Below are 55,645 nucleotides of genomic sequence, written 5' to 3' on the forward strand. Positions count from 1 at the left end.
AATAGGCCGAGGACTTGTTACGAAGACGCTACGCATCCACTGTGCGGTTCTGGAAGAACCGAGCGGCACCGATCGCCGCAGGTACAACTCCACAGAGTTTCGGTGGTTATAGCGTTGGGGAAACACCCGGTCCCATTCCGAACCCGGTAGTTAAGCCCTTCTGCGCCGATGGTACTGCACTGGTTACGGTGTGGGAGAGTAGGTCGCCGCCGGACAATTTTCCAGAAGACCCCTGCGGGTCGAGCACCAACGTGCTCCCCGCAGGGGTCTTCTGCATGTCCGCACCAGATTTTCGCTTGCCCGCCCTGGTCTCATGAAGTCATGGACGCGGTCGTGCACACCACCCTGGCCTCCTTCGACGCCGCCACCCACGATCGGCTCGCAGCCGATCCGGTGTGCAACACGGTGGCGCTGACCTCACTCGACCGCATCCGCCGCCTGCCGGCCACAGCCGAGCCTCCGATCCTGATCACCTTCCACGACAACGGCGAGGTCGTCGGCTCCCTGATCCGCACGCCGCCCTGGCCGTTCCAGGTAGCCGACCTCCCGGTCGCCGCGGCAACCCTGGCCGTGCAGGTGGCCCGCGAGATCGACCAGGACGCCCCCGGCGTCACCGGTCCGCGGCAAAGATCACACGCCTTCGCCACCGCCTACGCCGAGGCGTCGGGCGAGACGTTCACCGAATCCCTGGCTACCAGGCTGTACCGCCTGGGCACCCTCGCCCCGCCCACCACCGTCCCCGGCGCAGGCCGCATGGCCACCGAAGACGACGCGGAGCTCCTGGGCGCCTGGCGCGCGGCCTTCGTCGCGGAAGCCGTGCCGGAGGGCCCGGACGAACACCCGGCCGAGGTGATGCGCACCTCCCTGCGCCTGGGCAACGGCCACGCCCTCTGGGAGCTCGACGGCACCCCGGTCGCCTGGGCCGCGGCCAGCATCCCGCAAGCCGGCATGACCAGAATCGGCCCGGTCTACACCCCGCCGGAACACCGCCGACACGGCTACGGCGCCGCGGTGAGCGCCATGGCCAGCCAGTGGGCTTTGGACCAGGGCGCTGCCGAAGTCCTCCTCTTCGCCGACCTGACCAACCCGATCTCCAACTCCATCTACCAACGCATCGGCTACCAACCACTCGACGACTGGGCGGAGTACTGGTGGAAGCGCTAGTCCACAACACCCTCGACGACTTCCTGGCGGTGGCCGGCGACTTCCTCGACGCCGACCCGGTGAACCACAGCGTCCACCTGACCACAGTGGACTCGGCCCTCCGCGGCATCCGCCCACCGGCCGCCCTGCTCTCGTTGCACTCCAACGGAACCCTTGTAGGCGCCGCCACCCGGATGCAGGACCGGCCCCTCCACGTGGCCGCGATGCCCGTCGCCGCGGCCCCGGTGGTGGCCGAAGTCCTGCGCGGCCAGCCGATCGACGCCGTCACCGGGCCGGTGGACCGCGTCGAGGCCTTCCGGGTTCTGTGGCGTGACGGTGGCCGGGAGACCTATCGGCTGCGGCTGTACCAGTTGGGGGAGCTCGTCATCCCCGCGGTCGACGGCGAATCCCGCCTCGCCACCGCCGAGGACGACAGCCTGATCACCGAGTGGTGGGTGCGCTTCGTCGCCGAGCTGGACGGGCTTGAGCGGGACGAGGCCGAGAAGGTGATGCGGGGCAGCAGGACGATGCCGGCCGGGCACGTGTTGTGGGAGGTCGACGGCGTGGTGGTCGCCTGGGCCGGGACCACGATGCCGGTTGCCGGGGTGTCTCGGGTCGGGCCGGTCTACACGCCGCCTGAGCATCGCCGGCACGGGTACGGGGCCGCGGTGACCGCCGCGGTCAGCCGCTGGGCGTACGGTGCCGGGGCCGAGCACGTGGTGCTGACCGCGGATCTGGCCAACCCCACCGCCAACTCCGTGTATCAGGGAATCGGCTTCCGGCCGGTGTCCGACTGGTCCGAGTACAGGTGGTGAGTGCGCTTCGCCGTCAGCCGCTCGGGGGCGTGAAGAGGTCCGGGCCCAGCGGGCGGTTCCGCACGTGCGAGGAGAAGACCAGGGACGTGGTCGTGTCGCCGTAGCGTTGCATCACCTCGACCAGGTCTTCGAGCTCCACCATCGAGCGGCACACGACTCGCAGCAGCCAGCAGTCATCTCCCGTCACGTGGTCCGCGTCCAGGATTTGCGGCAGTGCCAGGACGGTGTCGCGGAAGCGCGGCGTGTCCAGGGAGCGGACTCGCACCCGCACGATCGACTCGATCGGCAGGCCCAGGCGGGAGGGGGAGACCACCGCGGTGAAGCCCGTGATCACGCCCAGCGACTCGAGGCGGCGCACCCGTTCGGTCACGGCCGGGGCGGACAGGCGCACCTCGCGGCCCAGCGCGGTGAACGACATGCGGCCGTCCGTCTGCAGGAGCGACAGGATCTTCCAGTCCACGGCGTCGAGTTCCACCTGGGAATCATAGGTAGAAGGCCGTCGACGCCTTGACATTCGCATGTCCAAACTGGAGTCGTCCCAGCAGGATCATGGTCATGACGAACGCACTGCGCTTTCCCGCCGCCGACCCGACCGCCGCCGTGGTCTTCTTCGCCGCGGAGCTCGCGCTGGAGGCCGACCCCGACGACGTCCACCGCGATCTGCTCGACGGGAACACGGCCGGGTACGTCCTGGTGGAGACGCGGAGTCCCGAGGCGTTCGCGCAGGCCCGCATTCCGGGTGCCATCAACCTGCCCTACCGCGACCTGCCCGACCAGCTCGACCTCGACCCGAACCTGGTCTACATCTGCTACTGCGAGAGCTTTCAGTGCAACGCCGCGACCAAGGGGGCGCTCGCACTCGCGCAGCGGGGGTTCCGGGTGAAGCGGCTGGCCGGGGGCATCACGGCCTGGAAGGAGGCCGGGTACCCGGTCGAGTCGGATGCGCAGGCCCTGGCCGGTGTTTCTAAGGTCGCGTGTCATTGCTGAGTCAAGCCGACATAGGCTCACATGCGTGACCGCACCGCGTTTGCTCGTCCTGCAGCCCTCGCAGTCCGACCCGCTGGCCAAGCTGGGGGACTGGCTGGAGGCCGACGGCATCGAGTTGCACCTCGTGTCGCTGCAGGACGAGCCCGCACCGCAAACGCTTGACGGCTACCAGGGCGTGATCTGCCTCGGTGGCGAGATGGGGGCGCTGGACGACGTCCGGCACCCGTGGCTCGCCGACGCGCGGCGGTTGTTGAGCAACGCCGTCGCGCAGCGGGTGCCGACGCTCGCGATCTGTCTCGGGGCGCAGCTGCTCGCGGTGGCCACCGGTGGACAGGTCCGGAAGGGACCGCAGGGGCCCGAGGTCGGGGTGCTGCTCGTGGCGAAGCGCGATGTCGCGGGGAACGATCCGTTGTTCGCGGATCTGCCGTGGACGCCGGACGTGCTGCAGTTCCACGGTGACGAGGTGCACGTGCTGCCGCCAGGCGCGGAACATCTGGCGGCGTCGCCGAAATATCCGAACCAGGCCTTTCGGGTCGGAACGAGTGCGTACGGGCTGCAGTTCCACATCGAGACGACACCGGAAATCGTCTTGAACTGGGCGGCCAAGGATCCTGAATCGGCGGCGTGTGCGCGGCCGCGGCACTTCGAACCGGACTTCCTCGCCGAGGCGCACCGCGACTTCGAGGAAGTGTGGCAGCCGTTCGTGGCCCGATTCGCGAAGCTGGTGCGGGGAGAACTGGCGCCCGCGGGGTGTTCGGGCACACAACTTCCGTTGGTGTGACGTTACTTTCGTAGGTTATAGGGCATCCTGAATACCCGGTACCGTCATCCATCGAGCACCTTGTTCGATCCAGCCGGAGGATCAGTGTGGATCCCGCTCTTGTAGTGATCATCGTCGTTGTCACTGCTCTCATCTTCGACTTCACCAACGGGTTCCACGACACGGCCAACGCCATGGCCACCTCCATCGCCACCGGTGCGCTGAAGCCCCGCACGGCGGTCGCGCTGTCGGCGGTTCTCAACCTCGTCGGCGCTTTCCTGTCCGTCGAGGTGGCCAAGACCATCTCCGGCGGGATCGTCGACGACGCCCAGATCACGCCCGCCGTCATCTTCGGCGGGCTGGTCGGCGCGATCATGTGGAACCTCGTCACCTGGTACGTGGGATTGCCGTCGAGCTCGTCGCACGCGCTGTTCGGCGGTCTGATCGGCGCCGCGTGGGTCGCGTCCGGTGTGGACGCCATCCACTTCGCCAAGGTCGTCGACAAGGTGCTGGTGCCCGCGGTCGTCGCGCCGCTGGTCGCCGGCATCGTCGCGGCGGCGGCGACGATCATCGTCTACCGCCTCAAGCGGGCGGCGGATCCGCGCGTCTCGCACACCGGGTTCAAGGTCGGGCAGGTCGCGTCGGCGTCGCTGGTGTCTCTCGCGCACGGCACGAACGATGCGCAGAAGACCATGGGCATCATCACGCTCGCGCTGATCACGTCCGGTTCGCTCGCGCCCGGCTCCGCCCCGCCCACCTGGGTGATCGTCAGCGCCGGTCTCGCGATCGCGCTCGGCACCTACCTCGGCGGCTGGCGCATCACGCACACCCTCGGCCGCGGCCTCACCACGATCGAGCCCGCCCAGGGCTTCGCGGCGCAGACCTCGACCGCCACGGCGATCCTCGCGTCGTCGCACCTCGGGTTCGCGCTGTCGACCACGCACGTCGCGTCCGGCGGCATCATGGGCTCCGGCCTCGGTCGTGATCGACACGGTGTCAGGTGGGGCACCATGGGCAAGATGGCCGCCGGCTGGCTGCTCACGCTGCCCGCCGCGGGCATCGTCGGTGCCATCGCGGGCAAGTGGGCGTCGACCGGCACCAGCGGGGTCATCGGGGTCGCCGTGATCGGCGGTGCCGTGGCGATCGGCATCTGGATCCTGTCGCGGCGCGAGCCGGTGAAGCCGGAGCACATCGTCGACGAGGTCGCTGCCCAGGCCGAGCTGCACAAGGTGGCGGCATGACGATCAAGTGGGAGGCGCTGCTCCAGGTCTTCGGCGCCACGCTGCTGGTCACCCTGCTCGTCGTGACGTTGTTCGTGCTCGGCATCAGGGCGCTGTCGGGCAACAAGAAGGTTCCCGCGTACGCGAGCTTCGCCGGCTGTGTCGCCGTCGTGCTGTACGCGCTCTCTCTGATCGTCTTCTAGCGCGGTGAGGACTAGGTTGGCTCCTGATGAGCGAACCGTTCCGCGCCGCGTCACCAGCAAGATTCGGGCTCACCGAGCCGCGTAGCGAAGAGGTGCTGCGCGGCCTCGGCCTGTGGGCTGACCGCCGCCCCGCGGACGGCTCCGAGCCGGTCCTGGCGGCGCTGTCCCGCTGTCCCGACCCCGACCTCGCGTTGCGCGGGCTCGAACGCCTGCACTCGGCCGCCGACTGGGACGCCCTGTCGGTCGCGCTGCACGAGGACGTCGTCCTGCGCGGCCGGCTGCTCGCCGTGCTCGGCTCGTCGACGGCGCTGTCGGACTTCCTGGTCGTGAACCCCGACCGGTGGCGGTCGCTCACCGACGAGGTCGACGTGTCGCTGGACCTGCCGGACGGCGCCGTGCTGCGCACCGAGTACCGCGCGAAGCTGCTGCTCGTGGCGGCCAACGACCTGGCGCACGTCGTGGAGCCCGAACTGCCGTACGTGCCGTACGACACGGTGGCCGCGCAGCTGTCGGACCTCGCGGTGTCGGCGTTGCGGACGTCGTTGAAGCTCGCCGCGGAACGCGTCAACGGCGCGGACCGCTGCCGGCTCGCGGTGATCGCGATGGGCAAGTGCGGCGCGAACGAGCTGAACTACGTGAGCGACGTCGACGTCGTGTTCGTCGCCGAGGGCGACCTGGGCGTCGCGACCCGGCTGGCCAGCACGATGATGCAGATCGCGGGGCAGTCGTGCTTCGAGGTCGACGCGGCGCTGCGGCCGGAGGGCAAGGCGGGCGCGCTGGTCCGCACGCTCGACGGGCACGCGTCCTACTACCAGAGATGGGCGCGGACCTGGGAGTTCCAGGCGCTGCTCAAGGCGCGGCCGGTCGCGGGCGACGAGGAGCTGGGGCAGGCGTACCTCGACGTCGTGCGGCCGTACGTGTGGACGGCGGCCGAGCGCGAGAACTTCGTCGAGGACGTGCAGGCGATGCGCCGCCGCGTCGAGGACCACGTGCCGTCGGGGCTCGTCGACCGCGAGCTCAAGCTGGGCCGCGGTGGTCTGCGCGACGTCGAGTTCGCGGTGCAGCTGCTGCAGCTCGTGCACGGCCGGTCCGACGAGGACCTGCGCGTTCAGGCGACGACGGCCGCGTTGGCCGCACTCGGCAGGGGCGGGTACGTCGGGCGCAACGACGCGGCGGACTTCGGGCGTTCGTACCGGTTCCTGCGCACGTTGGAGCACCGGCTGCAGCTGCAGCGTTTACTGCGCACGCACCTCTTCCCGGCAGAGGACGACGTCACGGCGTTGCGCTGGCTCGCGCGCTCCGTCGGCCTGCACGCGGACGGGCGGAAGTCGGAGGGCCAGGTGCTGCTCGCGGAGTTCCGCAAGCACGCCAACCAGGTCCGGCGGCTGCACGAGAAGCTCTTCTACCGGCCGCTGCTGCAGTCCGTCGCGGGGGTGCCGACCGAGGCGTTGCGGCTCACGACCAAGGAGGCCGTGGCGCGCCTTGCGGCGTTGGGCTACACCTCGCCCGACGGCGCGTTGCGGCACATCCAGGCGTTGACGCACGGCGTTTCCCGACGTGCGCGCATCCAGGGCGCTCTGCTGCCGGTGCTGCTGGACCTGTTCGCCGGCACACCCGATCCGGACGGCGGGCTGCTCGCGTACCGGAAGGTGTCCGAGGCGCTCGCGGAAACCCCCTGGTACCTGCGGCTGCTGCGGGACGAGGGTGCTGTCGTCGAACGCCTCGCGGTGCTGCTGGGGACGTCGAAGTTCGTGCCGGAGCTGCTGATGCGCGCGCCGGAGGTGTTGCGGCTGCTCGCCGACACCGACGCGCTGGTCGGCCGTGATCCGCACTCGGTGGGGAACCCGCTGCGCAGCGCGGTCTCCCGCTACGACGACCTGACGCGCGCGGTCGCGGCCGCGCGGTCGTTGCGGCGGCACGAGCTGCTGCGCATCGCGTCCGCGGACCTGTTGGGGTTCATGCCGCTGGAGACGGTGTGCGCCTCGCTCTCCGAGGTGTGGGGAGCGGTGCTGCAGAGCGCACTGGACGCGGCGCTGCGGGCGGCTGGTGAGCCCGTCGCCGCGGTGAGCGTGATCGCCATGGGCCGGCTCGGCGGGCACGAGCTCGGCTACGGGTCGGACGCGGACGTGATGTTCGTGTGCAAGCCGTTCGAGGGCGTGTCCGACGCCGAGGCGGCGAAGTGGGCGAGCGGGATCGTGGAGAACATCCGGCGGTTGCTCGGCGCGCCGTCGCAGGACCCGCCGCTGCAGGTCGACGCGGACCTGCGGCCGGAGGGCAGGCAGGGGCCGCTGGTGCGCACGCTCGACTCGTACCGCGCGTACTACCGGCAGTGGGCGGAGCTCTGGGAGAAGCAGGCGTTGCTGCGGGCGCGGTTCATGGCGGGCGATGCCGAGCTGGCGGCCGAGTTCGAGGCGTTGATCGAGCCGTTGCGCTATCCGGCCGAGGGGCTGGACGCGGCGTCGGTGCGGGAGATCCGGCGGATCAAGGCGCGGGTCGACGCGGAACGGCTGCCGCGCGGTGCCGACCCGAGCACGCACACCAAGCTCGGCCGCGGCGGGCTGGCCGACGTCGAGTGGACCGTGCAGCTGTTGCAGCTGCAGCACGCCGGTGCGGTGCCCGAGTTGCGCACACCGTCCACAATGGCCGCCATGCAGGCCGCCGTCGCCGCCGGCCTGCTGGCGGAGGACGACGCGGCGGCGCTGACGGCCGCGTGGAACCTCGCGACGCACGCGCGCAACGCCGTGACGCTGGTGCGGGGCAAGGCCTCCGATCAGCTGCCGACGTCCGGGCGTGACCTCGTCGCCGTCGCCTCGGTCATGGGGTACCGGCCCAACGGTGATCCAGGGGAGTTCCTGGAGGAATATCGCCGCACGACTCGCCGCGCACGTGCAGTGGCCGAACGAGTCTTCTACGGTGAGGGACTGTGAAAGCGATCGCGTTTACCGAGTTCGGCGACGCCGACGTCATGTCGTTGCAGGAGCTGCCCGATCCGCTGCTGGGACCTGACCAGGTCCTGGTGGAGGTCAGGGCGGCCGGGGTGAACCCGGTGGACTTCAAGATCAGAGCCGGCTACCTGCAGGGCCTGATGCCGCACCACCTGCCGTTGATCCCTGGCTGGGACGTGGCGGGTGTCGTGCGGGCGGTCGGCATCGGTGTCACCGACTGGAAGCCGGGCGACGAGGTGCTCGCCTACGCGCGCAAGGACCACGTCCAGTTCGGCGCCTACGCCGAGCTGATCTCGGTGCCGGACCGGATGATCGCCCGCAAACCGTCCACCGTGGACTTCGTGACGGCCGCGGCGCTGCCGTTGGCAGGGCTGACGGCGTTGCAGTCGCTGAAGGCCGTCGGCACCGGGCCGGGCGACGTCGTGCTGGTGCACGCGGCCGCCGGCGGTGTCGGGCACCTCCAGGTGCAGATCGCGCGGGAGCTGGGTGCCGCGCGAGTCCTCGGCACGGCGTCCCCGCGCAACCACGACTTCGTCCGGTCGCTCGGCGCCGAGCCCGTCGCGTACGGCGACGCGCTGGTCGACGCGGTTTCCGAGCTGGTCGGCGGCGACGGCGAGGTCGACGTGGTGATCGACAACGTCGGCGGCGTCGCGTTCGACCAGTCGTTGCGGCTGGTGCGGGACCGGGCGCGGATGACGTCCATTGTGGACGGTCCGAGGGCGCTGGAGAACGGCGTGATCAACACCTGGGCGCGGCCGAACGCCGAGCAGACGCAGTGGCTGGTCGATCTGGTCGCGGCGGGCAAGCTGCGCGTCGAGGTGCAGCAGACGTTCCCGTTGGCGGAGGCGGTGAGGGCGCACAAGTTGCTCGAAGGCGGGCACGTGCGCGGAAAAGTCGTACTGACCGTCTGAAAACTTCACATTTGTTTTCAGGTTTTGGGGGCACTCCCGACGGGGTGCCCCCAAACCTTTCTGGGCTGCTCAGTCCTCGTCGGAGTCGGGGTCCACCGCAGGAGCGCTGGTGTAGACCTCGACCACCCACTCCTCCTCCAACGACTCGGCGTCGTCGGCGTCGGGAACGAGGCGGTTGTAGACGCGGACACCGAGGTCGAGCACGTCAGCGGCCTGAACCGCTTCGAGCGCCTCGGCAGCCGAGTCGACGATGTGGGTGGTGAGCAGCTGCGGAGCCGTGAATTCGGCGACATCTTGAGACACGCGCGGACCCTAGCGCATTGACGTTTCACCCGTTCGATATGAGACTAGGCGCGCTCAGCGGGGGAGCTGTGTTTTGTCACGGGGGTCGAGCAGAGGAAGTCATGCAGCATCGTCGGGTCACGCGCCGAGGTAAGACCGTGATCGCCATTGCGGGCGTGGCTGCCGGGGTGCTCGCGTCACTCGGTGTGATTCAGTTTGCACTGAGCGGTGACAACTCCGCCGCCCAGCCCAACATCAGGGCCACCACGACCACGTCGAACGCGGCCCAGACCCCTGACGGCGCACTGGAAACGACCGAGCCGTCCGCCGAGGTCAAGGTCGTGACCGGCTCCTTCAAGCAGCAGCGCGGCATGCTCACCGTCGAGGTGACCCGCGTGGAGTCGGCAGGAGGCCGTCTCAAACTCTTCGTGACGGCCACGAACGCCTCCCAGGCCCGCATGACCCTCCCCATCGACGGCATCGCGGTCCTGGACGATCTGAAGCGCACCTACGCGGCCTCCAGCAGCAAGTGGGACGGCCTGGTGACCCAGGGCAGCAAGACCTCGGGCACCGTGATCCTCGACGAGAAGCTCGGCGCGGGTGTGAACTCGGTCACCCTGACGTTCGGCTCGATCTCCGGCCAGTTCGCCCCGACCGGCGCCGCGATCACCGTGCCGGCCATCCCCGTCCCGAAGTGATTCGGCCCGCCGCAGCGGGTACGCCAGGTGCATGACTCAACGCGGTAGCGACCAGCACGGCTTCGCCAAGGACGACCAGCTGAAGAAGGAGCTCGAGAACGAGCTGCGGGCAGGCGGCCCGACGCGGTCCGAGGAGTGGCGAGAGCCGGAACTGCCCACGGCGGACGAAAACGATGAGGACGAGCGAACCTAGGCCGCCTACTGTGGCGGCGTGAAGTTCCTGTTCTTCTGGGGCCACCAGCCCGAACGCGACGGCGGCATCGGCAAGGGCTGCCTGTCGCAGTGGTGGCCGTGCACGTTCGTCGCCGAGGGGCAGGAGTTCTCGTCCGCCGAGCACTACATGATGTGGCGCAAGGCTTTGCTGTTCGGCGACACCGAGATCGCCGCGCGAGTGCTGACCGCCAGGACCCCTGGCGAGGCGAAGGCGTTGGGCCGCCACGTCTCCGGCTTCGACGACGCGGCGTGGACCGCCGCACGGCTGGACATCGTGGTCGCCGGCAACCTGGCGAAGTTCGACCAGAACCCTGCCCTGCGCTCCTACCTGCTGGCCACGGGTTCCCGCGTCCTGGTCGAGGCCAGCCCGCTCGACCGCGTGTGGGGCATCGGTCTGGCCGCCGACGACCCGCGCGCCGCAGACCCCTCCTCGTGGCCAGGCCTCAACCTGCTCGGTGAGGCCCTGATGGAGGTTCGCTCCCGGCTGTCCGCAGCGTGAGGTAGGTGGTCAGTGCCGCCAGCGTGATCCCGCAGGGAATCAGTCCTTTTCGGATGAACGCGGGGATCTCGCTGAGCGGCACCCACTCCACCTTGGCGGCCTCGGCGGGATCGGGCTCGCCGATCTTCGTCGCACCGGTGCCGACGAAGATGTGCGTCGTGTGAGAACTGATGCCGTTCAACGGGTTCACGGTGATCAACGGCTCGACCCGCACCCTGTACCCGGTTTCTTCCTCGGTCTCCCGGACGGCCGCGGCCTCCACCGTCTCGTTCGCTTCGCAGCGCCCCGCCGGGATCTCCCAGCCCCACGTGCCGGTGGTGAACCGGTGACGCCACATCAGCAGCACGTTGTCGTCGTCCACGACCACAACGCCGGTCGACGGGTGCGGCAGCCGGACGACGTGGTGCTCGAACCGTTCACCGTCGGGGATTTCCACGTCGTCGAGGTCGACGCTCATCCACTCCGACTCGTAGATCCGGCGGGTGCCGTGCACCGTCCACTGTGTCACGGGCTAGCTCTATCACGAACCGGATGCCGCCCCGGCACGTGTACACCGGTGTAGGCGTGCCTGACAGGGAGGACTGATGTTCAGCTACTCGGGACCAGCCCTGCTCATCTACCCCGATGGCAGCAGGGCCGAGCTGGACCGGGTGAACCTGATCGAGACGGTGACCGACGGCGTCTGGCAGATGTCCGGTGCGGGAACGTCCGCAGAGGCCCTGAGCGGTGGTGAGGCCCGGATCAAGCTGCCGACCGGAGGGGAGGCCGACGTCCTGGTCTCGAGCGTCCGGGTCGGTGCGGCCGCGGGAGGGGCGTCGACCAGCGTGACCTTTCTCGGCTCCTGAAAGCCGGAAGGCCCGGCGGGAGTGAATCCCGCCGGGCCTTCCGGAAGAGCGCGATCGATCACACGTCGTAGTAGAGCGCGAACTCGTAGGGGTTCGGGCGCAGACGCAGCGGGTCGATCTCCTGCTCACGCTTGAACGAGATCCAGGTGTCGATCACGTCCGGGGTGAACACGCCGCCCTCGAGCAGGAACTCGTGGTCGGCCTCCAGGTTGTCCAGCACGGCGTCGAGGGTCGCGGGGACCTGCTTGACGTCGCGGGCCTCCTCCGGCGGGAGCTCGTAGAGGTCCTTGTCGATCGGGGCCGGCGGCTCGATCTTGTTCTTCACGCCGTCGAGGCCCGCCATGACCATCGCCGAGAAGGCGAGGTACGGGTTGCCCGACGAGTCGGGGCAGCGGAACTCGATGCGCTTGGCCTTCGGGTTGTTGCCCGTGATCGGGATGCGGACGCAGGCCGAGCGGTTGCGCTGGGAGTAGACCAGGCTGACCGGGGCCTCGTAGCCGGGGACCAGGCGGTGGTAGGAGTTCACCGTCGGGTTGGTGAAGGCCAGCAGCGACGGCGCGTGGTGCAGGATGCCGCCGATGTAGTGGCGGGCGGTGTCGGACAGGCCCGCGTAGCCGCTCTCGTCGTGGAACAGCGGCGCGCCGTCCTTCCACAGCGACTGGTGGGTGTGCATGCCCGAGCCGTTGTCGCCGAAGAGGGGCTTCGGCATGAAGGTCACGGTCTTGCCGGCCTGCCACGCCGTGTTCTTGACGATGTACTTGAACAGCATCAGGTCGTCGGCGGCGTGCAGCAGCGTGTTGAAGCGGTAGTTGATCTCCGCCTGGCCCGCGGTGCCGACCTCGTGGTGAGCGCGCTCGACGGAGAAGCCGTTCGACTCGAGGTTCAGGACCATCTTGTCGCGGAGGTCCGCGTAGTGGTCGGTCGGCGTGACGGGGAAGTAGCCGCCCTTGTACTTCACCTTGTAACCGCGGTTGCCGCCCTCTTCCTCGCGGCCGGTGTTCCACCAGCCGGAGATCGAGTCGATCTTGTGGAAGGACGCGTTCGCGGTGGTGTCGAACTGGATCGAGTCGAAGATGTAGAACTCCGCCTCGGCACCGAAGTACGCGGTGTCGGCGATGCCCGAGTCGGTGATGTACTGCTCGGCCTTGCGCGCGATGTTGCGCGGGTCGCGGCTGTACGCCTCACGCGTGAACGGGTCGTGCACGAAGAAGTTGACGATCAGCGTCTTCTCGATGCGGAACGGGTCGAGACGCGCGGTGTACAGGTCGGGCAGCAGCAGCATGTCCGACTCGTGGATGGACTGGAAGCCGCGCACGGAGGAGCCGTCGAAGGCGAGACCCTCTTCGATCGCGTCGGCGTCGAACGCCTTCGCCGGCAGCGTGAAGTGCTGCATCACGCCGGGCAGGTCGCTGAACCGCACGTCGACGAACTTGACGCCCTCGTCGGAGATGAACTTCAGCACCTCGTCGGAATTTTTGAACACCCTCGTCGACTCCTTGACTATGGACAACGGCTGGTCATCGCGAGCGACCGTATGTCGGTGGTGTTGCCCGTCCGTCACTCGGATGTTTCGCCAGTGTTAACGGGGTGGTCCGAGGGGGCAAGACGACCTGCCGGTCCTCACCCGATGTTCACGGGCTTACTCTGGTGGGGTGAGCAGGTGGACCGGTTCGTGGCTGTCGGGACCGCGCTCGGTGCTGGAGCCGGGTGACGAGTCGAACGACGGCGGGCAGCAGCGCTGGCGCGGCGAGCGTCACGGCTTCCCGGAGAAGGGGCCGGGCTCCATCGCCTCGATCGGGCGGCGCACGCTCGCCATCCTCGTCGACTTCCTCCTGTCCGCGGGCGTCGCGGCCGTGTTCACGCGCCCTGACCTGCCGAAGAACTGGAGCCTGCTGGCCTGGTTCGTCATCACCGTGATCGCGGTGGCCTACTTCGGCTTCACACCGGGGCACGCGCTGTTCGGGCTGCGGGTCGCGCGCATCGACGGCAAGACGTTCGTCCACCTGCCCCGCGCGCTGCTGCGGACCATCCTCATCTTCCCGCTGATCCCCGCGCTGGTCTGGGACTCAGACGGTCGGTGCCTGCACGACAAGGCCGCGGGCACCGTCGTCATCAAGGTGCGCTGACCTGCGCCGGAACCTGCCGGGCGGCACGCCGAACTCCCGCTTGAACGCCGTCGCGAACGCGAACTCGGACGTGTAACCGACCTGGCGCGCGACCGCGGCCAGCGTCTCGTCGCCGTCGCGCAGCAGCCGCGCGCCGGTGCTCAGCCGCCACCAGGTCAGGTACGCCATCGGCGACTGTCCCACCAGCGCGGTGAACCGGCGGGCGAATGCCGTCTTCGACATGCCGACGCGGCCTGCCAGCTCGCTCACGGTCCACGGGTGCGCCGGCTCGCGGTGAACGTGACGCAGCGCGGTGGCGACGACCGGATCGCTGAAGGCGGCGCACCACCCCGTGCCCGGACTGCGTTCGGACTCCTCCTCGAGCCACGCGCGCAGCAGGTACACGAGCAGCAGGTCGAGCAACGCGGGCAGGGCGGCTCCCGCACCAGGCCGCGACTCCGCGACGTCCGCTCCGAGCAGGTCGACGGCGGCGCGCAACGCGGGGTGCCTGCCCGGCCGGGCGCGCAGGTGCAGCACCTCGGGCAGGGTGCGCAGGAACGGGTGCGCCTGGCCGCGGTCCAGCCGGTACGCGCCGCACACCAGGTGCGTGTCCGCGTCGGGATCGTCCCCGGTGTGGTCCGTCTCGCGCGCGGGCGGCAGTTCGGCCGCGGTGCGGTCCGGGCGGTCGCTCAGGCCGTGCAGCGCGCCGTGCGGCAGGAAGACCACGTCACCGGCGTCGAGCCGGACCGGTGCGCCGGCCGGTGGGATCAGCCAGCACGAACCCCGCAGGACGACGTGGAAGCCCGCGCCGGGGTACGGGCCGAAGCGGTGGCCCCACGGCCCGCTCCAACGCGAGCGCGTGAACTTGGCGCGACCCACGCGCATGGTGGCGATGACATCGGTGAAGACGTCCACCGCTCCACCCTAGCCGTGGTCTTTTCGCGTATGTCCGAGGCCGTTCTGCGCATGGGAAAGACCGCTCGGCGGTTCGTACGGTTGATCACATGACCGCATACGTAGTGATCGATCTGAACGTGGCCGACGCCGCAGGCTTCCAGGAGTACGTCGACGGAGTGGGGCCGCTCATCGAGAAGACGGGGGCCCGCAACCTCATCATCGACGACAAGCCGCTCGTGCTGGAGGGCGACTGGTCGCCGCGCACGCTCGTGATCCACGAGTTCGAGAACAAGGAAGCCGTGGAGAAGTTCTGGAACTCGCCGGAGTACCAGCCGTTCAAGCAACTGCGCAGGAAGTACTCGACGGTGCAGGTCGTCGTCGGCGAGGCCTGACCGTCAGCGGCGCCGCAGGGTGCGCTGGACGTTGCGCATCTTCGCGCCCTGCGGCATCGGGCCCTTGGGCAGTGCGGCACCGCGGCTCGCCAGCGCGGCGAGGCGGGTGTCGAGCGTGTCGACCTGGGCGGTCGTGATGTTGCGCGGCAGCTTCATCAGCGTCGACTGCAGCTTCTTCAGCGGGACCTGGCCCTCTTCGGTGCCGATGATGAAGTCGTAGATCGGGGTCTCGCCGACGACGCGGGAGATGCGCTTCTTCTCCTGCGCGAGCAGCGGCTTCACCCGGTGCGGCGCGCCCTCGGCGACCAGGACCACGCCGGGGCGGCCGATCACGCGGTGCACGGCGTCGAGCTGCGTGGTGCCCGCGACGGCAGGCGTCACGCGCCAGCGGCCGCGCAGGTTCTCGAGCGCCCACGCGCCGGCGCCGGGCTGGCCGTCCGCCTTGCGGAAGACGTTGCTCTGCACGCGGCGGCCGAAGATGATCACGGCCAGCAGCGCGCCGATCGCGACGCCCAGCGGCACGAACATCCAGACCGCGTTGAAGATCAGGCCCAGGACCACGGCGATCGCGGTGACGCCGAGCAGCGCCGCGAGCATCAGCGGAACGAGCGCCTTGTCCTCGCGGCGTTGCATCTTGAACGCCTCGAAGATCTGTTTGCGCCGTTCGCGTGATGCCGCGCGACGAGCCTTCGCCGCTTCCTTGGCAGCCGCCTTGTCCTGCTTACCAGCCATACCGACAGGATACGTGCCGGGAAAAATCAGACACAGCGGTCTCATCAATGAACGCGGATCGGCCATCTGCGAGACTGCCGGGCATGGACGCGTTGCTGGAGGGTCTTGATCCGGAACAGCGCGCAGCGGTCGAGGCGCCGCGCGGCCCGGTGTGCGTGCTGGCGGGAGCGGGTACCGGTAAGACCCGCACGATCACGCACCGAATCGCCTACCTGTGCCAACGCGGTCACGTCGCCCCGTCGCAGGTCCTCGCCGTGACGTTCACCAAGCGCGCCGCGGGGGAGATGCGCACCCGTCTGCGTTCTCTGGACGTGCACGGCGCACAGGCCGTGACGTTCCACGCCGCCGCGTCGCGCCAGCTGCGCTACTTCTGGCCACGCGTCATCGGCGGCCCGCGCTGGGAGCTCGTCGACCAGAAGATCCGCATCGTCGGCCGCGCAGCCTCCCGGCTGGGCCTGCCGACCGAGGCGGACGCGCTGCGCGACCTCACCGGCGAGATCGAGTGGGCGAAGTCCTCGCTGCTCACGCCCGACGCGTACCCGGCGGCCGCCTCGCGGGCCGCGCGCGACATCCCCGCGCCCGCCGAGCAGATCATGAAGCTCTACGCGCTGTACGAGCAGCTCAAGAACGAGGCGCAGCTGCTCGACTTCGACGACCTGCTGCTGCACACCGCCGCCGCGCTGGAGGACAACGCGGAGGTCGCCCAGGAGTTCCGCGACCGCTACCGCTGTTTCGTCGTCGACGAGTACCAGGACGTGACGCCGCTGCAGCAGCGCGTGCTCGACGCGTGGCTCGGCGACCGCGACGACCTGACGGTGGTCGGCGACGCGAACCAGACCATCTACTCGTTCGCGGGCGCCTCGCCGCAGCCGCTGCTCAACTTCGCGCGGCGGTTCCCCGAGGCCGTCGTCGTGCGGCTGGAGCGCGACTACCGGTCGACGCCCCAGGTCGTGGCGCTGGCCAACGACGTGATCAAGTGGGCCCGCGGACGTCCCGCCGGGTCGCGGCTGAAGCTCATCGGGCAGCGGCCGGACGGGCCCGCGCCCCGGTTCCACGAGTTCGACGACGAGCCCGCCGAGGCCGACTCGGTCGCGCGGCGCATCAAGACGTTGCTCGACGAGGGGGTCGCGGCCTCCGAGATCGCGATCCTCTACCGCGTCAACGCGCAGTCCGAGGTGTACGAGCAGGCGCTCGCCGCGCACGGCATCCCGTACCTGGTGCGCGGTGGCGAGCGGTTCTTCGAGCGGGCCGAGGTGCGCCAGGCGATGATCGCGTTGCGCGGGGCGGGAGACGTCGACGGATCGCTTCCCGAGGTCGTTCGCTCGATTCTCGGCAGAGTCGGGCTCACCGACGAACCGCCGACCGGTGGCTCCGCCCGCGAACGCTGGGAGTCGCTGCTCGCGCTCGTCGAGCTCGCCGAGGAGTTCGTCGCCACGCTGCCCGGCGCCGACCTGCCGCGGTTCTGCGCGGAGCTGGACGTGCGGGCCGAGGCGCAGCACCCGCCGACGGTCGAAGGCGTGACGCTGGCGTCGCTGCACGCGTCGAAGGGGCTCGAGTGGGACGCCGTGTTCCTCGTGGGACTGGTCGAGGGCACGATGCCGATCCAGTACGCCGACGGCGACGAGGCGAAGGTCGAAGAAGAACGCCGCCTTCTGTACGTGGGCGTGACGCGCGCGCGTGAGCACCTCTGGCTGTCGTGGGCGTTGTCGCGCGCGGCCGGTGGCCGCAAGTACCGCCGCCGGTCGCGGTTCCTCTACAGCCTCGTGCCGGAGAACCACCCGGCTGCACGTGTATCTGGCGGCGCGGCGCGGCCACCTCTGATGAAGAAGGAGAAGCCGACCTGCCGGGTGTGCGCGGCGACCCTGGTCGAAGCGCAGGCCGTCAAGCTCGGACGCTGCAAGTCCTGTCCGTCCGATGTGGACGAAGAGTTGCTCGAGTCGCTGCGACAGTGGCGTGCGGCGCGGGCGCGGGAGCTGAAGGTGCCCGCGTACGTCGTCTTCACCGACGCGACGCTGATGGCGATCGCGGAGCAGCGACCCACGGATTCGGCCGGACTCGTGGCGATCTCGGGCATCGGCGCCTCGAAGCTTGATAAGTTCGGCGACGACGTGTTGGGCCTGGTCCGGGGCGGTATCGGGTACTCCGCCACCTGATCGGGACAAGTTTCGTTAAATAGGTTGCACGCCCCAGGTACGGGGTCATAACCTGCTCATGCCGGGTCCGGAGGACCCGTCTGGGGAAGAAGAACTACTACTAGCTCGCAGAGACCTCTGAGGGAGGTGCCGGTTGTGAAGAAGATCTTGAGCATCGAATGCACCCTCGGCCTCCCAGTGTCCGAGCGCCTCTGCATGCCCGCCTCCGCTCAGGCCGTCTGGCAGAAGTCTGCCCTCAAGTCGGCGGCACTGCTGGGTCGTGAGCGCGGCACCGGACTGTTCATCGAGCAGCCGATCGTGCGTCCGACCGTTGATGGCGTCCACAACTACACGAATGCGCTGTCCGCGCATCAAGTGAGAAGGCTCCTGCCGACCCCATAGGGGGTCGAAGGACCACCAGGCTCACGAAGGCCGCGGACTCGCACAGAGTCCGCGGCCTTCGTGTTTTTGCAGTACCCCACACAAGGAGAAAACCCTGATGTTGACCGCGACTGTCCCGCTCACCGGCGAGACACTTCCGGACCTCGCGGACGGGCTCGACCTGCCCTGCCGCACCCACAACCCCGACCTCTGGTTCGCTGACGCGCCGGCCGACCTCGAGAAGGCGAAGTCCTTCTGCGGGACCTGCCCGGTGCTGGCGGAGTGCCTCGCCGGCGCGCTCGCCCGTCACGAGCCGTGGGGTGTCTGGGGTGGAGAGATCTTCGAGCGCGGTGTCGTCATCGCGCGGAAGCGGCCGCGTGGCCGTCCGCGCAAGGACGCGGCAGCTGTTGTCACCGCTGACAAGACGGAGGCGGCGGCATGAGCACCGTGACCAGCAACAGCGCGATCCCCACCTACCTGAACGAGGGCCTGACTCCCATGTCTCTGAACGAAGAACTCGTGCGAATACGAATACAAGAAGCCCAGAGGTTCGCTGAAGAGCAACGCATGGCGAACCGCCTCGCGTCAGCGCAACGTTGGCGCAGGTTGGCGCGATGGGCCGGTCGCAGAGCGGCTCGCTTCGACCTCTGACAGTCTCGAGCTGAGGCCGTCATCCACGAGAAGGTGGATGGCGGCCTCGGCCGTTCCGCCGTAGCGTTTCGGTTGTGCCGCACCACACCCACGACGGAATCGACTGGTCCGCTCGCCTCCACGCGATGAGGCGCTACGGCTCACTGCAGTCCGAGGCGCTGTCCGCGGTCGCGCGCAGACTCGTCGCCCCTCTGCCGGACTCCCCGGTCGTGATGGACGTCGGCTGCGGCGCCGACTCCATGAGCGTGCCGCTGGTCTCGGCCCTGCGCGAACACGGCGGCGGCGTCCTCGTCCTCGTCGACGCCACGCCCGAACTGCTGGACGCGGCCTGCACCGCGGCGCGTGCCGAGGCAGACGGCGCCGTGTCGGTGAAGCCCGTGCTCGCGGACCTCGCGTCCGAAGACCCGTTGTCCTTCGCCGGACCGGTCGAGCTCATCTGGGGCTCGCGGGTGATCCACCACCTCCCCGATCAGTTGCGCGGCGTGCGCCGCCTGGTGTCCGCACTCGCGCCCGGCGGCTGGCTGGCCCTGGCCGAAGGCGGGTTGGAGACCCGCTTCCTGCCGTGGGACCTCGGTGTCGGCGAACCGGGCCTGCAGGACCGCCTCGCCGCGGCCCGTGCGGAGTGGTTCGTGTCGATGCGCGAGAACATGCCCGGCACCGTGCGCCTCCCGGTCGGCTGGAACGTCGCCCTGGCCGACGCGGGCCTGGGCGAGATCAGCGCTTTCAGCTTCGTCGTCGACCACCCGGCGCCCGCCAAGCAGCTGGTCCGCGACTGGGCGGTCGACCGCCTGACCTGGCTCGCCGAGGTCACCTCGCCCCGGCTGCACGCCGCCGACCGCGACGCGTTGCGCCGGCTGCTGAATCCGTCCGATTCGGAGTACGTCGGGGCTCGCGAGGACGTGTTCCTGCTCGAGACCGACACCGTCCACCTGGGACGCCGCCGGTGATCGCGTGCCACAGATGTGGGCGGTCGCGTGCCTCCGTTTCCGACCTGGAGTTCCTGGCCTGGTCTTCTGAGCGGACCGGTGGGACGGTCCGGTGGTTGTGTCACGTGTGCGCCAAGACCCACGTGCGGGACATCGAGGGCAAGTTGCCGGACGAGTACTGGCGCTGACGGCGGCGGTTGCCGGGTTGGCCGGGTTGGCCGGGTGTGCTGGGGCAGGGCTCAGTGGCCTGTGGGTTTGGTCTCGTGGGGTCGTGTTCTCGGTGGGCCGCTCGTGCGTGCCTTGAGTACGGGGTGAGCGCGGCTTGTGGCTGCGATGTGGTGGGGCACGTTCTGGGCGGGCCGCTCGTGCGTGCCTCGTGTGTGGGGGCGTGGCTTGTGGCCGAGTCGGGTTGATGAGGTTGTGCGCGGCTGGTGTTCGGGTCGAGCGCGACTTGGCGGCTTGTGGCCGGGGCGGTCGGCTCGTGTGTGCCTCGCGGTTGGGGTGAGCGCGGTTTGTGGCCGAGGTGTCGTGGGTGTGGTGGGGTTGAGGTCGCGCTTCACCGGCAGCGGGACTGCGTGGGTGTGGCTTGTGGTCGGGCGCCGTGCCTGAGTCGTGGGCTCGCGTGTGCCTCGCGGTTGGGGTGAGCGCGGTTTGTGGCCGAGGTGTCGTGGGTGTGGTGGGGTTGAGGTCGCGCTTCACCGGCAGCGGGACTGCGTGGGTGTGGCTTGTGGCCGGGCGCCGTGCCTGAGTCGTGGGCTCGCGCATACCTCGCGGTCGGGGTGAGCGCGGCTCGTGGCCGGGTAGCGAGGTCGGGCGTCTCGAATCTGGGCGTGGCCTGACCGGTCAGGTCGGCTCGCGCCCCTGCGGCGAATCGTGCAGCGGGTAGAGGTGGCGTAAGGCCTGTCTGACCAGCGCTGTTCCTCGTCGGCAGCCGGCCCGCAGCTCCTCGTGCAGATCCGCCGGCGAGCACAGCCGGGCGCCCACCACGGCGTCGAGGATCTCCACGACGGCGCGCGGGTTCGTCGCTCGGCGCGCCAGGTCCAAGGCCGCGCGGGGTGGGGGCGCCAGCCTCAGGCCGTTGAGTTCCACGACGGTCGGTGGGCGGCCTGTGCGTTCGAAGAGAATCCACGGGTGTGCTTTGCGCGTGTTCATTCCCGTGAGGACGTGAATGTGCCGGGGGAGAGGTAGTGAAGCGCCTTGCCGGGTCAGTGCGTCGGCGCCGGTGATCACCGCGGAAGGGCCCGCGAAGGACAGGACCGCGCGGAGGCGGTCGAGTCTGGTCGGCGGTGAAGGCTTTTGCAGGACCACGCCGGGAAGCACCTGTTGCCAGGGGCCCGCTGGCGTGCAGTGGCGCAGGATCTCGCGTCGGGAGAGGCCGGATTCACGCAGGTCAGCGGTGGTTGCGATGGGGGTCATGCGTTCTATCGTGGCGCAACCGCAGGGCGGTAAATCAGGCTCTGAGCCAACCTGTGGACAACTTCGCCCGGATTCACTCGGACGAGTTAGTCGTCGAATCCCGGCTGCCACCGCGCGACGATTTCGCGTGCGGTCACATGGGCGTCCAATTGGCAGAGGATGCCCGTCGCGCCCAATGTCACGCGGTGAATCAGCAGGTATTGCGGTGGCAGGTTCAGGGAGCGGCCCGTTTGCGAGTCCGGGCTGCGCAGGTCGCCCACGCGTTCTGCCTGCGACTGCAGCCAGCGGCGGGTGAAGTGGAACGACTCGGTGCGCAGCGGTTCCACGAACGGGGCGAGGTAGCCGAGGACGTCGTCGCCGTGCAGGACCATGCCCTCGCGGATGAAGTTCTCGGTGCGCAGGAGTTCGACGAGGTCGTGCGAGCGGCCGTCCAGGGCCAGCCTGGTCATCAGGCCCAGCGTCTTGGGCAGGCCGTCGGGCAGGCGGGCCACGGCGCCGAAGTCGATCACGCGCAGGCGGCCGTCGTCGCCCAGCATGAAGTTGCCGGGGTGCGGGTCGGCGTGCAGCAGGCCCGAGCGCGACGGGGCGGAGAAGTGGAACTCGGCGAGGAGCTGGCCCGCCAGGTCGCGGTCGGAGACCGAGCCCTCGCGGATGATCGTCGAGAGCGGCGTGCCCGTCGTCCACTCGGTCACCATGACCTTGGGCGCGGAGGCGACGACGCGGGGGACCAGCACGTGCGGGTCGTTTTCGAAGGCCTTCGCGAACGTGCGCTGGTTGGCGGCCTCGTCGCGGTAGTCGAGCTCCTCCAGGTACCGGTCGCGCAGCTCCTCCAGCAGGGGGCGCACGTCGGTGCCCGGCATGAGCGCCTGCAGCAGGCGGGAGAACCGGAGCAGCTGCTTCAGGTCGGCGCGCAGGGCCTCGTCGGCGCCGGGGTACTGGACCTTCACCGCCACGTCGCGGCCGTCGTGCCACACCGCGCGGTGCACCTGGCCGATGGACGCCGACGCGGCCGGTTCGTCGTCGAACGACTGGAAGCGCTTCGCCCAGGACGCGCCGAGCTGTTCGGCGAGCACCCGGTGCGTGGTGCGGGCGGGCATCGGCGGGGCCGCGGTCTGCAGCTTGGTCAGGGCCTCGCGGTACGGGGCCGCGAGCTCATCGGGCACCGCCGCCTCGAAGACGCTCAGCGCCTGGCCGAACTTCATCGCGCCGCCCTTGAGCTGGCCCAGCACCGCGAAGACCTGCTCCGCCGTCTTGGCCGTCACCTCGGCGTTGACCTCGTCGGCCGCGCGTCCGGTCAGTCGCTTCCCCCAGCCGCCCACCACCCGGCCGGCCACCCCGAGCGGGAGGCTCGCCAGCTTGGCGGTGCGCTGCACGGCCTTGCGCGGAATCTCGGTCACTCGGCCATGTTATGTGCGGAGCACTGACAGTCAGGGTGCGGATACCAGCTTCGTCTCTCAGCTACACCCGCTACCAAGTCGAGCTCGAGAGTGGCGTTCAGCACGGGTGGCGGGGCCAGGTCGCGGCCGCGGAGGTGGATCAACGACTCCAGGATCTGCACCACGGCCAGCGCCGCCGTGCCCGACGCGAACAGCACGTCGGTGGAGGCCGGTTTGCCGACGAGCTGCGTCGCGATCGTGGGCCACGCCGGATCGTGGTCGGTGCGGTGCAGGTCGGCGCAGTTCAGGCAGCTCGTGCGGCCGGGCAGGACGAGCGGCCCGACGATGCCCACGCCCTCACGGACGCGCACGGCCAGATGCGGCGTGCGGGACGCCATCAGCGAGCTGACGAGTCCCGGATCCGGGACGAGCGTCGCGGCGAGCACCACCAGATCGGCGTTGTGGGCGAGCCGGATGCCGGATTCAGCTAGAAGCGAAGTAATTGAAAGTGCAAGGTGCCCGGCGCCGTGGACGGCGACCGCCGCGCCCTTCGCGGGGGAGCCGGTGTCCAGCAGACCGGCTTCTTCGAGGGAGGCGAGCACCTCGTCCAGCTGGGCCGGGTCCTCGCCGCGTTCTCTGAGTCTTTCACCCAGTTCAGCGACGGTGTGGCGGCCGTCCAGGGTGAGGAGCGCGTCGACCAGGGCCTCGGGCAGCGAGTCGATCACCACCGCGTGCTTCGGGTCGACGCCGACCTGCACGACGCCGGGGCCGCGGCGCACCACGGCGAGTCCTGCACGTACGCGAGGTCTTGTGTCCACATGGGAAAGACTGGCAGGGGGCGAGGCCCCCTGCCAGCGGAAACGTCACACCTTGGCCTTGCCGAGGATCCGCGTCATCTTCGTTCCGCAGACTGGGCAGGTGCCCTTCGCCATGCGCCGGCCGTTGGTCTCCTCGACCTTGCCGTCGAAGTCGCGCTTCTCCCGACACTTGACGCAGTAGCCGTTGTACTTCTCGGCCACAGCCCCTCCCTTGCAGTTGTGAGTGCGGACACACTCGGGGACCTTGGCGCGACGGTACCTGGGCGAGGCGGCGAATCCGCGCATGTCGATCCCGCGCGTGTCCAGCCGCCGTTCGGTGGAACTTCACCCGCCGGGTGCGCGACTGCCGCCGGTTGGGCGCCGAAAATTGTCGGTGGCGCCGTTTACGGTGACTGCATGGCCGAACCGCGGGTGGAGGTGCGGCGGAGCTCCCGGCGCCGTCGCATGGTCAGCGCGTACCGGGAGGGCGACACCGTCGTCGTCCTTCTGCCGGCACGGATGACCAAGGGGGAAGAGAAGCACTGGGTGGCGGAGATGCTGAGCCGCCTCCAGCGCAGCGAGACGCGCAGGAAGTCCCCTGCGCGAACGTCGGACGAGGCCCTGGTGGCGCGGTGCACCGAGTTGTCGGCGCGCTACCTCGACTCGCTCGCCGACCCCGTCAGCGTGCGCTGGGTGCCGCCCATGCGCACGCGCTGGGCGTCGTGCACGCCGAGCGAGGGCACCATCAGGGTGTCCGAGCGGCTGCGCGACGTACCGCCGTGGGTGCTCGACTACGTGCTGGTGCACGAGCTCGCGCACCTGCTGGTGCCCGGCCACGGCAAGGACTTCTGGGAGTGGGTCCACCGCTACCCGAAGACCGAGCGGGCCATGGGGTACCTGGAAGGTCTCTCGGCCGCCGCAGGCTGGGGCATCTCCGAAGACTGACGCCCTACAACGCGAAACGCCTGGCAAGGGTGTGCTTGCCAGGCGTTTCGCATGATCAGGGGGCAGATCAGCCCTCGTCGGGCTGGTCCCCGCCCTTGTTCTCGCGCATCGTGCGCTCCAGCTCGGCGATCGGGTCCTCGAGGGCCTTGCGGGTGTTGGCCAGGCGCTCGGCGAACTCCAGCGGGTCGTCCAGGTCCTCGGCGGTCGGGATGAGCTCGGCGTGGTCCCACACGCTGTCGCGCACCTCGACGCCGTGCTGGTCGCCGACGAGCTTCCACAGCGCCGACGCCGCGCGCAGGCGGCGCGGGCGCAGTTCGAGGCCCACGAGCGTGGCGAACGTCTGCTCGGCAGGGCCACCGGAGGCACGGCGGCGGCGCAGCGTCTCGCGCAGGGCCGGGGCACCGGGCAGGCGGTCGGCCACCGCGGCGTCGACCACCACGTCCACCCAGCCCTCGACCAGGGCCAGCAGCGTCTCCAGCCGGGTCAGCGCCGCCTTCTGCTCCGGGGTGGTCTGCGGTTCGAGCATGCCCGAGCTCATGGCCTCCTCGATGGAGGCCGGGTTCGACGGGTCGATCTGGCCGGCGAGCTGCTCCAGGGCGGACGTGTCGACCTTGATGCCCTTGGCGAACTCCTCGACGGTGTCGAGCAGACGCTGCCGGAGCCACGGCACGTGCGTGAAGAGGCGCTGGTGGGCGGCCTCGCGGGCGGCGAGGAACACCATCACCTCGGACGCGGGGCGCTCCAGGCCCTCGGTGAACTTCTCGATGTTCGCGGGCAGCAGCGCCGCCGTGCCCTCGGGACCGAGCGGCAGGCCGACGTCGGTCGAGGTGAGGACCTCGGCGCCGAGCTGCGCCAGCGCGTTGCCGAGCTGCGAGCCGAACGCCATGCCGCCCATCTGGCCGAGCATCGACAGCAGCGGGCCGGCCGCCTGCTTCGCCTCGGCGGGCATCGCCTCGACCCACGCGCCGGACATGCGCTGCGCGACCGGGTCGCACAGGCGCTGCCAGGTGGGAATGGTCCGCTCCACCCAGTCGCGCGCGGTCCAGGCCTGGGTCGTGCGGGTGCCGGCGGGCAGGGACGTGACGGGGTCGAGCCACATCTCGGCCAGGTGCACGGCGTCGGTGACCGCGCTCGACTGGTCGGCGGCGAACCCGATGGTGGTCGTCGACGAGGACAGCTGCTGGAACGCGATCTGCTTGGCGAGGTCGTAGTTGACCGGCCCGCTCGACGATCCTGCGCTGCTCAGCATCGCGCCCAGCTGGCTCAGCATGTTGCCCAGCTGGCTGAAGTCGAACGGGTTGTCTCCCGGCTTCCCGCTCTTGTCGTCGGGGTCGTGCGGGCTGAACCCGAACGGCACGTCACTCATGCCTCTACCGTACGCGGATCCACATGGTCGTACGCTGTTCAGCCGTGAGTGAAACCGTCACGACCGCACCCCCGCCCGCGCCCCCGCCGAGGGAGCGCGGACTGACCCGCCGGACGTGGACGCTGATCATCAGCTTCCTAGTGGTGGCGGCACTCGGACTGCTCGGCGGTTTCGCCAGAGTCCCGTACGTGGCGCTGGGCCCCGGCCCGACCTACGACGTCCTCGGCAAGGTCAAGGACAGCGACGTGGTGTCGGTGGAAGGCCAGAACACGTTCCCCACCAGCGGAACACTGCGCATGACGACGGTCTCGCTCACCGACGACGTGTCTCTCTTCGGCGCACTCGGCCTGTGGTTGTCGGGTCGCTACGCCCTCGCGCCGCGCGAGGAGTTCTTCAAGCCCGGCGAGTCGGAGGAGGAGGTGCAGCGCAACAACGAGCTCGCGTTCAGCGAGTCGCAGACCTCCGCGGAGGTCGCCGCACTGCACTACCTCGGCTATCCGGGCAAGGTGATCGCGAACCAGGTCACCAAGGGCAGCCCCGCGGAGAACGTCATCCCGCTCGGCGCGCGCATCATCTCGGTCAACGGCAAGCAGGTGCAGAGCTCGGCCGACGTCAGCGCCGCCCTGGAGAACACCAAGCCGGGCGACCGCATCGAGGTGGCCTTCGAGAAGGACGGCACCTCGAAATCGACCCAGATCACCCTCGGCACCCGCGAGGACGGCCGCCCCGCCGGCTTCATCGGTATCTCGCCGGTCGATCGCGCCGACGTGCCGTTCAAGATCAAGATCAGCCTGTCCGACGTCGGTGGCCCGTCCGCCGGTCTGATCTTCGCGCTGGCGATCGTGGACAAGCTGACGCCGGGCGAGCTCAACGGCGGCAAGGCCATCGCGGGCACCGGCGAGATCACCGGCGACGGCACGGTGAAGCCGATCGGCGGCATCGCGTTCAAGATGGTCGCGGCGAAGGAGGCGGGCGCCACGGCGTTCCTCGTGCCGTCGGCCAACTGCACGGACGCGAAGCAGCAGGCTCCCGAGGGTCTCAAGCTGATCAAGGTCGAGAACCTCAAGGACGCGGTGTCGTCGCTGGAGGCGCTGAACAAGGGCGAGTCGACGCCGAGCTGCTGACCAGGCACGACGGTTTTTGTCGGTGCCGTCTGGGAGAATTGAAAGCAGGGGACCCCCTGGAGGGGACCCCTGCTTCGGCTTGTGCCAGCCTGGACCGATGAGGACCAGGCAGGTCAGGGTCGCAGCGTGGCGAGCAGGGCGTCGGTGAGGTTGGGCGCCAGTTCGGGGTGCTCGACGACCTCCTCCGGCACCTCGACCGTTCCGCGCAGCCGCAGCACGCAGGAGACCGAGCCGTCGCGCAGCACCGCCGCGACGAGGCGGGCCTCGCGGCGGGCCGGGTGTTCCGCGGCGAACCTGCGGGCCGCCTCGTCGTCCAGGTCGCCGTGGTGGAGCTCGGTCTCCGCCTCCGGGGGTAGGACGACGATCTCCTGGGCCAGGGCGCAGCCCGTCACGGCCGGGGGCCACTCGATGCCGGCCAGCGCGTCACCCAGGTCGCCTTCCAGTGCGTCCTGCGCGATCGGGGTCAGCGGGGACGATTCGGGGTCGAGCTGGTCGCGCAGCTCCGGCTGCTGGGCGATCAGGTCCGAGGTGGCCACGAGGGCGAAGAGTTGCGGGGGCTGCTCCCAGCCGCCTGCCGCTACGAACTCCTCTACCTCGCGGGCGACCGTCGGGAGGGTGACCGCTGGCGTTTCACTCGCTGACACGCGTGTCATCGTAAGACTGCGGGCTTCACGGGAACCCAGGGCGTCGTCCGTAGAGTTGGACTAAACGTACGTATTGAAATTCCGCGATCCAGGAGCGTGCCTCGTGGCCACACGGCCTCCAGTCGGACTGCCGAAACTGTCCCGACGCAGCCGAATCCTGCTCATCGTCGGTGTCGTGCTCCTGTTCGGTCTCATCACGGGATCGCGGCTGCTCGACACCTACGTGAACTGGCTGTGGTTCGGCGAGGTGAATTTCCGCAACGTCTACAGCACAGTGCTGCTCACCAGGCTGGGGCTGTTCGTGGCCGCAGGGGTCGTGGTCGGCGGCATCGTCGGGCTGAACCTCTGGCTCGCGTACCGGTCGCGGCCGGTGTTCGTGCCGGTGTCCGGGCCCGATGACCCGGTGGCCCGCTACCGCACGGTCGTGATGCGGCGGATGCGGTTGTTCGCGATCGGCATCCCCGTGTTCGTCGGGCTGATCGCGGGCGCGTCGGCGCAGGCGGACTGGCAGCAGATCCAGCTGTTCATGAACGGCCAGCCGTTCGGGGTGACGGATCCGCAGTTCGGGCACGACATCGGCTTCTACGCGTTCCAGCTGCCGTTCTACGAGTGGCTGCTGTCGTGGCTGTTCATCACCACCGCGGTGTCGTTCATCGGCGCGGTGATCGCCCACTACCTCTTCGGCGGGATCCGGCTGGCCGGTCGCGGCGGTCAGCTCTCCGGGCCCGCGCGGCTGCACCTGGCGCTGGTCGCCGGCACGTTCGTGCTGCTGAAGGCCGTCGCGTACTTCTTCGACCGGTACGAGCTGCTGCTGCACGAGAACGAGAAGTTCGTCGGCGCGAGCTACACCGACCTCAACGCGGTGCTGCCGGCCAAGCTGATCCTGCTGTGCATCGCGGTGTTCTGCGCCGTGGCGTTCTTCGCGGGCGCGTTCATGCGCAACGTGCAGCTGCCCGCCATCGCGACCGTGCTGCTGGTGCTGTCGAGCGTGCTCGTCGGTGCCGCGTGGCCCGCGGTGCTGGAGCAGTTCTCGGTCAAGCCGAACGCCATCCAGAAGGAAGCCGAGTCGATCAAGCGGAACATCGCGGCGACACGGCAGTCGTTCGGGCTGACCGAGGACAAGGTCGAGACGAAGCCCTACGAGGGCAAGCAGACCGTCAGCAACGACCAGATCAAGACCAACGACGCGGCGACGCTGGGCAACATCCGCCTGCTCGACCCGGCCGTGCTGTCGAGGACCTTCACGCAGTTCCAGCAGCTGCGCCCGTTCTACGGGTTCCCGAACAAGCTCGACGTCGACCGGTACACAGTGGACGGCAAGATGCGCGACTACATCGTCGCGGCGCGCGAGCTGAAGCTCGACAGCCTTCCGCAGGGCCAGCGCGACTGGATCAACCAGCACCTCATCTACACGCACGGCAACGGTTTCGTCTACGCAGAGGCCAACAAGGTCAACGCCGTGGCCGACCAGACCAACGGCGGTTACCCCGAGTTCAAGACCGGTGAGGTCGCGCCGGACGGCACGATCCGCAACGCCGAGAACGGCATCAAGGTCGACCAGCCGCGCACCTACTACGGTGAGCTCTTCGGCACCAACGACTACTCGATCGTCGGTGGCCGGCCGGCGGGCTCGGCGGCGGAGTACGACACCGACGCCAAGTCCTACACCTACACCGGTGCCGGCGGCGTGCCGATCGGCAGCCTGTTCAACAAGCTCGCGTTCGCGGCCTACTACGGCGAGCGGAACATCCTCTTCAACCAGTCGATCGCGGACGAGTCGAAGATCCTGTTCAAGCGCACGCCGCGGGACCGCGTGCAGGCCGTCGCGCCGTGGCTCACGGTGGACAGCGACCCGTACCCGGCCGTGGTCAACGGCCGGATCACCTGGATCGTCGACGGCTACACCACGCTCGACAACTACCCGTACGCGCAGCGCACGCCGCTGGGTGACGCGACGAACGACTCGCTCACCGCGGACGGCGTGGTCGTCTCGCAGGTCAACAAGCCCGTCAACTACATCCGCAACTCGGTCAAGGCCACTGTGGACGCCTACGACGGCACGGTGAACCTGTACGCGATCGACGAGAAGGACCCGGTCCTCAAGGCGTGGATGGGCGTCTTCCCCGGCACCGTCAAGCCGGGCAGCGACATCTCCGACGAGCTGCGCCAGCACTTCCGCTACCCCGAGGACCTGTTCAAGGTGCAGCGGCAGATCCTGGCGAAGTACCACGTCTCGTCGCCGTCGGACTTCTACTCCGGTGTCGCCTACTGGGCCGCGCCGCAGGACCCGACGATCGACAACGTGACGACGGCCGACGCCCAGCGCGACGCGGCGAGCAAGCGCAGGGACGCCCAGCCGCCGTTCTACGTCCTCGCCGGTGACCCGGGCGACCCGAGCAAGGTCCGCTTCCAGCTGACCAGCCCGCTCGTCCGCGAGAACCGGGAGTTCATGGCGGCCCACGTCTCGGTGGGATCCGATCCGGACAACTACGGGAAGATCAGCGTGCTGCAGCTGACGCAGGACGCCAAGGGCCCGCAGCAGATCCAGACGCAGTTCCTCACCTCCGACAACGTCAGCCGTGAGCTCAACCTGCTGGCCCAGCAGAAGACGACGGTCGTCTACGGCAACCTGCTCACGCTGCCCGTGGGCGGTGCGCTGCTCTACGTCGAACCCGTCTACATCGAGCGAGCGTCCAACAACACGTCGTACCCGCAGCTGTCCAAGGTCCTCGTCTGGTACGGCGACCGGGTCGGGTACGCGTCCACGCTGAACGAGGCGCTGGACCAGGTGCTGAGCGGTGCCGGCGCGGTCGTGCCGCCGCCGAGCAACAACAACGGCAACGGCCAGCCCTCGACGCCGCCGTCGACGACACCGCCGGCCAACGGGGTGCTGAGCCCCGACCTGCAGAAGGCGATCAACGACATCGACGCGGCGCTGGCCGACATCAAGAAGGCCCAGCAGAGCGGCAACTTCACCGAGCTCGGTCAGGCGTACGCGCGCCTGGACGACGCGACGAAGCGGTTCAAGCAGTACAACACCGGGGCGCCGAGTGCGCCGGCGACGGGCCAGTCGTCGGTCGCTCCTTCGCCCACGCCGTCAGGCTGACCACCCGATTTGCATTTAGCGCTCCACCCCGCGTAAGGTTCTATTCATACCGACGCGGGGTGGAGCAGCTCGGTAGCTCGCTGGGCTCATAACCCAGAGGTCGCAGGTTCAAATCCTGTCCCCGCTACAAAGCTGGGGAAGCCTTGTCTGCGGAATGCGCAGACAAGGCTTTTTCGCATTTCACATTGGGGGCGGAGCCCCCAAACCCCACCCCGGGGGCAAGCCCCCGGACCCCCGGCCGCCTTGCCTTCGGCGTCGGCGGCATCATCTGAGGCCGTGGCGTTGCCTGGCAGTGGCGTTGCCTGGCAGTGGCGTGCCTGGCCGCAGCGTTCCTTTGCGGTGGTGTTGAACTGTGAGGACGTCGGCTGGTGGCGTGCTGGAGTGCTGGGGTGCTGACCTGCGCGGACGGTGTTCGGTGGGGGTGGTGAAAAGTGGGTTTCGCGAGGGTGTATAGTTCTACTTACAACAGCAAGACAAGCTCGAAGCGGCGCGGGGTGGAGCAGCTCGGTAGCTCGCTGGGCTCATAACCCAGAGGTCGCAGGTTCAAATCCTGTCCCCGCTACTAGACAGAAGGCCGGAGCCATCAGGCTCCGGCCTTCTGTTTATTCCCGATCAGGGTGAAGAGTGCTGGCGGTGTGTTTCAGGTCATGTTCTCCGCCCAGTACTGGGCGCACAGCATGCTCGAGCAGATCCGGCCCTCGCCGTTGACCGTGCGGTGCTTGCGGATCTGCTTGCCGCACACCATGCACTCGTCCTTGCCCGCCTGCTCCGGGATGCCTCCGGTCATCCACGCCACCGTGTGCGCCGCCACCTTCTTGTGGTCCAGCCACTTGATGTTCATCGTCCCCGACCTCCGTGGTCTCGCGAGCCTGCCTGGCAATGATCATTTTCCCGGTTGCGCAGGCGTGGGAAAGGGGTGCGCGCGGACATCACCAGGTCGTGCGACGAAGTCTCACGTCCGTCCATTCGGGTGGCTCCGGCCGGTGAGAGTCGTACCGCCGATCGAGTGAGACCGGGTGACTTTCGTTTCTGCGAAAGGCTTTTTCCATCCGGGATGGACACGGACGGTCAAGCGGCCAAACGCGTGAGGTGCGGAAACTGCCGCTTACTCAGCGAGACTTTTCGTTGCTCCGCATGGCCCATCAGACTAGCCCGGTGATCAGCCACTGTGGACAGAACGGCTGACCATTGTGGACAGCTTCCCCCAGACGTGGGAACGTTGTCGTTGTGTCAGACCTGAATGCGACCGCAGCCGCCCTGCTCGGGCTGCTGCACGACGGACCCAAGACCGGTGGCCAGTTGGTGGCGGAGGCCGGAGAGCGCTTCGGTGCGTTCTTCAGCGTGACCCGCAGCCAGGTGTACCGCGAGCTGCCCGCGCTGGCCGATCAGGGCCTGCTGCGACTCGGCAAGCAAGGACCGCGGTCCAGCCAGCAGTACGTGCTCACCGCGGCGGGCAAGAAGGCCTTCAAGAACTGGCTGCTGTCCGAGCCCGGCCCCGACCACCTCCGCAGCCCGCTCATCCTGCGGCTGGTGCACGCCGGCTCGCTGACGGCGAAGCAGCGCGAGGCTCTCATCACCCAGGCGCGTGCGTCCTACGGTGCGGAGCAGGAGAGCGCGAAGCTGGCCGCGAAGACCGCGGAGGACCCCTACGCGAAGGCGGTGGCCGAGTTCGGCCTGGCCCACGCGAAGGCCGTTCTCAAGCTGCTCGACGCCATCCCCACGGCTTAAGAGGGCGCCAGCGAAGCACCGGTCGCGAACTGTGACCGGTGCTGGCGTAATCTTTTGCCGTGAACCCGGACGTCGAAGCAGACATCAAGGACCTCTCCGCCACCCTTTCCAGCATCGAGGCGGTGATGGACCTCGATGCCCTGCGCGCCCAGGTCGCGGACTTGGAGGAGCAGGCAGCGCGCCCGGACCTATGGGACGACCAGGAGAAGGCGCAGAAGGTCACCAGCCAGCTCTCCCACAAGCAGGGTGAGCTGCGCCGCGTCACGAACCTCCGCGAGCGCCTCGACGACCTGCCGCTGCTCTACGAGCTCGCCGAAGAGGCGGGCGACGCGGACGCGCTGGCCGACGCCGACACCGAGCGCGCGAGCCTGCGCACCGACATCGAGTCGCTCGAGGTCCGCACGCTGCTGTCCGGCGAGTACGACGAGCGCAACGCGCTGGTCACCATCCGCGCCGAGGCCGGTGGCGTCGACGCCGCGGACTTCGCCGAGATGCTGCTGCGCATGTACTCGCGCTGGGCCGAGCGGCACGGCTACGGCGTCGACGTGTTCGACACCTCCTACGCGGAAGAGGCTGGCATCAAGTCCGCGACGTTCCGCGTCACCGCCCCGTACGCCTACGGCACGCTGAGCGTCGAGCAGGGCACCCACCGCCTGGTGCGCATTTCGCCGTTCGACAACCAGGGCCGCCGCCAGACGTCGTTCGCCGGCGTCGAGGTCGTGCCCGTCGTCGAGCAGTCCGACCACGTCGACATCGACGAGAAGGACCTGCGCGTCGACGTCTACCGCTCGTCCGGCCCCGGCGGCCAGGGCGTCAACACGACCGACTCGGCGGTGCGCATCACGCACATCCCGACCGGCATCGTGGTGTCCTGCCAGAACGAGCGCTCGCAGCTGCAGAACAAGGCCACGGCCATGGCCGTCCTGCAGGCCAAGCTGCTCGAGCGCCGCCGCCAGGAGGAACAGGCGAAGCTGGACGCGCTCAAGGACTCCGGCTCCAGCTGGGGCAACCAGATGCGCTCCTACGTGCTGCACCCGTACCAGATGGTCAAGGACCTGCGGACCGAGCACGAGGTCGGCAACCCGTCGGCGGTGCTGGACGGCGAGATCGACGACTTCCTCGAGGCGGGCATCCGGTGGAGGAAGCAGTCACAGGGCTGAGGGCTTGCTCGACTGGGAGAGATGTGCTCGCGCAACGCGCTCGCCGGCGTCGGCCCTCAGGTGTCTTCTGGGGGCCGAGCCCCCAGACCCCAGCCGGGGGCTTCGCCCCCGGACCCCCGTCCGTGTGGCGCTTCACGCCTGCACGGCCCGAGGTGCCGGCAAGTCTGGCGTGGGCAGAACGCGACGCTGATCTGAGGCGAAGCACGTTCGGGCCCCTCGATGGCCTGAACGTGCTCGTTTCGTCGACCGGTTGTGCTGGTTCGGCCACGCCGCGTGGATGGTCAGAACCGCCTTTCCGGGGTCGGAAGTTAACCGGAACGGGGGCTTTACCCGGCCCATGGGTAGACTCGCGCCTCGTGATTCGCCTCGAACACGTTTCCAAGGTCTACAAGACCTCCACGCGTCCCGCGCTCGACGACGTGTCCGTCGAGGTGGACAAGGGTGAGTTCGTGTTCCTGATCGGGCCCTCGGGGTCCGGTAAGTCGACGTTCTTGCGCCTGCTCCTGCGCGAAGAGGTGCCGACTCGGGGACGCGTCTACGTGTCCAACTTCGACGTCGCCAAGATGTCGCGGCGCAGGGTCCCCCGCCTGCGTCAGTCCATCGGCTGCGTGTTCCAGGACTTCCGCCTGCTGCCGACGAAGACGGTCGCCGAGAACGTGGCCTTCGCGCTGGAGGTCATCGGCAAGCCCCGCAACACCATCGTCAAGGTGGTGCCGGAGGTGCTGCAGCTGGTGGGCCTCGACGGCAAGGAGGACCGGTTCCCGACCGAGCTGTCCGGTGGTGAGCAGCAGCGCGTCGCGATCGCCCGTGCGTTCGTGAACCGCCCGCTGGTGCTGATCGCCGACGAGCCGACCGGAAACCTGGACCCCGACACGAGCCAGGACATCATGTTGCTGCTGGAGCGGATCAACCGCACCGGCACGACGGTCATCATGGCCACTCACGACCACGGCATCGTCGACTCGATGCGCCGCCGTGTGGTGGAGCTGGCGTACGGCAAGGTCGTCCGTGATGACGCGCGCGGCGTTTACGGCGTTGGCCGTTAAGCGCTCCTAATCCCCGAACCCCAAGGAACCCCGCCCCCGATGCGTACCAGCTTCGTGTTCAGCGAGGTCGTCACCGGACTTCGCCGGAACGTCACGATGACGATCGCGATGATCCTCACGACCGCCATCTCGCTCGGGCTGCTCGGCGGTGGCCTGCTCGTCGTCCGCATGGTCGACAAGATGCAGGCCAACTACGCGGGCAAGCTCGAGGTCTCCGTGCTGCTGACCAACGACGTCAGCGCCAACGACAAGGACTGCACGCAACAGCCGTGCGCGGGTCTGCGTTCCCAGCTCGAGCAGACCTCCGGCGTCGAGACAGTGGTGTTCCAGAACCGCGACGAGGGCTTCGAGCGCTTCAAGCGGATCTTCGAGGCGCAGCCGGAGCTGCTCAAGCTCGCGCGGCCGGAAGCGATCCCCGCGACCTTCCGCGTCAAGCTGGAGGACCCGGACCGCACCGACGTCATCAAGCAGGCCTTCGAGGGCAAGCCGGGCGTGAAGGGCGTCGACGACCAGGGCAAGTTCCTCGAGCGGTTCTTCGAGGGCCTCAACGGTCTGCGCGACGTCGCCCTGATCCTCGCGCTCATCCAGGCGTTCGCCGCGTTGCTGCTGATCTCGAACACCATTCAGGTGTCCGCGTTCACCCGTCGCGTCGAGGTCGGCATCATGCGCCTGGTCGGCGCGACCCGGTGGTACACGCAGCTGCCGTTCCTCATCGAGGCGGTCGTCGCGGGCATCATCGGCGCCGTCTCCGCCGTCGCCGGCCTGGTGCTGTTCAAGGCGTTCTTCCTCGACCGGATCACCAGAAACCTGACCGAGTCGGGCATCATCCCGCCGATCGGGTACCTGGACATCCTGATCGTGTCGCCGTGGCTGTTCCTCGTCGCGATCGTCATCTCGGCCACCACCGGCTACGTGACGCTGCGTCTCTACGTGCGGCTTTAACGGTTTTACCGACCACGTAAAGTTGTCGTCATGGTCAAGGAACGCGGGCAGAAGGCCATCGCGTCGAACCGCAAGGCTCGGCACGACTGGACCATTCTGGACACCTATGAGGCGGGCATTCAGCTCGTCGGCACCGAGGTGAAGAGCCTGCGCATGGGACGGGCGTCCCTCGTGGACGCCTTCGCCCAGGTCGACGACGGCGAGATCTGGTTGCACGCGCTGCACATCCCGGAGTACGTCGCGGGGACGTGGACGAACCACGAGGTCCGGCGCAAGCGCAAGCTCTTGCTGCACAAGCACGAGATCGAGCGGCTGATCGGCAAGACCAAGGAGTCCGGTCTGTCGCTCATCCCGCTGCAGATGTACTTCAAGGACGGCTACGTCAAGGTCGAGATCGCCCTGGCGAAGGGCAAGAAGGCCTACGACAAGCGCCAGGACATCGCGAAGCGCGACGCCAACCGCGAGATCGCTCGTGCCCACGGCCGAGCGCTGAAGGGGCGCTACTGAAGGGCCGTTGCTGATGGCGTTGGTGGACATCCACGTTCATTTCATGCCGCAGAACGTCCTGGACAAGGTCTGGGCCTACTTCGACCGCGTCCGCGAGGCAGGCGTCGACTGGTTCATCCAGTACCGCACCGACGAGAACGCCCGGCTCACCGCACTGCGGGAGCTGGGCGTCGTCGCGTTCGCGCCGCTCGTGTACCCGCACAAGCCGGGCATGGCGGAATGGCTGAACGAGTGGGCGGCCGACTTCGCCGCACGTGTCCCGGAAGCCGTGCAGACCGGCACCTTCTACGCCGAGCCCGGCGCCGACGCGTACGTGCGCAATGCGTTGGAGGCCGGTGCGCGGTGCTTCAAGTCGCACGTCCAGGTCGGCGCCTACGACCCGCGTGACGAGCTCCTGGACGGCGTCTGGGGTCAGCTCGCCGAGGCAGGCGTGCCGGTGGTCGTGCACGGCGGCGACGGGCCGATTCCGGGGGAGCACACCGGGCTCGGCGTCTTCGAAGGGGTGTTGAAGCGGCATCCGTCGTTGACCGCGGTGATCGCCCACGCCGGAATGCCCGACTATTCGGGCGCGCTGGATCTGGTTGAGCGCTATCGGAACGTGCACGTCGACACAACGATGGTCGGTGTTCCGTTCAGCGAGCAGATGGCGCCGCTGCCTGCCGAATGGCGGTCACGGGTCGCCGGGCTCGCGGACCGGGTCGTGCTCGGCACCGACTTCCCGAACATCCCGTACCCCTACGAGGTGCAGCTCGACGCGATCCGCTCGTGGGGCCTGGACGCCGCCGCCGAGCAGGCGGTCCTGCACGACAACGGCGCCCGGCTGCTTCAGCTGTCCAGGTAGGCGAGCACGGCGCGCACCCTGCGGTGCTCCGAGTTCGACGGTTCCAGGCCGAGCTTCGCGAAGATGTTGCCGACGTGCTTCTCCACGGCGCCGTCGGACACGACGAGCGTGGCGGCGATGGCGGTGTTGGACAGTCCCTGCGCCATCAGCCCGAGCACCTCGCGTTCGCGGGGCGTCAGCGAGTCGACGGGGCTCTTCTTGCTGCGCACCATGAGCTGTGTGATCACCTCGTGGTCGATGCTCGTGCCGCCGTCGGCGACCCTGCGCACCGCGTCGACGAACTCCTTGACGTCCGCCACCCGCTCCTTGAGCAGGTAGCCGACCCCGCTGGCACCGCCCGCGAGCAGCTCCACGGCGTAGCGCTCCTCGACGTACTGCGACAGCACCAGCACCGGCAGCCCTGGGTAGCGGCGGCGGCACTCGATGGCGGCCCGCAGGCCCTCGTCGGTGAACGTCGGGGGCATCCGCACGTCCACCACGCACAGGTCCGGCCTGTGCTCGGTCACGGCGTCCAGCAGCCCGTCGCCGTTCTCCACCGCCGCAACGGTTTCGATGCCCTCGTCGGCGAGCAACCGCTGCACGCCCTCCCTCAGCAGCACCGAGTCCTCGGCGATCACCACGCGCACGGCAACTCCGCTCGAATCACGGTCGGCCCGCCGGGCGGGCTGACGACGACAACCACACCGTCGATCGTGGCAGCCCGGTCGGCCAGCCCGGCGAGCCCGCCGCCCGGCTTCAGCTCGGCGCCGCCCTGACCGTTGTCGGTGACCTCGACCAGCACCCCCGTCTCGACCCGGTTGACCTTCACGGTCGCCCTGGTGGCGTTGGAGTGCTTGGTGATGTTCGTGAGCGCCTCGCCGACGGTGAAGTACGCGGCGCTCTCCACCGCTGTCGGTGGCCGCGGCTCGACGCTCACCTGCAGCTCGACTTCGATCGGGACGCGCGCGGCCAGCGCGGACAGCGCCGCGTCGAGGCCGCGGTCGCCGAGCACGGACGGGTAGATGCCCCTGGCCAGGTCGCGCAGTTCCTTGATGGCGAGCTTCGCGTCGGCGTGCGCCTCGGCGATGAGCGCGGCGGCACCTTCCGGGTCCGTGTCCAATTTGGACTTGGCCCGGCCCAGCCCCATGGCCACCGCGACAAGTCGTTGCTGCGCGCCGTCGTGCAGGTCGCGTTCGATGCGCCGGCGCTCCGCCTCGGCCGCCTCGACGCCGCGGGCCCGGCTCGACTGCAGCCGCTCCGCCTCGATCGCCAGCTCGTCGGCCCGCGTCGGCCCGAGCATGGCGCGGGCGAACCTGCCGTGCATCGCGCCCAGCCACTTCGTGCCCATGACCGCGAACGGGATCAGCGCCAGCCCGATCACCGCAACCGGCAGCGCCGAGTAGAACGAGTCGATCGTCCAGACCTCGCCCACGACGACCGCGAACGGCGCCTCGCCGATCCAGAACGGCACACCTGCGAACGCGGCCACGACCGCCCACATGGTGATGAACGAGGCGAACTCCAACGCACCCAGCGGCACGAGCAGCGCCAGGTAACCGAGGTCACGCCACGTGGCGGGGTCGGTGAACTGGTGCTTCCACTTCTGCAGCGGCGAGCCGTCGATCTTCGGGCGGTACGGCTTGGGGATGTCCGTGCGCAACGCCACGCGCACCCACGCCCGCTCCAGCGACGCGCCAGCGCGCCCGGCGTTCATCGCGAGCCACATGATCGGGAAGCCGATCCAGAGGAGTGAGGTCGCGAGCCCGACCGCGGTGAGCACGAAGGTGAGGGTGAACCAGAAGATGCCGGTCACCAGGTGGGTCAGCAGGTAGAACCCGGCTGCGAGCGCGTTCGGTTTCCTCATGCCGTCCATCGTGCAGTTCCCGCTGGTCAGGGACCATCTGGCTAGCTATGCGGTCCGGGGTGGGGACAGCCCTACCTGCCTCGGGAAGAACTCGGTGGCCGCCATCGTTATGCTATGCGTACCACTACAAGGGGGTGAACGGTTTCGACTGTGGACGTTGATTCAGGGGAAGCGTGCCGGTGCAGGCGAGAGACCACCGCAAGCGTCATCGCAAACCAATAAGCGCCGAGTCCAACGACCAGCGCGCGTTCGCTCTCGCCGCCTGAGGCGAGTAGCAACGCTGTCGGCCTAGGAGTGCCTTCGGCCTAGAGTCCGGCATCAGCTAGAGGGCTTACCAGCAGTCCCGGTCGCGGGGGCTGTTCGGGAAACTCACAGCGACTGGGCCCGTCACACCAGCTTGTTCGCGTGACTGGTGGGGCCGAGCAGAGACACAGCGGACTGCGCACGGAGAAGCCCTGATGAGGCGCCATAGGACCCGGGTTCGATTCCCGGCACCTCCACTCGGCCGAAGTATGCTCAGTGGCCCCCCTTTCGGGGGCCACTTTCGCCGGCTCGTTCCGGGTGTTTATCTGGGGGCGACCCCCAGACCCCCGAGCCGTTCGGGCGCTGTGCGCCCTCACGATCATCGCGTAAGCCAATCCCGTCGGATCCCCCTGGGCGTTTGGGCCGGGGGGATTTCGCTGTGTGGGGGCTGGCCGTGGGGATTCTCTGGGGGTTTGGGCTGGGGCTTTTGGTTTTCGTGGCGCGCTGCACCTTTGCCGGTCTAGCTGGGCGTTGCGGCGAATGGGCTAGTGCGCGGGGGTGGGGGCGGGGTTGGCACACTCTGCCGGCCTGCTGGTTTCGGTGGTCAGCGGTGGTCGGTTTCGTCGTGGAGAGAGCGGTATGGTCCGGCGCTTGGCCCAGGTTCCCGTGCTGGTTCGGGTTTTGTGTCCCGTGGTGGCGGCGGTGGTTGTCGCGGTGCTGGTCGTGGCGGCCGGTCGGGAGGCTCCGCAGGCCGCTCCTGTCGGTGCTTCGGAGGTGCTGGGGGCCGTGTCCACCTCGACGACGACGGTCAGTTCGGCTGCGGAGTCGGTGTCCAGTGCTGTGCCGACCACCACGTCGGTCAGCAGTGCGGCCAAGTCCGCTTCGAGTTCTTCGGTGCCGCGGCCTGCGGCTGTGACCGCGCCCGCGAAGACGGAGGCTCGGGTTGAGGCGCCGTGGTTCGCCGGCCGGGTGGGCGGCGCGACGCAGGTGATCTCGGTGGTCGGGGCGGGCGGTTCGAGCGCGACGTTGTCGACGTGGCAGAAGTCGGGGAATGACTGGGCACAGGTGATCGGCGGGGTTGCGGCCAAGGTCGGGTCGCCCGGGATCTCCGGGTCGTACGGGGAGTCGTCGTCGGCGACGCCGGCCGGGGTGTTCGGGATCACCGGTGCGTTCGGCCGGCAGGCCGATCCCGGGGCTGGGGTGTCGTACTTCCAGCTCGACAGCTCGGACTGGTGGGTCAGTGACGTCAACAGTCCTGACTACAACACGCATCAGCGGTGTGCTCGGGGGACGTGTCCGTTCAACGAGAGCACGTCGGAGAACTTGATCGAGCACGGCGCTGTGTACGACTACGCGCTGGTGATGGGGGTCAACTCGCAGCGTGTTCCCGGGGCGGGCAGTGCGTTCTTCGTGCACGTCACGAACGGGGCGCCCACTGCGGGCTGTGTGGCGGTTCCGGCCGGCACGCTCGTGTCGATCATGCGGTGGGTTCGGCCGGGCACGGTGATCGCGCTGTCGCCGCGCTGAGCAACCCGTGCGAGGCTGAGTCGTGAGCGCCGGCCGGGAGATCGTCTTCGTTCTGTTCGACGGGATGAAGATGCTGGACGTCACGGGGCCCGCCGAGGTGTTCTCGGAGGCCAACCTGGTCGGGGGCGACTACTCGATCCGTTACGTCGCGGCGTCCGGCGAGCCGGTCATGACCTCGGTGGGGATCAGGCTTCCGGTCGACGGCACTCCTGACGACGTCGTCGCCGCGGACACGGTGATCGTTTCCGGTGGGGACGTGCTCGTGCAGCGCGTGGTGCCGGCCGACCTCGTTGCCGCGATTCGCGTTCTCCGAGGTCGTACGCGGCGGTTGGTGTCGATCTGCACCGGATCGTTCGCGCTGGCCGCGGCCGGGGTGTTGAGCGGGCGGAGGGCCACCACGCACTGGCGTGTCGCGGACAGGCTGGCTCGGGGTCATCCGGACGTGCTCGTGGAGCCTGACGCGCTGTTCGTCGAGGACGGCGGTGTCTTCACCTCTGCCGGGGTGTCGGCCGGGATGGACCTGGCGCTGGCGCTGGTCGAGCAGGATCACGGGGCTGACCTGGCGCGCACGGTGGCGCGGCGGCTGGTGATGTTCATGCAGCGGCCCGGTGGGCAGTCGCAGTTCTCCGCGCCGTTGGAGGTACGGAGGCCTCGCACACCGGCTTTGCGCGAGGTGGTGGACCTGGTGTCGGCGCAGCCCGCGTTGGACCACAGTGCGCGGACGCTGGCCGCGCGGGTGGGGGTCAGTTCGCGGCATCTCGCCCGGTTGTTCGTCAGCGAGCTGGGCGTGACGCCGGCGCGGTTCGTGGAGCAGGTCCGGCTGGATCACGCCAAGGCGCTGCTGGACGCCGGGTTCGGGGTGGCGCAGGCGGCACGGGAGGCCGGGTTCGGCAGCTCCGAGACGATGCGGCGGGTCTTCGTGGCCCGGTTCGGGGCGTCGCCGAGCGAGTACCGGGCTCGGTTCGGCAGCACGGGGTGATGTCCACATCTGTGGGCTGGTGGTCCTGTTTGACAGTGGGCGCGTGCGGTCTGGCGGCCAACCATGGAGCCATGGCTGAAGTCATCGCTGGTGTGCAGATTCCCGACACGGAGCTGGTGCGGGCGGCGACGTCGCTCGTGCGCAAGGTCGCCGACGACACGCTGTTCCACCACTCGCGGCGGGTGTTCCTGTGGGGGTCGTTGAAGGCTGCGGCGCGCGGGCTGGAGGTCGATCCGGAACTGGCCTACGTGGGCGGCCTCTTCCACGACCTCGGGCTGACGCGGTTCTACGCGTCGAAGGACCTGAGGTTCGAGATCGACGGGGCGGAGGCCGCGCGGACGTTCCTGCTCGAGCACGGCCGGTCGGAGGAGGAAGCGCGCACGGTGTGGCTGGCGATCGCGCTGCACACGACGCCGGAGGTGCCGATGCACCTGGCACCCGAGGTGGCCGCGGTGGCGCTGGGCGTGAAGACCGACGTGCTGGGCATCGGCCTGGACGAGCTCACCGAGCAGCAGCGGGCGGAGGTGGTGGCCGCACATCCCCGGCCGGACTTCAAGAACCGCATCCTGAGGGCGTTCTACGACGGCATGGCCCATCGGCCGAACACCACCTACGGGACGATGAACGACGACGTCCTCGCGCACTTCGACCCGACCTTCAGGCGGACGGACTTCGTGGAGCTGATCAAGGGCAGCGCCTGGCCGGAATGACGCCGGACACCGAGTCCAGGAAGTCGGCGGCGTCGAACATCGCACCCGCGGAGGCGACGCCGTTGACCTTGAAACGGCCGGTGAGCAGGCGTTCTACCGCTTCTACGGCCAGAGGCGCGCTCACGGCGTAGATGTCGCGGCCGACGGCGGTCATCCGGCGTTCCTCAGTGCCTCGGCGCACGCGCACGTCCACCTCGAACGTCTCTGGCTCCTGCCGTTCTGCGGCTTCGTGGAGGCCTTGGGCCGCGGTGGTTGTCATGTAGGAGGTCACCGACGGGATCTCCAGGTGGCTGGGAACCGTGACGATGTCCGCCATCGAGAACTCGCCGATGACCTGGCGCGGGCCGCTGGGGAACTCCCACTCCAGCGTCGGCGGGGTGTCGTCGTGGTACTGCAACGAGCCGTCGCGGAAGCGGACGCGGTGGCCTGCCCGGCGTTCGCGGGAGACGGCGCCGGCGGTGAGCGTGCCCGCGGTGGGCTGCCAGCCGGACAGGCCGTAGGCGATGTGGGCGGAGTCGGCGGTGGTCCAGCCGGCCATCGCGGCGGTGACCAGCAGGTCGGCCAGGCCGCCGAAGAACGCCATCGCGGGCACGACGGGGATCGTGGCGCCTCGGGCGAACGTGTCGGCGTTGGCTTCGATTTCGGCCGCCACGTCCACGTACGGGATGCCCGCGCGTTCGGCCGCGGAGATCAGCGGGAGGGCGGTGATGGCGAACGGGCCTGCGGTGTTGATCACGGCGGAGGCACCGGTCAGGGCTCGGTCCAGGGCGGCAGGGCTGTCGGGCGTTGCCTGGGCGCGGCCGAACGGGAGGGGTTCGAAGCCGCGCTTCGCCAGTTCCGCCACGACGAAGCGGCCTGTGGTTCCCGAAGCGCCGTACACCGCGATCTTGTGTCCCATGTGGACCATCAAAGCTGCGGAGCGGGAAACGAACTAGTGTCTGGAACGACATGATGCGTACAGTTTCGGACATGCTCGCGTTCGCCGTGACCGACGGGATGCTGCACTTCGAGCTGACCGCGACCTACGAGATCTTCACCGCACCGCAGCTCGACTACGAGGTCAAGATCTGCGGCGACCGGCCGGTGCGCGTCGGCAGGTTCACGCTGGAGCCGGACCTGGCCCTGCACCAGCTCGAACGGGCGGGGACCGTGATCGTGCCCGCTGTCGCGGACGTGGATGAGCCGATCGACGAGGCCTTGGTCGAGGCACTGCGCAATGCCCACGACAAGGGTGCGCGGATCGTGTCGCTCTGCACGGGCGCATTCGTGCTCGCGGAGGCCGGGCTGCTCGACGGGCTCAGGGCCACCACGCACTGGGCGCACACGGACGTGCTCGCTCAGCGGTATCCGCGGGTCGAGGTCGACCCGGACGTGCTCTACGTCGACAACGGGCAGGTGCTGACCAGTGCGGGCAAGGCAGCGGCGATCGATCTGAGCCTGCACCTGATTCGGAGCGATCACGGGACGGCGACGGCCAACACGGCGGCGCGCCGGCTCGTCGTGCCGCCGCATCGGGATGGTGGGCAGGCGCAGTTCGTGCTCGCGCCCGTGCCGTCGGAGGACGGGCATCCGCTGACCGAGCTGTTCGGCTGGGCGAGTGCGCGGCTTGATCAGGCGCTGACGGTGGAGGACCTGGCGCGCCAGGCGAACATGAGCTCGCGGCACCTCGCCCGGCTCTTCAAGGCCGTGACGGGCACCACGCCGTTGCAGTGGCTGCACACGCAGCGGATCCGGCGCGCGCAGGAGTTGCTGGAGATGACCGACGACAGCGTGGACCAGATCGCCGAGGCTTCCGGCATGGGGACGGCCACGACGTTGCGGAGGCACTTCCACCGAACGGTCGGTGTGCCACCGGACACATACCGCCGCACGTTCCGGCCGATCGGTGGCAGGTAGGTCAGCCGGCTGACGTTATGTTGGCCTGATGAGCAACGAACAGCGCGTCGGGGCGCGGGTGTTGCGGCGCAAGCCGATCGACCAGCTGACCCACCCTGGCAGCGACCTCAAGCGCAGCCTCGGTGTCGGCCACCTCACGATGATCAGCATTGGCGCCACGCTCGGCACCGGCATCTTCGTCGTGCTGGGGCAGGCGGTGCCGCTGGCCGGTCCCGCGATCGTGGTGTCGTTCGTGCTCGCCGGCATCACAGCGTTGTTCTCCGCGCTGTCGTACGCCGAACTCGCGGGCCTCATCCCGGCGTCGGGCTCCTCGTACTCCTACACCTACGCCACGCTCGGCGAGATCGTCGCGTGGGTTTGCGGCTGGTGTCTTGTGCTGGAGTACGGGGTGTCGGTCGCCGCCGTCGCGGTCGGGTGGGGGCAGTACGTCAACGAGCTGCTGCATCTCGTGACAGGGCTGAGGATTCCGGACGCGCTGAGCCAGCCGCCAGGTGCGGGCGGGATCGTCAACATCCCCGCCGTGCTGGTCGTGGTCATCTCGATGCTCGTGCTGCTGGGCGGTGCCAAGGGCAGTGCGCGCACGAACACGATCCTGGTGTGGGTGAAGGTCGGCGCGTTGCTGATGTTCTGCGTGGTGGCGTTCACCGCGTTCAAGGCGGGCAACCTGCAGCCGTTGTTCCCGCTGGGGCTCGCGGGGATGAGTGCCGGCGCGGCGACGTTGTTCTTCTCCTACATCGGGTTCGACGCCGCGTCGACCGCCGGTGAGGAGGCGAAGAACCCGCAGCGCGACCTGCCGCGCGCGATCATCCTGTCGCTGGTCGTGATCACGGCGCTGTACTGCGCGGTCGCGCTGGCCGCTGTGGGTGCGATGCCGTGGCAGTCGTTCGAGGGCACCGAGGCCGCGTTGAGCCGGGTGCTGACGGACAACGTCAGCGGTGCGATCTGGCCGATCCTGCTGTCGATCGGTGCTGTCGTCGCGACGACCAGCGTTGTGCTGACCGTCCTCTACGGACAGACGCGGATCCTGTACGCCATGTCCCGCGACGGGTTGGTGCCGTCGATCTTCGCGAAGCTGAGCCCGCGCACCGGCGTGCCGTTCGCGAACACGGTCGTCGTCGGCCTGTTCATCGCTGTGCTCGCCGCGTTGGTGCCGCTGGGTTCCCTGGCCGACGCGACCAGCATCGGCACGCTCTTCGCGTTCGCGCTGGTCAACGTCGCGGTGATCATCCTGCGGCGCACCGAACCCGACCGGCAGCGCAGCTTCCGGGTGCCGTTCTCGCCGGTCACGCCGTTGCTGGGGCTGGCGTTCTGCGTCTACATGATGTTCAGCCTCGGACTCGACACGTGGATCGCGTTCCTCGCGTGGATGGTCCTCGGGTTCGTCATCTACTTCGGGTACAGCGTGAGGAAGGCTCGCCTTGCGGTTCCAAGTGATCTCTGACGTCCCCGGCATCGCCCGCGTCGCCGCGTACTACGCCGAGGTCTGGCAGACGACCGAGGACGTGCTGTCGACGGAGACGTTGCACTGCATCCGGCACGCGGGCGGCGCGACCATCGGGGCGTTCGACGGTGACGAGCTGGTCGGGGCGACGACCGGGCTGTTCTGCCCGGACGGGTCGGTGTACTCGATGATCGCGGCCGCGCGGCCCGGCGTCGGGCACCCGTTGAAGCTCGCGCAGAAGGACTGGGCCGTGGGGCTCGGTGCGAAGTCGATGCGCTGGACCTACGACCCGCTGGTGTCGCGCAACGCCCGGTTCAACCTGGTCAAGCTCGGCGCGGTCGTCACCGAGTACACAGTGGACTTCTACGGCCCGATGCGTGACGGCGTGAACGACGGTGACGAGAGTGATCGCCTCACGGTGCAGTGGGATCTCACCAGCGAGCGCGAGACCCACGAGTCGGTGCCACAGGGCGACGTCACACTGACCGCGCCGGACGGGGAACCGCTGGCGCGCACGGACGGCGAGCGGATCTGGTGCCGGGTGCCGCGCGACATCGTGCAGGTGCGCAAGGAGTCCGCCGCGCTGGCCAGGCGGTGGCGGGAGGCGGTGCGCGGGGTGTTCGTCGAGGCTTTCGAGCAGGGGTACGTGGCGACGTCGATGTCCCGTGAGGGCTGGTACGAACTGGAGCGCCGGTGAAGATCGAACGCGTTGAGCTGCTGCACGTCGCGATTCCGCTGGTGTCAGCGTTCCGCACGTCGTTCGGGACGATGACGACCAAGGACACGTTCCTGCTGCGAGTCGTCACGGACGCCGCGGAGGGCTGGGCGGAGTTCGCGGCCGACCCGGAACCGCTGTACTGCTCGGAGTTCGTCGGTGCCGCGGAACTGGTGCTGGCCCAGCACCTCGTGCCCCGCGTGACGCCTGAGGTCACGGCCGCGGAAGTCCAGCCGAGGACACACGCGATCAAGGGGCACAAGCTCGCCAAGGCCGCGCTGGAGACCGCGATCCTGGACGCCGAGCTGCGGTCGTACGGGATGCCGATCGGGACGTTCCTGGGCGCCACGACCGATCGTGTGCCCGCCGGTGTCTCGGTCGGGATCAAGAACTCGATCCCCGAGCTGATCGGCGACGTCGAGGGCTACCTCGCCGAGGGGTACGCCCGGATCAAGCTCAAGATCGAGCCGGGCTGGGACGTCGAACCGGTGCGGGCCGTGCGCGAACGGTTCGGCGACGTCCTGCTGCAGGTCGACGCGAACACCGCGTACACGCTGGCCGACGCCGACCACCTGCGCAGGCTCGACGAGTTCGGCCTGCTGCTGATGGAACAGCCGCTGGAAGAGGACGACATCCGCGGGCACGCTCTGCTGGCGCAACGGATCCGCACGCCGATCTGCCTCGACGAGTCGATCACGTCGGCCAGGGACGCGGCGACCGCGATCGCGCTGGACGCGTGCCGGGTGATCAACATCAAGCCCGCGCGGGTCGGCGGTTACCTGGAGGCGAGGAGGATCCACGACGTCGCCGTGGCGCACGGGATCCCGGTGTGGTGCGGCGGAATGCTGGAGACCGGCATCGGGCGCGGGCCGAACCTCGCGCTGGCCGCGTTGCCCGGCTTCGTGCTGCCCGGCGACGTGTCGGCGTCACGGCGGTACTTCGCGGAGGACCTCACCGAGCCGTTCGAGCTGCGGGACGGCTTCATGCACGTGCCGACCGGCCCCGGCATCGGCGTCGAGCCGATCCCCGAGACGCTGCGGCGCTTCACCACCGCGACGAAGGTGCTCTACGCCAGGGACTGAAGCTCGCGGGCGAGATTGAGCCGCGCGGCGGTGTCCCACAGCTGCCGCGCGGGCTCGGTCACGAACAGGGTGTCGCGGTCGAGCAGGGTTTTCAGCACGCGGGCACGGCCGGCGCGCCACGTAGCGTCGTCGTACTGCGAGTACTCCTGGCGCACGGCCAGGCTGTAGCGGTCGTAGTGCGCCGGTTCCGAACCGAGGATCGCGAGGTCGGCGTCGAGCAGCACGTGCGCGAGCGGGTCGTCGGACGAGTGCGTGATCGTGGCCAGCACCAGCGATTCCACGCGGGCGATGTGCTCCTCTTCCAGCCCTGCCAGGCGTTCCCGCGCCCAGGCCGCCGACGCGCGCTCGTCGTCGCCGGGTTTGCCGTCGTAGATCACGTCGTGCGCGCAGGCGGCCAGCGCGAGGATCGCCCGTTCCTCCACCGAGAACGCGAACGCGTCGGCCAGCGCCGACGAGTCGCGGACGACGGACACCACGTGGAAGGTGTTGTGGTACGCCCGATGCGGCTCGGCGTAGCGTTCGACCAGATCACCCGCGTCCGGCGTGCCGCCGAGCGCGCGGACCGCGTCGTCCCAGATGCGTTTCACCGCGCCAGTTCCTCCTCGACGACGTCCGCGGCGGCCGCGCTGCCGCCCGCTCGCTGAATCATCCGCTGCATGTCCTTGACCCGCGCGGCAATCGCGGAATCCGACGCCAGCTGGCTCACCAGCGAGCGCACGCCGTCCTCGGTCACGGTGTCGAGCAGCACGCCGAGCCCGAGCTCCTCGACCTGCTGGCCGTTGATCCGCTGGTCGGCCATGTGCGGCACGACGATCATCGGAACGCCGTGGTGCAGCGCCTCCATCACCCCGCTCATGCCACCGCGCGTGATGAACACGCTCGCGTGCTCCAGGACGGCGAGCTGCGGGACGTCGTCGTGCACCTCGACGTTCGGCGCGGGGTGGCGAACGCTGCCCTTCGCGACGAGGTGCCACGGCATTCCGCGCGCCGCGTCCGCGCACGTCTGCACGCCTGTCGTCGCGAGCACCACGGGTTTGTCACCGGGCGGAGTCCACGTGCCCTGGAACCTCCGCTCGGTCAGGCACGGGCCGGTGAAGGCGAACCGCTGGTCGAACGTGTCGCCTTCCGGCTGGAACTCCCTGGGGAAGAAGGCGATCCGGCGGCGTGCGCTCGCGACGAACTCCGGCAGCGAGCAGCCGACGAAAGCCTGGACCCTGGTGAAGAACCGGATCGCAGCGGTGCCGAACGTCCGCGCCGGCACGACGGCGGTGCCGAGCGACCAGCGCGAGTTGCTGGTCAGGAAGCTCTCCAGCAGCAGGTTCGGCACGCCCTGCCCGCGGGCGATCACACCGCCCGCCCAGGCCGCGATGTCCCACAGCACGATGTCGGGAGGGTCCGCACGGAACACCGGTTCCAGCTGGGGCAGCACCGCCTCGGCCTCGGTGAGCGCGAGCTGGGCCGCGTCGTAGAGCGATGCGGGCAGCTGACCCGGCAGCGTGGTGGTGCAGGGAATCGCGGTGGCGCCGCACTCGGTCACGGCCGCGGTGAACGCCGCCGGGACCGGGCAGCTCACCCGGTGGCCGCGGCGCACGAGCTCCGCGATCAGCCCGAGCGCCGGCAGGACGTGGCCGCGCTCGGGCATGAGGAAGATCGCGATGTGCGCCATAGCTGAGATTAACGTTGTTCGTTTCCTAATGGTTCAGATCGGTCGCGGTGATTCGACTCAAGTTCCGTTCCGCGAGGGCTGTGATCGTGACGAACGGGTTGGCGCCGATCGAACCCGGGATCAACGAGCCGTCCGTGACGTAGAGGTTCTTGTGGCCCTTGACCCGGCCAAACGCGTCGGTGGCCCGGCCGAGCGGGCAGCCGCCCAGCGGGTGATAGGTGAAGTCGTCCGAGAAGACTTTCCCGATTCCGAACAGGTCCGCGCGATATGTAGTGAGGTTTGTTCGGTTGATCTCGTCGAACACGTCCTTCACCGCGCGGATCGACGGCTTCATCTGCTCACGCCGCCAGTCGAGCGTGATGCCGTCGGTGGCGCGGTCGTAGTGGAACGTGCCGCGCTCGGGGTTCTTCGTGATCGCCAGGTACAGCGAGGCGAGGGTCTCGACGCCCGCGGGAACCGGGGCGATCTCGGCGAACACCTTCCTGTCCCGCCAGGCGTCGATCGCGAGCACTGGCATGCCGGACTGCTGGAAGCCGCCGAGCATCGTGCGAGCGGTCATCACGTTGCCGTTGGGCCCCCAGCCGCTGCCGATCTCCTCGCTGAGTCCTGGCAGGTCGCCGGTGTCGCGGGCGCGCAGCAGGAGTTCGGTGGTGCCGAGGCTGCCCGCGCCGAGGAACAGGTGGCGGCAGCCGATCTCCTTGGTGCGCAGGAGTTTTCCGAACGGGTCGCGTTGCTCGACGGTGAGCAGGTAGGTGCCGTCCGGCTGCTGGCGGATGCGCTTGACGTGGTGCAACGTCCTGATCGTGACGTTGCCGGTCTTGAGCGCGTCGGCGAGATAGGTCTTGTCCAGGCTCATCTTGCCGTGGTTGTTGCCGTAGATGACCTCGCCCGCCAGCGCCGACTTCGGTTTGGTGCCACGGGCTTCGCCTTCCATGTGGGCGAAGTCGTAGACGTTCGGGATGACCTGCGTGTCGTAGCCGGCGTTCGCCGCGTGGCGTCGTGCGGTGCGGGCGTACTGGTACCAGCTCGTCGACTCGAGGAACGCGCTGCGGATCGTGTTGACCCGCAGCGTCTTGGTGGCCAGTGGGAAGAACCTGCCGTACATCTCGTCGGCGTCGACCTCCGGCAGGACCTCCTCGAAGTACTCGCGCCTCGGCGTGACGGCCATGCCGCCGTTGACCAGCGAGCCGCCGCCGACGCCGCGGCCCAGGTACACCGACATCTCCTGGAAGTGGACCTTGTCGAGCACGCCCGCGTAGCGCTGGATCGGGCGGTTCACGACCGGCAGGCCGAAGAGGGTCTCGAGTGGTGCCTCCGTGCAGTCCTTGAACCACATCGCGCGGCGATCCGGGTTCAGCATCGAGCAGAAGACCTTGCCGTCGCGGGCCGGCTGGTCCCAGAGCTGCCCCATCTCCAGCATCGTCGTCCTGATGCCCTTTTCGCCCAGCCGCAACGCGGCGACGGCGGCTCCGTAGCCGGTGCCGATCACGACGGCTTCGGAGTGGTCGGCTTCGGCTTTCGCCGTGCCGATCGTGGTCATGCCCAGCGCCGCCATCCCCAGAAAGCCGCGGCGAGATACCTGAAAACCCCTCATGTGCCCTTACTGTAGGGCCGTTCGGGCCAGTGGTGCTTGGGATACCTGCCCTTCAACTCGCTGCGCACCCGCAGGTAACCGTTGCGCCAGAAGGACCGGAGATCGCTGGTCACGGCGGCAGGACGGCCCGCTGGGGAGAGCAGGTGCACGACCACCGGAACTCCCGCGATCTTCGGCGTGTCGGCCCACTTCATCGCGTCCTGGATGCGGACGTGCAGCGCGGGTTCGTCCTGCGTGTAGTCGACCTTGCCCTGGCCGATGCGTTCCGGCGCGAGCTTGTCGAACTCGGCCCCCTCCGGCCACGGCAGCATGCTCCGCAGCAGCGCCACCGTGTCGATCTTGGCCAGGTCGGAGCGCTTCTTCGCCTTGCCCAGGTCGATCGCGCGGATCAGGCTCTCGTCGTCGACGCTCGGCCAGTCGCGGGTGCGGTGCAGGAACGCCATGCGCTCGCGCAAGCGTTTGGCGGCGTCGGTCCACTTGAGCAGGCCGAGGCCCTCCTGTTCGAGGCCCATGCGCAGGGCCTGCTGGGACTTGGCCAGGTCGTTCAGCGGCCGCTCGTCGAGGGTGATCGCGCCCAGCTTGCGGACCTCGTTGGCGATGACGTCGCCGTTCCAGCGGATGTCGTCCTCGGTGTGCACCAGGGCCTTCGCCGCGGTGACGGCGAGCTCTTCGTCGGCGGGGGCGGCGAGGCGGATGCGGCCGTGTTTGCTGCCCGGTTCGCGGTCGGCGATCGCGACCGCCAGCCATTGGGAGTGCGAGTCGGTGTGCTCGACGGCCGTGCCGTTGGCCATCAGGTAGACGTTGCTGTTCTTGGACCTGCGCTTCGCCAGCCGTTCCGGGTAGGCGAGGGCGACGACGAGCGCGGGGTCGCCGTTGCCGTGGGGATTGCTGCCGAGCTTCTCCAGCTTCTTGGCTTCCTGGCGCCACTTGCCCGGCGACTTCAGCGCGGTCGCGAGGTCGTTCGTGGCGGGGTGCGAGCTGTCGTCGAGCAGGGCCACGACTTCGGCGGCCGTGCGGTTGCCGGCGAGTTCGCTGCCGTCGATGAGCGCGCGGCCGAGTCTCGGGTGCAGACCGAGGCTCGCGATGCGGTCGCGGCGGTCCGGGTCGAGCGCGCCGATGGCGTCGAGGGTTTCCCTGGCGGCTTTCAGCGCGCCCTCCGGTGGGGCGTCCCACCAGCTCAGGCCCGTGCCGTCCGGGGTGCCCCAGACAGCGAGCTCCAGGGCGAGCCTGGTCAGGTCGGCCGTGCGGATCTCGGGTTCCGGGTAGCGGGGGAGCGTCGAGTGCTCGTGCTCGGGCCAGCAGCGGTAGACGCGGCCCGGCGCCTCGCGTCCGGCTCGTCCGGCGCGCTGGTCCGCCACGGCCTGGGAGACGCGGATCGTCGCGAGTCCGGCGAGGCCGCGGCGGTGGTCGACCCTCGGGACGCGGGCGAGGCCGGCGTCGACGACGGCCCGGACGCCGGGCACGGTGAGGCTGGACTCCGCGATGCTCGTCGCCAGCACGACGCGTTGGTGCTTGCCCGGTTTCAGGGCCGCGTCCTGGGTCCTGGCGCTGAGCTGGCCGTGCAGGATCACGGTTTCGGCGTTGAGCAGGCTCGCGGTCCGGTTGATCTCCCGGACGCCCGGCAGGAACGCGAGCACGTCGCCGTCCACTTCGGACAGTGCTCTGTTGATGGCTCGCGCGACCGTGTTCTCGATGTGCTCGTTGCGCACGGGTGGGACGTAGGTGATCTCGGTTTTGTACGTCCGCGCTTCAGTGTGCAGGACCGGGGCGTTGAGCAGGTCGGAGAGCCGTTGTGCGGCAACGGTCGCGCTGGTCGCGAGGAGCCTGAGGTCGGGGCGCAGGCCCGCTTTGGCGTCCAGGAGGAGCGCGAGCAGCAGGTCGGCGTCGAGGTGGCGTTCGTGGCACTCGTCGAGCAGGACGGTGCCGACGCCTTTCAGCTCCTGGTCGTGCTGGAGCCTGCGGACCAGCAAGCCGCTGGTCACGACCTCGATTCTGGTGTGCTTGCTCGTCTTGCGGTCGCCTCTGACCGAATAGCCGACCGTGTGGCCCACGGGTTCGTCCAGGAGGCTCGCCATGCGTGCGGCGGCGGCTCGGGCGGCGATGCGGCGGGGTTCGGCCACGATCACCTTGCCCTGCAGCGCCAGCGGGACGAGCGTGGTCTTGCCGGTGCCCGGCGGGGCGACGAGCACGGCGGACCCGTGGTCGTCGAGGGTTTTGAGAAGTTCCGGGAGAACGGACTTCACCGGGAGATCGGGCAGGTGCACACCGTTGAGTGTGTCAGGGTGGAGTCATGGGGATGATGGGCGTGGTGTCTGTCGCACTTTCTGGGGCGCTGTCGGTGGTGCGGTCCGCGCGGACCATCGGGCAGTGGAAGCACGTGCCAGCGGTGTCGTCTTCGTCGAAGGCCGCATCGGTGCTGGCTGTCGTGCCTGCTCGCAACGAGGAAGCCGCGTTGCCGTCGTTGCTGTCCGGGTTGGTCGGTCAGCCGGGTGTGCGCGTTGTGGTCGTGGACGACGCCTCTGAGGACGCGACGGCCGCGGTCGCCCGGTCGCACGGGGCTGAGGTGATCCAGTCGTCCGGGCCGCCCGCGGGGTGGGCGGGCAAGGTCGCGGCGATGCACCTGGGCGTGGGTGCTGCTCAAGACGAGGAATGGCTGCTGTTCCTGGACGCGGACGTGACGTGCACGCCCGACCTGGCCGGGCGGCTGGTGGCTTCTGCCGCCGAGCTGGGTGCGGACCTCGTGTCGTCGTCGGCGCGCGGAGACGGAGTGGCGTGGTGGTTCCTGCTGCCCGCGTTCAACACGCTGGTGTTCGAGGGATCGCCGCCGGACGGTCGTGGCGTGACCGCGCTCGGAGTGGGGCACTGCATCCTGGTGCGGCGATCGGTGTTCCTCGCCGCCGGTGGCTGGGAGGCGCTGGCCGAGACGCACGCGGACGACGTCGGGCTGGCGACGTTGATCAGGGACTCCGGCGGGGTCGTGCGTTTCATCGACGCGACTTCGCTGCTGACCACCTCGGGGCTGGATTCGTTCGGCGACACGTGGCGGTCGTTGCGCAAGAGCATCCAGCCGTCGATGCGGGAGATGTTCGGGCCGTGGGGGCGCGTGTTGCTGGTGGCCGCCGGGTTGCTGCATCTCGCGTACGGGCTGATTCCGGTGCTGCGGTGGCGGTCGCCGTGGTCGTGGCTGGCGTGGTTCGCGCAGGCCGTGTCGCACCGCGAGTTCGTGCGGCGGGTCGGTGCGCCGGAGGTCTCTGCCGTGCTGGCGCCGCTGTCGTGGGCGACCATCGGGGTGTTCCTGCTGGACTGCGCGCTGCGTCCCGGTGCCGAGTGGAAAGGCCGTCGAGTTGGTTGACCCGTTGCGCGACCCGGACGACCCGGAGCTGCTGGACCCGTACCAGGCACGATCGCTCGCGATCCTGGTCGAGGGGGCACGGCTCGCGTCCGGTGCGGTCCGCTACGGCAAGGTCGGCAGGGTCGGGTGCGCGGCGGTGGTGATCAACCGGGAGAACCCGCTCCCGTCCGGCAACTTCGGCTGCGCGCTGGACGGGTCGTCGGTCGAGGTCGCGTCGACGTTGCTGCAGCTCGAGCAGACGTTCGCGGACGTGGGGCGCGCCGAGGCGGTGGTGTACGCGTCGCCGACGACCGTGGACGAGATCGAGGGCATCGCCGACGACTCCGGCTGGTACGCGGTCGAGGAGCTCTTGACCGTGGTTCATCGCGGGCCTGCTTCAGTGGCACCCGAGGTCAGGCGGGCTGTCGACGCGGACCTGCCGGGGATCGTCGAGCTGCTGTCGGACGAACTGGTCGGCAACCGGGACCGGCTGGCGCGGTGGCTCGGGCATCGGCTCGACGATCCGCGGTGCCTGGTGCTGGTGGTGGACGACGGCGATCGGATCGGTGGGTTCGCGTCGGGGTTCGCCGAACGCGGTGTGGGATTGGTCGAGCAGTGCGTCGTGCGTCCGGCGCGGCGGCGTCGTGGCGTTGGACGGTCGTTGGTGGTGTCTGCTGCTGCGGCCTTGCGTTCTGGTGGCGCTGCCTTGGTCGCGTCGCAGGTCGACGAGGGGCCGGGGGAGCGGTTCGCCGAGGCGTGCGGGTTCGTCGCGGCGTATCCCGTGACGGCATATGTACGCAGAGTGGATGAGCTGCTCGACTGAGTTATTTAGTTGCCGCGTGACATATCCTTAGCAGGGCTAAGGGAGGCTTTGTGCGCGAGCGGTTACCGGTCGAGGTGTGGGTTCTGGTCGCGGCGAGCTTCATCATCGCCGTCGGGTTCGGGATCGTGGCACCCGTGTTGCCGGTGTACGCGTCCACGTTCGGCGTCGGCCACACCGCGGTTGCCGCTCTGATCAGCGCTTTTGCGTTCGTGCGGCTGGCGTTCGCGCCGATGAGCGGCAAGCTGGTCAACCGGTTCGGCGAACCGCGGGTGTACATCGTCGGCATCCTGATCGTGGCGTTCGGCACCGCGTTGTCCGGTTTCTCGCGCAGCTACGCCGAGATGCTGACGTGGCGCGCGTTGGCCGGTGTCGGGTCGACGATGTTCACGGTGGCCGCCCTTGGCCTGTTGATTCGCATCACCCCCGCGCCGCTGCGTGGACGGGCGTCCGGGCTGTGGGCCGCGGGCTTCCTCGTGGGCAACGTGGCGGGCCCGATCGTCGGTGCCGGCCTCGTGCCATTCGGGCTGTGGGTGCCGTTCGTGTCGTACGGCGTGATGCTGTGCCTCGCGGCGTTCGTGGTCTGGTTCTTCTTGCGGAGGTCAACTCTCGCGGCGCTGGACAAGTCCAACGGCGATACGCCGATGTCGGTGCGTCAGGCCGTGCAGCACCCCGCCTACCGCGCTGCACTGGCGTCCGGGTTCGCGAACGGCTGGGCCGTGTTCGGCGTGCGGATCTCGTTGGTGCCGGTGTTCGTCATCGAGGCGTTGAAGCACAGCCCGGCCGTGGCGGGCATCTCGATGTCGGTGTTCGCCGGCGGCAACGCGGCGATGCTGTTCCTGTCCGGCAAGATCGCCGACACCCGCGGCCGCAAGCCGGTCGCGATCGCCGGTCTCGTCGTCAGCGGCCTCGCCACGGTCTGGATGGGCTTCACCGGCGACGTGTGGACGTTCATGGCCGCGTCGTTGGTCGCGGGCATGGGCGCGGGCCTGCTGAACCCGCCGCAGAACGCCGTCGTGGCTGACGTGATCGGCGCACGCGGCAAGGGCGGCCCCGTCCTGGC

General features: G+C 69.1%; 57 protein-coding genes, 2 tRNA genes, 1 rRNA gene and 1 other RNA gene (1 of these 61 cut by a window edge). 41 read left to right on the top strand and 20 right to left on the bottom strand.

Annotation, left to right across the window (positions count from 1 at the left end; translation table 11 throughout):
• Positions 1–98: 98 nt before the first annotated feature.
• The 3 genes from rrf to IEZ09_RS22620 all read left to right on the top strand — a co-directional run bounded on the left by rrf (position 99) and on the right by IEZ09_RS22620 (position 1,958).
• Positions 99–215, top strand: a 5S ribosomal RNA gene (rrf, locus tag IEZ09_RS22610).
• 106 nt (positions 216–321) lie between these two features.
• Positions 322–1,164 carry a GNAT family N-acetyltransferase gene (locus IEZ09_RS22615; protein ID WP_189255741.1) on the top strand — a complete coding sequence of 281 codons (843 nt, stop codon included), beginning with the start codon at positions 322–324 and terminating at the stop codon, positions 1,162–1,164.
• Positions 1,152–1,958 carry a GNAT family N-acetyltransferase gene (locus IEZ09_RS22620; RefSeq protein ID WP_189255742.1) on the top strand — a complete coding sequence of 269 codons (807 nt, stop codon included), beginning with the start codon at positions 1,152–1,154 and terminating at the stop codon, positions 1,956–1,958. The genes IEZ09_RS22615 and IEZ09_RS22620 overlap by 13 nt, the downstream gene beginning before the upstream one ends.
• Before the next feature lie 13 nt (positions 1,959–1,971).
• On the opposite strand, the gene IEZ09_RS22625 is transcribed toward IEZ09_RS22620, so the two are convergent.
• Positions 1,972–2,433: an Lrp/AsnC family transcriptional regulator gene (locus tag IEZ09_RS22625; protein ID WP_189255743.1), complete on the bottom strand. Its 462-nt coding sequence runs from the start codon at positions 2,431–2,433 to the stop codon at positions 1,972–1,974.
• An 80-nt stretch (positions 2,434–2,513) separates the two neighbouring features.
• Here IEZ09_RS22625 and IEZ09_RS22630 point away from each other — a divergent pair, with 80 nt between their 5' ends.
• The 6 genes from IEZ09_RS22630 (at position 2,514) to IEZ09_RS22655 (ending at position 8,984) form a co-directional block, all read left to right on the top strand.
• Positions 2,514–2,945, top strand: a complete 432-nt coding sequence (locus tag IEZ09_RS22630; protein ID WP_189255744.1) for a rhodanese-like domain-containing protein — start codon at positions 2,514–2,516, stop codon at positions 2,943–2,945.
• A 25-nt stretch (positions 2,946–2,970) separates the two neighbouring features.
• Positions 2,971–3,726 carry a type 1 glutamine amidotransferase gene (locus IEZ09_RS22635; protein ID WP_229812849.1) on the top strand — a complete coding sequence of 252 codons (756 nt, stop codon included), beginning with the start codon at positions 2,971–2,973 and terminating at the stop codon, positions 3,724–3,726.
• An 86-nt stretch (positions 3,727–3,812) separates the two neighbouring features.
• Positions 3,813–4,946 (top strand): inorganic phosphate transporter, encoded by a 1,134-nt coding sequence (locus IEZ09_RS22640; RefSeq protein WP_189255746.1) that lies wholly within the window; start codon positions 3,813–3,815, stop codon positions 4,944–4,946.
• Positions 4,943–5,128 carry a hypothetical protein gene (locus IEZ09_RS22645; RefSeq protein WP_189255747.1) on the top strand — a complete coding sequence of 62 codons (186 nt, stop codon included), beginning with the start codon at positions 4,943–4,945 and terminating at the stop codon, positions 5,126–5,128. Before IEZ09_RS22640 ends, IEZ09_RS22645 begins: the two co-directional genes overlap by 4 nt.
• Positions 5,129–5,154: 26 nt before the next feature.
• Positions 5,155–8,055 (top strand): bifunctional [glutamine synthetase] adenylyltransferase/[glutamine synthetase]-adenylyl-L-tyrosine phosphorylase, encoded by a 2,901-nt coding sequence (locus IEZ09_RS22650; RefSeq protein WP_189255748.1) that lies wholly within the window; start codon positions 5,155–5,157, stop codon positions 8,053–8,055.
• A complete protein-coding gene (locus tag IEZ09_RS22655) occupies positions 8,052–8,984 on the top strand; it encodes an NADP-dependent oxidoreductase (protein WP_189255749.1) in 933 nt (310 codons plus the stop codon). Before IEZ09_RS22650 ends, IEZ09_RS22655 begins: the two co-directional genes overlap by 4 nt.
• 69 nt (positions 8,985–9,053) lie before the next feature.
• Here the strand turns inward: IEZ09_RS22655 and IEZ09_RS22660 are convergent, their stop codons facing one another.
• Entirely contained in the window at positions 9,054–9,287 is a 234-nt protein-coding gene (locus tag IEZ09_RS22660; protein ID WP_189255750.1) for a hypothetical protein, read from the bottom strand.
• A 137-nt stretch (positions 9,288–9,424) separates the two neighbouring features.
• On the opposite strand from IEZ09_RS22660, the gene IEZ09_RS22665 reads away from it, so the two are divergent.
• The 3 genes from IEZ09_RS22665 to ybiA are packed head-to-tail and all read left to right on the top strand — an operon-like array spanning position 9,425 to position 10,676.
• Positions 9,425–9,964 (top strand): hypothetical protein, encoded by a 540-nt coding sequence (locus IEZ09_RS22665; protein ID WP_189255751.1) that lies wholly within the window; start codon positions 9,425–9,427, stop codon positions 9,962–9,964.
• Positions 9,965–9,995: 31 nt separating this feature from the next.
• A complete protein-coding gene (locus IEZ09_RS22670) occupies positions 9,996–10,157 on the top strand; it encodes a hypothetical protein (protein WP_189255752.1) in 162 nt (53 codons plus the stop codon).
• 18 nt (positions 10,158–10,175) lie between these two features.
• Positions 10,176–10,676: a riboflavin biosynthesis intermediates N-glycosidase gene (ybiA, locus tag IEZ09_RS22675; protein WP_189255753.1), complete on the top strand. Its 501-nt coding sequence runs from the start codon at positions 10,176–10,178 to the stop codon at positions 10,674–10,676.
• Here ybiA and IEZ09_RS22680 read toward each other — a convergent pair.
• Positions 10,621–11,184: an NUDIX hydrolase gene (locus IEZ09_RS22680; RefSeq protein ID WP_229812850.1), complete on the bottom strand. Its 564-nt coding sequence runs from the start codon at positions 11,182–11,184 to the stop codon at positions 10,621–10,623. The two genes, ybiA and IEZ09_RS22680, sit on opposite strands and share 56 nt — an antisense overlap.
• A 76-nt stretch (positions 11,185–11,260) precedes the next feature.
• Between IEZ09_RS22680 and IEZ09_RS22685 the strand changes: the two genes are divergently transcribed.
• Entirely contained in the window at positions 11,261–11,521 is a 261-nt protein-coding gene (locus IEZ09_RS22685) for a hypothetical protein (protein ID WP_189255754.1), read from the top strand.
• A 58-nt stretch (positions 11,522–11,579) separates the two neighbouring features.
• Here the strand turns inward: IEZ09_RS22685 and glnA are convergent, their stop codons facing one another.
• Positions 11,580–13,004, bottom strand: a complete 1,425-nt coding sequence (gene glnA / locus IEZ09_RS22690; RefSeq protein WP_189255755.1) for a type I glutamate--ammonia ligase — start codon at positions 13,002–13,004, stop codon at positions 11,580–11,582.
• A 169-nt stretch (positions 13,005–13,173) separates the two neighbouring features.
• Here glnA and IEZ09_RS22695 point away from each other — a divergent pair, with 169 nt between their 5' ends.
• Positions 13,174–13,647: an RDD family protein gene (locus IEZ09_RS22695; protein ID WP_189255756.1), complete on the top strand. Its 474-nt coding sequence runs from the start codon at positions 13,174–13,176 to the stop codon at positions 13,645–13,647.
• Here IEZ09_RS22695 and IEZ09_RS22700 read toward each other — a convergent pair.
• Positions 13,588–14,541 carry an AraC family transcriptional regulator gene (locus IEZ09_RS22700; protein WP_189255757.1) on the bottom strand — a complete coding sequence of 318 codons (954 nt, stop codon included), beginning with the start codon at positions 14,539–14,541 and terminating at the stop codon, positions 13,588–13,590. The genes IEZ09_RS22695 and IEZ09_RS22700 overlap by 60 nt on opposite strands.
• Positions 14,542–14,630: 89 nt before the next feature.
• Here IEZ09_RS22700 and IEZ09_RS22705 point away from each other — a divergent pair, with 89 nt between their 5' ends.
• Positions 14,631–14,915 (top strand): DUF1330 domain-containing protein, encoded by a 285-nt coding sequence (locus IEZ09_RS22705; RefSeq protein ID WP_189255758.1) that lies wholly within the window; start codon positions 14,631–14,633, stop codon positions 14,913–14,915.
• Between the two features lie 3 nt (positions 14,916–14,918).
• On the opposite strand, the gene IEZ09_RS22710 is transcribed toward IEZ09_RS22705, so the two are convergent.
• Positions 14,919–15,647 carry a DUF4191 domain-containing protein gene (locus tag IEZ09_RS22710; protein ID WP_189255759.1) on the bottom strand — a complete coding sequence of 243 codons (729 nt, stop codon included), beginning with the start codon at positions 15,645–15,647 and terminating at the stop codon, positions 14,919–14,921.
• Between the two features lie 83 nt (positions 15,648–15,730).
• Between IEZ09_RS22710 and IEZ09_RS22715 the strand changes: the two genes are divergently transcribed.
• The 4 genes from IEZ09_RS22715 to IEZ09_RS22730 all read left to right on the top strand — a co-directional run bounded on the left by IEZ09_RS22715 (position 15,731) and on the right by IEZ09_RS22730 (position 19,758).
• Positions 15,731–17,800 carry an ATP-dependent DNA helicase UvrD2 gene (locus IEZ09_RS22715; protein ID WP_189255760.1) on the top strand — a complete coding sequence of 690 codons (2,070 nt, stop codon included), beginning with the start codon at positions 15,731–15,733 and terminating at the stop codon, positions 17,798–17,800.
• A 135-nt stretch (positions 17,801–17,935) separates the two neighbouring features.
• Positions 17,936–18,181, top strand: a complete 246-nt coding sequence (locus IEZ09_RS22720; protein ID WP_189255761.1) for a hypothetical protein — start codon at positions 17,936–17,938, stop codon at positions 18,179–18,181.
• A 97-nt stretch (positions 18,182–18,278) separates the two neighbouring features.
• A complete protein-coding gene (locus tag IEZ09_RS22725; protein ID WP_112266263.1) occupies positions 18,279–18,602 on the top strand; it encodes a WhiB family transcriptional regulator in 324 nt (107 codons plus the stop codon).
• 283 nt (positions 18,603–18,885) lie between these two features.
• Positions 18,886–19,758 carry a class I SAM-dependent methyltransferase gene (locus IEZ09_RS22730; RefSeq protein WP_229812851.1) on the top strand — a complete coding sequence of 291 codons (873 nt, stop codon included), beginning with the start codon at positions 18,886–18,888 and terminating at the stop codon, positions 19,756–19,758.
• 822 nt (positions 19,759–20,580) lie between these two features.
• On the opposite strand, the gene IEZ09_RS22735 is transcribed toward IEZ09_RS22730, so the two are convergent.
• From IEZ09_RS22735 to IEZ09_RS22750, 4 genes are all read right to left on the bottom strand, one after another.
• Positions 20,581–21,153, bottom strand: a complete 573-nt coding sequence (locus tag IEZ09_RS22735; protein WP_189255762.1) for a hypothetical protein — start codon at positions 21,151–21,153, stop codon at positions 20,581–20,583.
• 86 nt (positions 21,154–21,239) lie between these two features.
• Positions 21,240–22,550 (bottom strand): ABC1 kinase family protein, encoded by a 1,311-nt coding sequence (locus IEZ09_RS22740; RefSeq protein WP_189255763.1) that lies wholly within the window; start codon positions 22,548–22,550, stop codon positions 21,240–21,242.
• A complete protein-coding gene (locus IEZ09_RS22745; protein WP_189255764.1) occupies positions 22,547–23,347 on the bottom strand; it encodes a cyclodehydratase in 801 nt (266 codons plus the stop codon). Before IEZ09_RS22745 ends, IEZ09_RS22740 begins: the two co-directional genes overlap by 4 nt.
• 45 nt (positions 23,348–23,392) lie before the next feature.
• Complete coding sequence (locus IEZ09_RS22750) at positions 23,393–23,548, bottom strand: DUF5679 domain-containing protein (protein ID WP_169774275.1); 156 nt, start codon at positions 23,546–23,548, stop codon at positions 23,393–23,395.
• Between the two features lie 195 nt (positions 23,549–23,743).
• Between IEZ09_RS22750 and IEZ09_RS22755 the strand changes: the two genes are divergently transcribed.
• A complete protein-coding gene (locus IEZ09_RS22755) occupies positions 23,744–24,271 on the top strand; it encodes a M48 metallopeptidase family protein (RefSeq protein WP_189255765.1) in 528 nt (175 codons plus the stop codon).
• Between the two features lie 67 nt (positions 24,272–24,338).
• Here IEZ09_RS22755 and IEZ09_RS22760 read toward each other — a convergent pair whose 3' ends face one another.
• Positions 24,339–25,637 (bottom strand): zinc-dependent metalloprotease, encoded by a 1,299-nt coding sequence (locus IEZ09_RS22760; RefSeq protein ID WP_189255766.1) that lies wholly within the window; start codon positions 25,635–25,637, stop codon positions 24,339–24,341.
• Positions 25,638–25,681: 44 nt separating this feature from the next.
• On the opposite strand from IEZ09_RS22760, the gene IEZ09_RS22765 reads away from it, so the two are divergent.
• Positions 25,682–26,761 carry a YlbL family protein gene (locus IEZ09_RS22765; RefSeq protein WP_229812852.1) on the top strand — a complete coding sequence of 360 codons (1,080 nt, stop codon included), beginning with the start codon at positions 25,682–25,684 and terminating at the stop codon, positions 26,759–26,761.
• Positions 26,762–26,874: 113 nt separating this feature from the next.
• On the opposite strand, the gene IEZ09_RS22770 is transcribed toward IEZ09_RS22765, so the two are convergent.
• The gene (locus IEZ09_RS22770; RefSeq protein ID WP_189255768.1) at positions 26,875–27,414 is read right to left on the bottom strand and encodes a PPA1309 family protein; all 540 of its coding nucleotides are present in this window, start codon (positions 27,412–27,414) and stop codon (positions 26,875–26,877) included.
• Between the two features lie 94 nt (positions 27,415–27,508).
• On the opposite strand from IEZ09_RS22770, the gene IEZ09_RS22775 reads away from it, so the two are divergent.
• The 3 genes from IEZ09_RS22775 to IEZ09_RS22785 all read left to right on the top strand — a co-directional run bounded on the left by IEZ09_RS22775 (position 27,509) and on the right by IEZ09_RS22785 (position 31,073).
• Entirely contained in the window at positions 27,509–30,511 is a 3,003-nt protein-coding gene (locus IEZ09_RS22775) for a UPF0182 family protein (RefSeq protein WP_189255769.1), read from the top strand.
• Between the two features lie 53 nt (positions 30,512–30,564).
• Positions 30,565–30,638 (top strand) — tRNA-Met (locus IEZ09_RS22780).
• Between the two features lie 361 nt (positions 30,639–30,999).
• Positions 31,000–31,073 (top strand) — tRNA-Met (locus IEZ09_RS22785).
• A gap of 78 nt (positions 31,074–31,151) precedes the next feature.
• Here IEZ09_RS22785 and IEZ09_RS22790 read toward each other — a convergent pair.
• A complete protein-coding gene (locus tag IEZ09_RS22790; RefSeq protein WP_030470381.1) occupies positions 31,152–31,352 on the bottom strand; it encodes a hypothetical protein in 201 nt (66 codons plus the stop codon).
• 386 nt (positions 31,353–31,738) lie between these two features.
• Between IEZ09_RS22790 and IEZ09_RS22795 the strand changes: the two genes are divergently transcribed.
• From IEZ09_RS22795 to IEZ09_RS22820, 6 genes are all read left to right on the top strand, one after another.
• Positions 31,739–32,239, top strand: a complete 501-nt coding sequence (locus IEZ09_RS22795; RefSeq protein ID WP_189255770.1) for a PadR family transcriptional regulator — start codon at positions 31,739–31,741, stop codon at positions 32,237–32,239.
• A 59-nt stretch (positions 32,240–32,298) separates the two neighbouring features.
• Complete coding sequence (prfB, locus tag IEZ09_RS22800) at positions 32,299–33,399, top strand: peptide chain release factor 2 (RefSeq protein WP_189255771.1); 1,101 nt, start codon at positions 32,299–32,301, stop codon at positions 33,397–33,399.
• 356 nt (positions 33,400–33,755) lie between these two features.
• Positions 33,756–34,445 carry a cell division ATP-binding protein FtsE gene (gene ftsE / locus IEZ09_RS22805; protein WP_189255772.1) on the top strand — a complete coding sequence of 230 codons (690 nt, stop codon included), beginning with the start codon at positions 33,756–33,758 and terminating at the stop codon, positions 34,443–34,445.
• A 39-nt stretch (positions 34,446–34,484) separates the two neighbouring features.
• Positions 34,485–35,387 (top strand): permease-like cell division protein FtsX, encoded by a 903-nt coding sequence (ftsX, locus tag IEZ09_RS22810; RefSeq protein ID WP_189255773.1) that lies wholly within the window; start codon positions 34,485–34,487, stop codon positions 35,385–35,387.
• A 30-nt stretch (positions 35,388–35,417) separates the two neighbouring features.
• Positions 35,418–35,894: an SsrA-binding protein SmpB gene (gene smpB, locus IEZ09_RS22815; RefSeq protein WP_189255774.1), complete on the top strand. Its 477-nt coding sequence runs from the start codon at positions 35,418–35,420 to the stop codon at positions 35,892–35,894.
• A gap of 13 nt (positions 35,895–35,907) precedes the next feature.
• Positions 35,908–36,735 (top strand): amidohydrolase family protein, encoded by an 828-nt coding sequence (locus tag IEZ09_RS22820; RefSeq protein ID WP_189255775.1) that lies wholly within the window; start codon positions 35,908–35,910, stop codon positions 36,733–36,735.
• Here the strand turns inward: IEZ09_RS22820 and IEZ09_RS22825 are convergent.
• Positions 36,720–37,361, bottom strand: a complete 642-nt coding sequence (locus IEZ09_RS22825; protein ID WP_189255776.1) for a response regulator transcription factor — start codon at positions 37,359–37,361, stop codon at positions 36,720–36,722. The genes IEZ09_RS22820 and IEZ09_RS22825 overlap by 16 nt on opposite strands.
• A complete protein-coding gene (locus tag IEZ09_RS22830) occupies positions 37,349–38,587 on the bottom strand; it encodes a sensor histidine kinase (protein ID WP_370467745.1) in 1,239 nt (412 codons plus the stop codon). Before IEZ09_RS22830 ends, IEZ09_RS22825 begins: the two co-directional genes overlap by 13 nt.
• 121 nt (positions 38,588–38,708) lie before the next feature.
• Between IEZ09_RS22830 and ssrA the strand changes: the two genes are divergently transcribed.
• The 4 genes from ssrA (at position 38,709) to IEZ09_RS22850 (ending at position 42,037) form a co-directional block, all read left to right on the top strand.
• Positions 38,709–39,081, top strand: a transfer-messenger RNA (tmRNA) gene (gene ssrA, locus IEZ09_RS22835).
• Positions 39,082–39,472: 391 nt separating this feature from the next.
• Complete coding sequence (locus tag IEZ09_RS22840) at positions 39,473–40,348, top strand: L,D-transpeptidase family protein (protein WP_189255778.1); 876 nt, start codon at positions 39,473–39,475, stop codon at positions 40,346–40,348.
• Between the two features lie 22 nt (positions 40,349–40,370).
• Positions 40,371–41,327, top strand: coding sequence for a GlxA family transcriptional regulator (locus tag IEZ09_RS22845; protein ID WP_189255779.1), 957 nt, complete (start codon positions 40,371–40,373; stop codon positions 41,325–41,327).
• A 71-nt stretch (positions 41,328–41,398) separates the two neighbouring features.
• Positions 41,399–42,037, top strand: coding sequence for an HD domain-containing protein (locus IEZ09_RS22850; protein WP_189255780.1), 639 nt, complete (start codon positions 41,399–41,401; stop codon positions 42,035–42,037).
• Here IEZ09_RS22850 and IEZ09_RS22855 read toward each other — a convergent pair.
• Positions 42,012–42,935, bottom strand: a complete 924-nt coding sequence (locus tag IEZ09_RS22855) for a saccharopine dehydrogenase family protein (RefSeq protein WP_229812853.1) — start codon at positions 42,933–42,935, stop codon at positions 42,012–42,014. The genes IEZ09_RS22850 and IEZ09_RS22855 overlap by 26 nt on opposite strands.
• Positions 42,936–42,988: 53 nt before the next feature.
• Here IEZ09_RS22855 and IEZ09_RS22860 point away from each other — a divergent pair, with 53 nt between their 5' ends.
• The 4 genes from IEZ09_RS22860 to menC are packed head-to-tail and all read left to right on the top strand — an operon-like array spanning position 42,989 to position 47,171.
• Complete coding sequence (locus IEZ09_RS22860; RefSeq protein WP_189255860.1) at positions 42,989–43,933, top strand: GlxA family transcriptional regulator; 945 nt, start codon at positions 42,989–42,991, stop codon at positions 43,931–43,933.
• Between the two features lie 28 nt (positions 43,934–43,961).
• A complete protein-coding gene (locus tag IEZ09_RS22865; protein ID WP_189255782.1) occupies positions 43,962–45,374 on the top strand; it encodes an amino acid permease in 1,413 nt (470 codons plus the stop codon).
• A complete protein-coding gene (locus tag IEZ09_RS22870; RefSeq protein WP_229812854.1) occupies positions 45,364–46,071 on the top strand; it encodes a hypothetical protein in 708 nt (235 codons plus the stop codon). Before IEZ09_RS22865 ends, IEZ09_RS22870 begins: the two co-directional genes overlap by 11 nt.
• Positions 46,068–47,171, top strand: a complete 1,104-nt coding sequence (gene menC, locus IEZ09_RS22875; RefSeq protein ID WP_189255784.1) for an o-succinylbenzoate synthase — start codon at positions 46,068–46,070, stop codon at positions 47,169–47,171. The genes IEZ09_RS22870 and menC overlap by 4 nt, the downstream gene beginning before the upstream one ends.
• Here menC and IEZ09_RS22880 read toward each other — a convergent pair.
• The 4 genes from IEZ09_RS22880 to hrpB are packed head-to-tail and all read right to left on the bottom strand — an operon-like array spanning position 47,156 to position 52,695.
• Entirely contained in the window at positions 47,156–47,758 is a 603-nt protein-coding gene (locus IEZ09_RS22880; protein ID WP_189255785.1) for an HD domain-containing protein, read from the bottom strand. The two genes, menC and IEZ09_RS22880, sit on opposite strands and share 16 nt — an antisense overlap.
• Entirely contained in the window at positions 47,755–48,837 is a 1,083-nt protein-coding gene (locus tag IEZ09_RS22885; RefSeq protein WP_189255786.1) for a macrolide family glycosyltransferase, read from the bottom strand. The genes IEZ09_RS22880 and IEZ09_RS22885 overlap by 4 nt, the downstream gene beginning before the upstream one ends.
• A gap of 25 nt (positions 48,838–48,862) precedes the next feature.
• Positions 48,863–50,431: a GMC oxidoreductase gene (locus IEZ09_RS22890; RefSeq protein ID WP_189255787.1), complete on the bottom strand. Its 1,569-nt coding sequence runs from the start codon at positions 50,429–50,431 to the stop codon at positions 48,863–48,865.
• Positions 50,428–52,695, bottom strand: a complete 2,268-nt coding sequence (gene hrpB / locus IEZ09_RS22895) for an ATP-dependent helicase HrpB (protein WP_189255788.1) — start codon at positions 52,693–52,695, stop codon at positions 50,428–50,430. The genes IEZ09_RS22890 and hrpB overlap by 4 nt, the downstream gene beginning before the upstream one ends.
• A 44-nt stretch (positions 52,696–52,739) precedes the next feature.
• On the opposite strand from hrpB, the gene IEZ09_RS22900 reads away from it, so the two are divergent.
• The 3 genes in view from IEZ09_RS22900 to IEZ09_RS22910 are tightly spaced (at most 50 nt apart) and all read left to right on the top strand, a layout consistent with a single transcriptional unit that may run on beyond the window.
• Complete coding sequence (locus tag IEZ09_RS22900) at positions 52,740–53,783, top strand: glycosyltransferase family 2 protein (protein WP_189255789.1); 1,044 nt, start codon at positions 52,740–52,742, stop codon at positions 53,781–53,783.
• On the top strand, positions 53,752–54,585 hold the full coding sequence (locus tag IEZ09_RS22905) for a GNAT family N-acetyltransferase (RefSeq protein ID WP_229812855.1): 834 nt from the start codon (positions 53,752–53,754) through the stop codon (positions 54,583–54,585). Before IEZ09_RS22900 ends, IEZ09_RS22905 begins: the two co-directional genes overlap by 32 nt.
• A 50-nt stretch (positions 54,586–54,635) precedes the next feature.
• Positions 54,636–55,645: the 5' portion of an MFS transporter gene (locus IEZ09_RS22910; RefSeq protein WP_189255790.1), read on the top strand. 277 nt of this gene lie beyond the right edge of the window; only the first 1,010 of its 1,287 coding nucleotides appear in the window; its start codon is at positions 54,636–54,638; its stop codon lies beyond the right edge, outside the window.

This window comes from Lentzea flava (genome assembly GCF_014648475.1).
In the GTDB taxonomy this organism is placed as follows: Bacteria; Actinomycetota; Actinomycetes; order Mycobacteriales; family Pseudonocardiaceae; genus Lentzea; species Lentzea flava.

Excerpts from the sequence above, each read along its gene's own strand:
- IEZ09_RS22615 (WP_189255741.1), top strand. The coding sequence starts at position 322 with ATGGACGCGGTCGTGCACACCACCCTGGCCTCCTTCGACGCCGCCACC.
- IEZ09_RS22630 (WP_189255744.1), top strand. The coding sequence starts at position 2,514 with ATGACGAACGCACTGCGCTTTCCCGCCGCCGACCCGACCGCCGCCGTG.
- IEZ09_RS22645 (WP_189255747.1), top strand. The coding sequence starts at position 4,943 with ATGACGATCAAGTGGGAGGCGCTGCTCCAGGTCTTCGGCGCCACGCTG.
- IEZ09_RS22650 (WP_189255748.1), top strand. The coding sequence starts at position 5,155 with ATGAGCGAACCGTTCCGCGCCGCGTCACCAGCAAGATTCGGGCTCACC.
- IEZ09_RS22670 (WP_189255752.1), top strand. The coding sequence starts at position 9,996 with ATGACTCAACGCGGTAGCGACCAGCACGGCTTCGCCAAGGACGACCAG.
- IEZ09_RS22685 (WP_189255754.1), top strand. The coding sequence starts at position 11,261 with ATGTTCAGCTACTCGGGACCAGCCCTGCTCATCTACCCCGATGGCAGC.
- IEZ09_RS22705 (WP_189255758.1), top strand. The coding sequence starts at position 14,631 with ATGACCGCATACGTAGTGATCGATCTGAACGTGGCCGACGCCGCAGGC.
- IEZ09_RS22710 (WP_189255759.1), bottom strand. The coding sequence starts at position 15,647 with ATGGCTGGTAAGCAGGACAAGGCGGCTGCCAAGGAAGCGGCGAAGGCT.
- IEZ09_RS22715 (WP_189255760.1), top strand. The coding sequence starts at position 15,731 with ATGGACGCGTTGCTGGAGGGTCTTGATCCGGAACAGCGCGCAGCGGTC.
- IEZ09_RS22725 (WP_112266263.1), top strand. The coding sequence starts at position 18,279 with ATGTTGACCGCGACTGTCCCGCTCACCGGCGAGACACTTCCGGACCTC.
- IEZ09_RS22735 (WP_189255762.1), bottom strand. The coding sequence starts at position 21,153 with ATGACCCCCATCGCAACCACCGCTGACCTGCGTGAATCCGGCCTCTCC.
- IEZ09_RS22755 (WP_189255765.1), top strand. The coding sequence starts at position 23,744 with ATGGCCGAACCGCGGGTGGAGGTGCGGCGGAGCTCCCGGCGCCGTCGC.
- IEZ09_RS22760 (WP_189255766.1), bottom strand. The coding sequence starts at position 25,637 with ATGAGTGACGTGCCGTTCGGGTTCAGCCCGCACGACCCCGACGACAAG.
- IEZ09_RS22770 (WP_189255768.1), bottom strand. The coding sequence starts at position 27,414 with ATGACACGCGTGTCAGCGAGTGAAACGCCAGCGGTCACCCTCCCGACG.
- IEZ09_RS22790 (WP_030470381.1), bottom strand. The coding sequence starts at position 31,352 with ATGAACATCAAGTGGCTGGACCACAAGAAGGTGGCGGCGCACACGGTG.
- ftsX (WP_189255773.1), top strand. The coding sequence starts at position 34,485 with ATGCGTACCAGCTTCGTGTTCAGCGAGGTCGTCACCGGACTTCGCCGG.
- smpB (WP_189255774.1), top strand. The coding sequence starts at position 35,418 with ATGGTCAAGGAACGCGGGCAGAAGGCCATCGCGTCGAACCGCAAGGCT.
- IEZ09_RS22820 (WP_189255775.1), top strand. The coding sequence starts at position 35,908 with ATGGCGTTGGTGGACATCCACGTTCATTTCATGCCGCAGAACGTCCTG.
- IEZ09_RS22830 (WP_370467745.1), bottom strand. The coding sequence starts at position 38,587 with ATGGACGGCATGAGGAAACCGAACGCGCTCGCAGCCGGGTTCTACCTG.
- IEZ09_RS22850 (WP_189255780.1), top strand. The coding sequence starts at position 41,399 with ATGGCTGAAGTCATCGCTGGTGTGCAGATTCCCGACACGGAGCTGGTG.
- IEZ09_RS22855 (WP_229812853.1), bottom strand. The coding sequence starts at position 42,935 with ATGGGACACAAGATCGCGGTGTACGGCGCTTCGGGAACCACAGGCCGC.
- IEZ09_RS22860 (WP_189255860.1), top strand. The coding sequence starts at position 42,989 with ATGCGTACAGTTTCGGACATGCTCGCGTTCGCCGTGACCGACGGGATG.
- IEZ09_RS22865 (WP_189255782.1), top strand. The coding sequence starts at position 43,962 with ATGAGCAACGAACAGCGCGTCGGGGCGCGGGTGTTGCGGCGCAAGCCG.
- IEZ09_RS22885 (WP_189255786.1), bottom strand. The coding sequence starts at position 48,837 with ATGGCGCACATCGCGATCTTCCTCATGCCCGAGCGCGGCCACGTCCTG.
- IEZ09_RS22890 (WP_189255787.1), bottom strand. The coding sequence starts at position 50,431 with ATGAGGGGTTTTCAGGTATCTCGCCGCGGCTTTCTGGGGATGGCGGCG.